At 60.2% G+C, this 56,052-nt stretch carries 54 protein-coding genes, 1 pseudogene and 1 riboswitch (2 of these 56 only partly in view); of the genes and pseudogenes, 33 read left to right on the top strand and 22 right to left on the bottom strand.

The window, feature by feature from the left end:
* Positions 1–765, bottom strand: the 5' portion of a protein-coding gene (locus V6F78_RS08605) for an adenosylmethionine--8-amino-7-oxononanoate transaminase (RefSeq protein ID WP_047296067.1). The gene continues 642 nt to the left of window position 1, outside the view; the window shows 765 of its 1,407 coding nt (coding positions 1–765); its start codon is at positions 763–765; its stop codon lies off the left edge, out of view.
* A 288-nt stretch (positions 766–1,053) separates the two neighbouring features.
* Between V6F78_RS08605 and V6F78_RS08600 the strand changes: the two genes are divergently transcribed.
* Together V6F78_RS08600 and V6F78_RS08595 are read left to right on the top strand one after the other, a co-directional pair.
* Positions 1,054–1,605 (top strand): cytochrome b, encoded by a 552-nt coding sequence (locus V6F78_RS08600; RefSeq protein WP_047278307.1) that lies wholly within the window; start codon positions 1,054–1,056, stop codon positions 1,603–1,605.
* A 32-nt stretch (positions 1,606–1,637) separates the two neighbouring features.
* Positions 1,638–2,216 (top strand): YceI family protein, encoded by a 579-nt coding sequence (locus tag V6F78_RS08595; protein WP_047278309.1) that lies wholly within the window; start codon positions 1,638–1,640, stop codon positions 2,214–2,216.
* Between the two features lie 183 nt (positions 2,217–2,399).
* Here V6F78_RS08595 and V6F78_RS08590 read toward each other — a convergent pair whose 3' ends face one another.
* The 3 genes from V6F78_RS08590 to ahcY all read right to left on the bottom strand — a co-directional run bounded on the left by V6F78_RS08590 (position 2,400) and on the right by ahcY (position 6,942).
* Positions 2,400–4,250: a DEAD/DEAH box helicase gene (locus tag V6F78_RS08590; protein WP_047278311.1), complete on the bottom strand. Its 1,851-nt coding sequence runs from the start codon at positions 4,248–4,250 to the stop codon at positions 2,400–2,402.
* 333 nt (positions 4,251–4,583) lie between these two features.
* Positions 4,584–5,429, bottom strand: coding sequence for a methylenetetrahydrofolate reductase [NAD(P)H] (gene metF, locus V6F78_RS08585; protein WP_047296073.1), 846 nt, complete (start codon positions 5,427–5,429; stop codon positions 4,584–4,586).
* 103 nt (positions 5,430–5,532) lie between these two features.
* Positions 5,533–6,942, bottom strand: coding sequence for an adenosylhomocysteinase (ahcY, locus tag V6F78_RS08580; RefSeq protein WP_047296075.1), 1,410 nt, complete (start codon positions 6,940–6,942; stop codon positions 5,533–5,535).
* 22 nt (positions 6,943–6,964) lie between these two features.
* A riboswitch (S-adenosyl-L-homocysteine riboswitch) is annotated at positions 6,965–7,071 on the bottom strand.
* A 195-nt stretch (positions 7,072–7,266) separates the two neighbouring features.
* Between ahcY and V6F78_RS08575 the strand changes: the two genes are divergently transcribed.
* Positions 7,267–7,668, top strand: coding sequence for an acyl-CoA thioesterase (locus V6F78_RS08575; RefSeq protein WP_047279442.1), 402 nt, complete (start codon positions 7,267–7,269; stop codon positions 7,666–7,668).
* 135 nt (positions 7,669–7,803) lie between these two features.
* Positions 7,804–8,649, top strand: coding sequence for a formate/nitrite transporter family protein (locus V6F78_RS08570; protein ID WP_047296077.1), 846 nt, complete (start codon positions 7,804–7,806; stop codon positions 8,647–8,649).
* Between the two features lie 48 nt (positions 8,650–8,697).
* Here the strand turns inward: V6F78_RS08570 and trhA are convergent, their stop codons facing one another.
* Positions 8,698–9,315, bottom strand: coding sequence for a PAQR family membrane homeostasis protein TrhA (gene trhA, locus V6F78_RS08565; RefSeq protein ID WP_047278321.1), 618 nt, complete (start codon positions 9,313–9,315; stop codon positions 8,698–8,700).
* A 500-nt stretch (positions 9,316–9,815) separates the two neighbouring features.
* Here trhA and V6F78_RS08560 point away from each other — a divergent pair, with 500 nt between their 5' ends.
* A complete protein-coding gene (locus tag V6F78_RS08560) occupies positions 9,816–10,136 on the top strand; it encodes a DUF6124 family protein (RefSeq protein WP_052959440.1) in 321 nt (106 codons plus the stop codon).
* Between the two features lie 47 nt (positions 10,137–10,183).
* On the opposite strand, the gene V6F78_RS08555 is transcribed toward V6F78_RS08560, so the two are convergent.
* The 7 genes and pseudogenes from V6F78_RS08555 to V6F78_RS08525 all read right to left on the bottom strand — a co-directional run.
* Positions 10,184–11,095, bottom strand: a complete 912-nt coding sequence (locus V6F78_RS08555; RefSeq protein ID WP_169858384.1) for a hypothetical protein — start codon at positions 11,093–11,095, stop codon at positions 10,184–10,186.
* Between the two features lie 59 nt (positions 11,096–11,154).
* Positions 11,155–11,604 (bottom strand): chemotaxis protein CheW, encoded by a 450-nt coding sequence (locus tag V6F78_RS08550; RefSeq protein WP_047278324.1) that lies wholly within the window; start codon positions 11,602–11,604, stop codon positions 11,155–11,157.
* The gene (locus tag V6F78_RS08545; protein WP_332726957.1) at positions 11,597–17,518 is read right to left on the bottom strand and encodes an Hpt domain-containing protein; all 5,922 of its coding nucleotides are present in this window, start codon (positions 17,516–17,518) and stop codon (positions 11,597–11,599) included. The genes V6F78_RS08550 and V6F78_RS08545 overlap by 8 nt, the downstream gene beginning before the upstream one ends.
* A gap of 27 nt (positions 17,519–17,545) precedes the next feature.
* Positions 17,546–19,603 carry a methyl-accepting chemotaxis protein gene (locus V6F78_RS08540; protein WP_047283232.1) on the bottom strand — a complete coding sequence of 686 codons (2,058 nt, stop codon included), beginning with the start codon at positions 19,601–19,603 and terminating at the stop codon, positions 17,546–17,548.
* Positions 19,604–19,656: 53 nt separating this feature from the next.
* Entirely contained in the window at positions 19,657–20,196 is a 540-nt protein-coding gene (locus V6F78_RS08535; protein WP_047296087.1) for a chemotaxis protein CheW, read from the bottom strand.
* 10 nt (positions 20,197–20,206) lie between these two features.
* A complete protein-coding gene (gene pilH, locus V6F78_RS08530) occupies positions 20,207–20,584 on the bottom strand; it encodes a twitching motility response regulator PilH (protein WP_047296088.1) in 378 nt (125 codons plus the stop codon).
* 46 nt (positions 20,585–20,630) lie between these two features.
* Positions 20,631–21,035, bottom strand: a pseudogene (locus V6F78_RS08525) (response regulator); the annotation flags it as partial.
* A gap of 269 nt (positions 21,036–21,304) precedes the next feature.
* Here V6F78_RS08525 and gshB point away from each other — a divergent pair.
* The 7 genes from gshB (at position 21,305) to V6F78_RS08490 (ending at position 27,235) form a co-directional block, all read left to right on the top strand.
* Positions 21,305–22,258: a glutathione synthase gene (gene gshB, locus V6F78_RS08520; RefSeq protein WP_047296090.1), complete on the top strand. Its 954-nt coding sequence runs from the start codon at positions 21,305–21,307 to the stop codon at positions 22,256–22,258.
* 76 nt (positions 22,259–22,334) lie between these two features.
* Positions 22,335–23,234: an energy transducer TonB gene (locus V6F78_RS08515; RefSeq protein ID WP_047296092.1), complete on the top strand. Its 900-nt coding sequence runs from the start codon at positions 22,335–22,337 to the stop codon at positions 23,232–23,234.
* A gap of 102 nt (positions 23,235–23,336) precedes the next feature.
* Positions 23,337–23,909: a YqgE/AlgH family protein gene (locus tag V6F78_RS08510; protein ID WP_047296094.1), complete on the top strand. Its 573-nt coding sequence runs from the start codon at positions 23,337–23,339 to the stop codon at positions 23,907–23,909.
* Positions 23,909–24,349 carry a Holliday junction resolvase RuvX gene (gene ruvX, locus V6F78_RS08505; protein WP_047278341.1) on the top strand — a complete coding sequence of 147 codons (441 nt, stop codon included), beginning with the start codon at positions 23,909–23,911 and terminating at the stop codon, positions 24,347–24,349. Before V6F78_RS08510 ends, ruvX begins: the two co-directional genes overlap by 1 nt.
* Before the next feature lie 82 nt (positions 24,350–24,431).
* Positions 24,432–24,950: a bifunctional pyr operon transcriptional regulator/uracil phosphoribosyltransferase PyrR gene (gene pyrR, locus V6F78_RS08500; protein WP_047278343.1), complete on the top strand. Its 519-nt coding sequence runs from the start codon at positions 24,432–24,434 to the stop codon at positions 24,948–24,950.
* 12 nt (positions 24,951–24,962) lie between these two features.
* Positions 24,963–25,967: an aspartate carbamoyltransferase catalytic subunit gene (locus V6F78_RS08495; protein WP_048375335.1), complete on the top strand. Its 1,005-nt coding sequence runs from the start codon at positions 24,963–24,965 to the stop codon at positions 25,965–25,967.
* Positions 25,964–27,235: a dihydroorotase gene (locus V6F78_RS08490; RefSeq protein ID WP_047296098.1), complete on the top strand. Its 1,272-nt coding sequence runs from the start codon at positions 25,964–25,966 to the stop codon at positions 27,233–27,235. Before V6F78_RS08495 ends, V6F78_RS08490 begins: the two co-directional genes overlap by 4 nt.
* Positions 27,236–27,305: 70 nt before the next feature.
* On the opposite strand, the gene V6F78_RS08485 is transcribed toward V6F78_RS08490, so the two are convergent.
* Complete coding sequence (locus V6F78_RS08485; protein WP_047278349.1) at positions 27,306–27,722, bottom strand: NINE protein; 417 nt, start codon at positions 27,720–27,722, stop codon at positions 27,306–27,308.
* A 252-nt stretch (positions 27,723–27,974) separates the two neighbouring features.
* On the opposite strand from V6F78_RS08485, the gene V6F78_RS08480 reads away from it, so the two are divergent.
* Positions 27,975–28,622 (top strand): C40 family peptidase, encoded by a 648-nt coding sequence (locus tag V6F78_RS08480; RefSeq protein ID WP_047278357.1) that lies wholly within the window; start codon positions 27,975–27,977, stop codon positions 28,620–28,622.
* 41 nt (positions 28,623–28,663) lie between these two features.
* Here the strand turns inward: V6F78_RS08480 and V6F78_RS08475 are convergent, their stop codons facing one another.
* Positions 28,664–29,659 (bottom strand): type IV pilus twitching motility protein PilT, encoded by a 996-nt coding sequence (locus V6F78_RS08475; RefSeq protein ID WP_332726956.1) that lies wholly within the window; start codon positions 29,657–29,659, stop codon positions 28,664–28,666.
* Positions 29,660–29,716: 57 nt separating this feature from the next.
* Between V6F78_RS08475 and V6F78_RS08470 the strand changes: the two genes are divergently transcribed.
* From V6F78_RS08470 to V6F78_RS08420, 11 genes are all read left to right on the top strand, one after another.
* Positions 29,717–30,403: a YggS family pyridoxal phosphate-dependent enzyme gene (locus tag V6F78_RS08470; RefSeq protein WP_047283237.1), complete on the top strand. Its 687-nt coding sequence runs from the start codon at positions 29,717–29,719 to the stop codon at positions 30,401–30,403.
* A gap of 32 nt (positions 30,404–30,435) precedes the next feature.
* The gene (gene proC / locus V6F78_RS08465) at positions 30,436–31,254 is read left to right on the top strand and encodes a pyrroline-5-carboxylate reductase (RefSeq protein WP_047296101.1); all 819 of its coding nucleotides are present in this window, start codon (positions 30,436–30,438) and stop codon (positions 31,252–31,254) included.
* 11 nt (positions 31,255–31,265) lie between these two features.
* Complete coding sequence (locus tag V6F78_RS08460) at positions 31,266–31,853, top strand: YggT family protein (RefSeq protein ID WP_094990195.1); 588 nt, start codon at positions 31,266–31,268, stop codon at positions 31,851–31,853.
* Entirely contained in the window at positions 31,853–32,149 is a 297-nt protein-coding gene (locus V6F78_RS08455; RefSeq protein WP_047278368.1) for a DUF167 domain-containing protein, read from the top strand. The genes V6F78_RS08460 and V6F78_RS08455 overlap by 1 nt, the downstream gene beginning before the upstream one ends.
* 148 nt (positions 32,150–32,297) lie before the next feature.
* Entirely contained in the window at positions 32,298–33,437 is a 1,140-nt protein-coding gene (gene metX / locus V6F78_RS08450; protein WP_047278370.1) for a homoserine O-succinyltransferase MetX, read from the top strand.
* A 7-nt stretch (positions 33,438–33,444) separates the two neighbouring features.
* The gene (gene metW / locus V6F78_RS08445) at positions 33,445–34,065 is read left to right on the top strand and encodes a methionine biosynthesis protein MetW (RefSeq protein ID WP_047279459.1); all 621 of its coding nucleotides are present in this window, start codon (positions 33,445–33,447) and stop codon (positions 34,063–34,065) included.
* A 25-nt stretch (positions 34,066–34,090) separates the two neighbouring features.
* A complete protein-coding gene (locus tag V6F78_RS08440; protein ID WP_332726955.1) occupies positions 34,091–34,528 on the top strand; it encodes a DUF4426 domain-containing protein in 438 nt (145 codons plus the stop codon).
* Positions 34,525–35,121: an RdgB/HAM1 family non-canonical purine NTP pyrophosphatase gene (gene rdgB / locus V6F78_RS08435; protein WP_047296109.1), complete on the top strand. Its 597-nt coding sequence runs from the start codon at positions 34,525–34,527 to the stop codon at positions 35,119–35,121. The genes V6F78_RS08440 and rdgB overlap by 4 nt, the downstream gene beginning before the upstream one ends.
* Positions 35,118–36,332 (top strand): radical SAM family heme chaperone HemW, encoded by a 1,215-nt coding sequence (hemW, locus tag V6F78_RS08430; RefSeq protein ID WP_047296111.1) that lies wholly within the window; start codon positions 35,118–35,120, stop codon positions 36,330–36,332. The genes rdgB and hemW overlap by 4 nt, the downstream gene beginning before the upstream one ends.
* Positions 36,333–36,341: 9 nt before the next feature.
* Entirely contained in the window at positions 36,342–36,665 is a 324-nt protein-coding gene (locus tag V6F78_RS08425; protein WP_047278383.1) for a DUF3392 domain-containing protein, read from the top strand.
* Between the two features lie 98 nt (positions 36,666–36,763).
* Positions 36,764–37,735, top strand: a complete 972-nt coding sequence (locus V6F78_RS08420; protein WP_047296113.1) for an acyltransferase family protein — start codon at positions 36,764–36,766, stop codon at positions 37,733–37,735.
* Positions 37,736–37,801: 66 nt separating this feature from the next.
* Here V6F78_RS08420 and trmB read toward each other — a convergent pair whose 3' ends face one another.
* The 4 genes from trmB to V6F78_RS08400 all read right to left on the bottom strand — a co-directional run bounded on the left by trmB (position 37,802) and on the right by V6F78_RS08400 (position 40,044).
* Positions 37,802–38,524 carry a tRNA (guanosine(46)-N7)-methyltransferase TrmB gene (trmB, locus tag V6F78_RS08415; RefSeq protein ID WP_047279463.1) on the bottom strand — a complete coding sequence of 241 codons (723 nt, stop codon included), beginning with the start codon at positions 38,522–38,524 and terminating at the stop codon, positions 37,802–37,804.
* A 9-nt stretch (positions 38,525–38,533) separates the two neighbouring features.
* Complete coding sequence (locus V6F78_RS08410; RefSeq protein ID WP_047296120.1) at positions 38,534–39,328, bottom strand: thiazole synthase; 795 nt, start codon at positions 39,326–39,328, stop codon at positions 38,534–38,536.
* A gap of 62 nt (positions 39,329–39,390) precedes the next feature.
* Entirely contained in the window at positions 39,391–39,591 is a 201-nt protein-coding gene (thiS, locus tag V6F78_RS08405; protein ID WP_047296121.1) for a sulfur carrier protein ThiS, read from the bottom strand.
* Between the two features lie 81 nt (positions 39,592–39,672).
* On the bottom strand, positions 39,673–40,044 hold the full coding sequence (locus tag V6F78_RS08400) for a DUF423 domain-containing protein (protein WP_047296123.1): 372 nt from the start codon (positions 40,042–40,044) through the stop codon (positions 39,673–39,675).
* A gap of 44 nt (positions 40,045–40,088) precedes the next feature.
* On the opposite strand from V6F78_RS08400, the gene mtgA reads away from it, so the two are divergent.
* Complete coding sequence (gene mtgA, locus V6F78_RS08395; RefSeq protein ID WP_047278397.1) at positions 40,089–40,844, top strand: monofunctional biosynthetic peptidoglycan transglycosylase; 756 nt, start codon at positions 40,089–40,091, stop codon at positions 40,842–40,844.
* A 78-nt stretch (positions 40,845–40,922) separates the two neighbouring features.
* Here the strand turns inward: mtgA and rpoH are convergent, their stop codons facing one another.
* The 4 genes from rpoH to ftsY all read right to left on the bottom strand — a co-directional run bounded on the left by rpoH (position 40,923) and on the right by ftsY (position 45,046).
* The gene (rpoH, locus tag V6F78_RS08390; protein WP_047279197.1) at positions 40,923–41,777 is read right to left on the bottom strand and encodes an RNA polymerase sigma factor RpoH; all 855 of its coding nucleotides are present in this window, start codon (positions 41,775–41,777) and stop codon (positions 40,923–40,925) included.
* Positions 41,778–41,889: 112 nt separating this feature from the next.
* A complete protein-coding gene (gene ftsX / locus V6F78_RS08385) occupies positions 41,890–42,912 on the bottom strand; it encodes a permease-like cell division protein FtsX (protein WP_047278399.1) in 1,023 nt (340 codons plus the stop codon).
* Positions 42,909–43,580 carry a cell division ATP-binding protein FtsE gene (gene ftsE, locus V6F78_RS08380; protein WP_047278401.1) on the bottom strand — a complete coding sequence of 224 codons (672 nt, stop codon included), beginning with the start codon at positions 43,578–43,580 and terminating at the stop codon, positions 42,909–42,911. Before ftsE ends, ftsX begins: the two co-directional genes overlap by 4 nt.
* Positions 43,577–45,046, bottom strand: coding sequence for a signal recognition particle-docking protein FtsY (ftsY, locus tag V6F78_RS08375; protein ID WP_047296125.1), 1,470 nt, complete (start codon positions 45,044–45,046; stop codon positions 43,577–43,579). The genes ftsE and ftsY overlap by 4 nt, the downstream gene beginning before the upstream one ends.
* Before the next feature lie 355 nt (positions 45,047–45,401).
* Here ftsY and V6F78_RS08370 point away from each other — a divergent pair, with 355 nt between their 5' ends.
* The 8 genes from V6F78_RS08370 to V6F78_RS08335 all read left to right on the top strand — a co-directional run.
* Entirely contained in the window at positions 45,402–46,757 is a 1,356-nt protein-coding gene (locus V6F78_RS08370) for a M16 family metallopeptidase (RefSeq protein WP_047278405.1), read from the top strand.
* Positions 46,750–48,240, top strand: a complete 1,491-nt coding sequence (locus tag V6F78_RS08365) for a M16 family metallopeptidase (RefSeq protein ID WP_047279468.1) — start codon at positions 46,750–46,752, stop codon at positions 48,238–48,240. Before V6F78_RS08370 ends, V6F78_RS08365 begins: the two co-directional genes overlap by 8 nt.
* On the top strand, positions 48,240–48,848 hold the full coding sequence (rsmD, locus tag V6F78_RS08360) for a 16S rRNA (guanine(966)-N(2))-methyltransferase RsmD (protein WP_047278409.1): 609 nt from the start codon (positions 48,240–48,242) through the stop codon (positions 48,846–48,848). Before V6F78_RS08365 ends, rsmD begins: the two co-directional genes overlap by 1 nt.
* 186 nt (positions 48,849–49,034) lie before the next feature.
* The gene (locus tag V6F78_RS08355; protein WP_169858386.1) at positions 49,035–50,288 is read left to right on the top strand and encodes a M16 family metallopeptidase; all 1,254 of its coding nucleotides are present in this window, start codon (positions 49,035–49,037) and stop codon (positions 50,286–50,288) included.
* Positions 50,289–50,389: 101 nt separating this feature from the next.
* Positions 50,390–51,736, top strand: a complete 1,347-nt coding sequence (locus tag V6F78_RS08350) for a M16 family metallopeptidase (RefSeq protein ID WP_203304932.1) — start codon at positions 50,390–50,392, stop codon at positions 51,734–51,736.
* Complete coding sequence (locus V6F78_RS08345) at positions 51,729–53,162, top strand: M16 family metallopeptidase (protein WP_332726954.1); 1,434 nt, start codon at positions 51,729–51,731, stop codon at positions 53,160–53,162. Before V6F78_RS08350 ends, V6F78_RS08345 begins: the two co-directional genes overlap by 8 nt.
* 93 nt (positions 53,163–53,255) lie before the next feature.
* Positions 53,256–54,602, top strand: coding sequence for a M16 family metallopeptidase (locus V6F78_RS08340; RefSeq protein ID WP_169858388.1), 1,347 nt, complete (start codon positions 53,256–53,258; stop codon positions 54,600–54,602).
* Positions 54,595–56,052, top strand: partial view of a M16 family metallopeptidase gene (locus V6F78_RS08335; RefSeq protein WP_332726953.1) — the 5' portion only. 87 nt of this gene lie beyond the right edge of the window; 1,458 of the gene's 1,545 nt are visible here — the first part of the coding sequence; the start codon lies at positions 54,595–54,597; the stop codon falls past the right edge of the window. Before V6F78_RS08340 ends, V6F78_RS08335 begins: the two co-directional genes overlap by 8 nt.

Genomic DNA, 56,052 nt, shown 5'->3' with positions numbered 1-56,052 from the left:
GTCGTGAATCAAGTGCACGCCATAACGGTCACAGGCTTCGCGCAACAATTTAAGGTACACCGGGTGGTACATGCGCATGCCCCCCGCCCCCTGAATCAGCGGCTCGACAATCACGGCGGCCACAGTGGCGTGGTGCTCGGCCAGGGTCTGCTCCATGGCCATGAACATCACGCGCGAGTGTTCTTCCCAGCTCATGCCGTCCGGGCGCAGGTAGCAATCGGGGCTGGGCACTTTGATCGTGTCGAGCAGCAGCGCCTTGTAGGTTTCAGTGAACAGCGGCACATCGCCCACCGACATCGCTGCCATGGTCTCGCCGTGATAGCTGTTGGTCAGGGTCACGAAGCGCTTTTTGTTCGGCTGACCACGGTTGAGCCAGTAGTGAAAGCTCATTTTCAGCGCCACTTCTATGCAGGACGAACCGTTGTCGGCATAAAAACAGCGGGTCAGGCCGTCTGGCGTCATCTTCACCAGACGCTCCGACAGCTCGATCACCGGCTGATGGCTGAACCCGGCCAGAATCACGTGCTCCAGCTGATCGACCTGATCCTTGATGCGCTGATTGATGCGCGGGTTGGCATGCCCGAACACGTTGACCCACCACGAACTCACGGCATCGAGGTAGCGTTTGCCTTCAAAGTCTTCGAGCCACACGCCCTCACCGCGCTTGATCGGGATAAGCGGCAATTGCTCGTGATCTTTCATTTGGGTGCAGGGGTGCCATAAAACGGCTAAATCGCGCTGCATCCACTGATTATTCAGGCCCATTTCCACTCTCCTGGCGCTGGCTCCCGGCGTGTGCGGGCAAACAATCGCGCAAGCCTATGCAATGCGCGAGTTCGTAACAAGTCATTGCATTTGCAACAATGCGTATCGCTTCTATGGTGTGCTGACGACCGCCGTCGCCGTGGAGTCATGAATCATCGTTAATGTTTTCTTAATACCTTCCTCCCAGGCTACAGATCGTATTTATCGATACCTTCCAGCAAAAAAATGCGCTTTCATTCGATAGGTAAACGATTAGTCTTAGGCCCAAGTTCCTACAGGATGTTGGCAATGCAGCTACGCAACTCTTCTTCTCGCTACGGTGCGGTCAGTATTTTCTTGCATTGGTTTATTGCCCTGGCCGTGTTCGGCCTGTTTGCCCTGGGCTTGTGGATGGTCGGTCTCGACTATTACAGCCCTTGGCGCAAGGAAGCCCCGGACCTGCACAAAAGCATCGGTTTGACGCTACTGGCCCTGATGGTCATTCGCGTGGTGTGGCGCTGGATCAGTCCGGCACCGCCTGCATTGGCCAGCTACAGCCGTGCCACGCGCATTGGCGCCAAGCTCGGCCATGGTTTTTTGTATCTAAGTTTGTTTGCGGTAATGATCGCCGGTTACCTGATTTCCACCGCCGAAGGCGTTGGCATCCCGGTATTCGGGCTGTTTGAAGTACCCGCACTGATTTCAAACCTGCCTGACCAGGCGGATGTGGCCGGTGTCGTGCATTTGTACCTGGCGTGGGCCGTGGTGATCTTTGCCGGTTTGCATGGTCTAGTCGCTCTCAAGCACCACTTTATCGATCGTGATGCGACCCTGACTCGTATGCTGGGACGCAAAGCCTGATGTTCAACCTCAACTCAAAAGGAATAGAACGCATGTTGAAAAAGACTCTCGCCGCTTTGGCACTGGGTACTGCACTGTTGTCCGCCGGCCAGGCAATGGCTGCTGACTACACCATCGACAAAGAAGGTCAGCACGCCTTTATCGACTGGAAAATCAGCCACCTGGGCTACAGCTTCATTCACGGTACGTTCAAAGACTGGAGCGGCACATTCTCCTGGGATGCTGCCAAGCCTGCTGACAGCAAAATCGACGTGACCCTGAAGACCGCCAGCCTGTTCTCGAACCACGCCGAACGTGACAAGCACATCGCCAGCAAAGACTTCCTGGACGTGAGCAAGTACCCGGAAGCCAAGTTCGTCTCGACCAAAGTCGTGCCGACGGGCGAGAAAACAGCTGACGTCACCGGTGACCTGACCCTGCACGGCGTGACCAAGCCCGTGACATTCAAGGCAACGTTCAACGGCGAAGGCAAAGATCCATGGGGCGGCGAACGTGCTGGCTTCAACGCCACCACGACCCTGAACCTGAACGACTTCGGCATCAAAGGCCCGGGCCCTACGTCTCAGACCCTGGACCTGGACATCACGCTGGAAGGTACAAAGAACAAGTAATAGCGCGTACACACGGCTAAAAAGAACGCCCCGGCTTGCGAGAGCCAGGGCGTTTTTTTGTGCGTGGGATTCCTCCCTTGGCCCGCGTCTGATGAGCGAACGGCGAGGGGCGAAGCCATGTTTGGCGACACAAAAAAACGCCCCCGATCTTGCGATGGAGGGCGTTTTTTATTCGTCAGTCACTCAGCGGTTGCGGGTCAGCAAGGCTGGCTTCTCACCGCGAGGACGGTTCGGCAGTTGATCGAGCTGCTCAGGGGTCGGGAAGCGATCGCTTTTCGACTCTTTGTGCATGATCTTCGGCTGATTCTCGCGTGGGCCTTTAACGGCTGGCTCCTGGCGATCATCCCGAGCTGGACGGTTCTCGCGACGGGCCTGGCCGTCACGCGGAGCGCCGTTGCGCGGGCCACTGCGTTTGGCAGGCGGCGTGCCGGTGCTGGCGCCCGTGCCGGTGCGTGGACCGTTCTGACGACCGCCGGTGCGACCGGCCGGAGCCGCGCCGGTGCCTTGCGCCGGAGCGCCCGGACGACGACCACGGCTCTGGTTATTTTTGTTCTGGTACGGGCTGACGTAATCAGCGCGGTTACCAAAGTTGTCCACGTCGTCATCACGGAACTCGTCCGGCGCACGATTGGCGTCCGGGCGCGGGACGGCAGCGGCCGCTTGCTGACGCGGTTCACGCGCCGGTGTGCCTTCGCGTGGTTTGTGCTCACGGGCCGGGCGTTCGCCACGGGCTGCGGCCGGTTTTTCTTTACCCTTGTCTTTGCCTTTGTCCTTACGACCGCCACCGCCGCCATTAGGACCGTCGCCACGTGGGCCACGCGGCGGGTTGCGCGGGTTACGCACATCCGGACGCTCACGCACTTCAGGCTTTTCAGCTTCAATCGTGCTGGCATCGAAGCCCATCAGGTCGCCGTCGGCGATTTTCTGCTTGGTCATGCGTTCGATGCTTTTCAGCAGTTTTTCTTCGTCCGGCGCAACCATCGAGATCGCTTCGCCCGAACGACCGGCACGGCCGGTACGGCCGATACGGTGAACGTAGTCTTCATCCACGTTGGGCAGTTCGAAGTTGACCACGTGCGGCAACTGATCGATGTCCAGGCCACGGGCCGCGATATCGGTCGCAACCAGAATACGCACAGTGCCTGCCTTGAAGTCGGCCAGCGCTTTGGTGCGCGCGTTCTGGCTCTTGTTGCCGTGGATCGCGACAGCGCTCAGGCCATGCTTGTCCAGGTATTCAGCCAGACGGTTGGCGCCGTGCTTGGTGCGAGTGAAGACCAACACCTGCTCCCACGCACCGGCCGTGATCAAGTGCGCCAGCAGGGCGCGCTTGTGGCTGGCTGGCAGGCGGAACACGCGCTGTTCGATACGCTCGACCGTGGTGTTGGGCGGCGTGACTTCAATACGCTCCGGGTTGCGCAGCAGCTTGCCGGCCAGATCGGTGATGTCTTTGGAGAACGTCGCCGAAAACAGCAGGTTTTGACGCTTGGTCGGCAGACGCGCGAGCACTTTTTTCACGTCGTGGACGAAGCCCATGTCGAGCATCCGGTCGGCTTCATCGAGCACCAGGATTTCAACGTGGGAAAGGTCGACACTGCCTTGGCCCGCCAGGTCGAGCAAACGCCCGGGGCAAGCGACCAGCACGTCTACACCGCGGGCCATGGCTTGAACCTGAGGGTTCATGCCAACGCCGCCGAAGATGCAGGCGCTGACGAACTTCAGGTCACGGGCGTAGAGCTTGAAGCTCTCGTGGACCTGTGCGGCGAGTTCGCGGGTAGGCGTCAGGACCAGCACGCGTGGTTGGCGTGGACCGTGACGCTGGGATTTGTCTGGGTGGCCATTGGGAAACAGCTTTTCCAGAATCGGAAGAGCGAAGCCGCCGGTTTTACCAGTACCTGTCTGAGCCGCAACCATCAGGTCGCGACCTTGCAACACGGCGGGAATGGCCCGCTGTTGCACCGGAGTAGGCTCGGTATAGCCCGCTGCTTCAATGGCGCGGACTAAAGCCTCGGAGAGACCGAGGGAAGCAAAGGACATGAGTAATCCTGTTCTAGTTAGGGCTTTGCCCAAAGGGATAGTCTTGCCTGGCGTGAATGGCGTTTATAGGAGACGCAATCCCGTCCGGTCCTGCTTCGGTCCTGAAGGTCCATTCGCACCGCTCGCGCTGGCAAGTGCTGCGCAGTAGCGGGGTTGAATGCCTTGTACAAGGACGAGCGGCCGGGCGTAAGCCTGGCGGAAAGCCCGGAGTATAACAGAGCATTCACAACGCGCCGATTTCATGCTGCTCAACGGTTTTGTACCCACCGAGCGCACCCGGTCTGTAACCGCTCGCGCCCGTGCAACGTGCGGCGGCGGTTACAGGCGCGTGAATCAGCGTGGCAACTTCAGGTTGTTCCAGATCGCCAGGCTCGGTTCAGACTGGTTCAAGGTGTAGAAGTGCAGCCCCGGCGCGCCGCCGTCCAGCAAGCGTTCGCACATCTCGCTGATCACTTGTTCACCAAACGCTTGGATGCTCTGCACGTCGTCGCCATAGGCTTCGAGCTGCTTGCGAATCCAGCGCGGGATTTCAGCGCCACACGCGTCAGAGAAACGCGCCAGCTTGCTGTAGTTGGTGATCGGCATGATGCCCGGCACGATCGGCAGGGTGACGCCCGCGGCCTGTACGCGCTCAACAAACCGGAAGTAGCTGTCGGCGTTGAAGAAGTACTGGGTGATGGCGCTGTCAGCGCCCGCGTGGGCTTTGCGCACGAAGTTGCTGATATCGTCTTCGAAGTTGCGCGCTTGTGGGTGCATCTCCGGGTAAGCGGCGACTTCAATGTGAAAGTGGCTGCCGGTCTCTTCACGGATGAAGCTCACCAGGTCATTGGCGTAACGCAGTTCACCGCTGGCCATGCCCATGCCCGAAGGCAGGTCGCCACGCAGCGCAACAATGCGTTTGATGCCCGCAGCCTTGTACTGCTCCAGCAGGCCGCGCAGATCGCTTTTGCTGTCGCCCACACACGACAGGTGCGGCGCCGCAGGCACGTGTACTTCGCTCTCCAGTTGCAGCACGGTATTGATCGTGCGGTCACGGGTAGAGCCACCGGCACCGTAAGTGCAGGAGAAAAAATCCGGGTTGAAGGTCGCCAGATGGCGAGCCGTGTTCATCAGCTTTTCATGTCCAGCATCGGTCTTGGTCGGGAAGAACTCGAAGCTGAAACGACGGTCTTGAGACATGGGAATACCCTTGCGTACGCGCAGGGGGCCAACAGCAACCCCTGACGCTGAACTCACACACAAAAAAAAGGCGGTCAGTGCATGCCTGGCCGCCTTTCTTTAATCAGTAACGGTAAGCGTCTGGCTTGAACGGGCCTTCGACGGTGACGCCGATGTAATCAGCCTGTTGCTTGGTCAACTGGGTGACCACGCCACCAAAACCGCGAACCATTTCCAGTGCTACTTCTTCGTCGAGCTTCTTGGGCAGCACTTCTACGGTCAGACGCTCGGCTTGCAGTTCGGCCGGCATGTCAGCGTACTTCTGGGCGAACAGGAAGATCTGCGCCAGCACCTGGTTGGCGAACGAACCGTCCATGATGCGGCTCGGGTGGCCTGTGGCGTTGCCCAGGTTCACCAGACGGCCTTCGGCCAGCAGGATCAGGTAGTCGTCGTTCTGCGGATCGAAATCGTTAGGGCCGGTACGGTGGATCTTGTGAACCTGCGGCTTCACTTCTTCCCATGCCCAGTTCTTGCGCATGAAAGCGGTGTCGATTTCGTTGTCGAAGTGACCGATGTTGCATACCACGGCGCGTTTTTTCAGCGCAGCCAGCATGTTTTTGTCGCACACGTTGACGTTACCGGTGGTGGTCACGATCAGGTCGATCTTGCCCAGCAGCGCCGCGTCGATGCTGGCGGCGGTGCCGTCGTTCTGGCCGTTGATGAACGGCGAAACCACTTCGTAGCCGTCCATGCACGCTTGCATGGCGCAGATCGGGTCAACTTCGGAGACTTTAACGATCATGCCTTCCTGACGCAGGGACTGGGCCGAACCCTTGCCCACGTCACCGTAGCCGATCACCAGGGCTTGCTTGCCGGACAGCAAGTGGTCCGTGGCGCGCTTGATGGCATCGTTCAGGCTGTGACGGCAGCCGTACTTGTTGTCGTTTTTGCTTTTGGTCACCGAGTCGTTCACGTTGATCGCCGGGATCATCAGCTCGCCCTTGGCCAGCATGTCCAGCAGACGGTGTACGCCGGTGGTGGTTTCTTCGGTCACGCCGTGGATCTTCTTCAGCATGTCCGGGTATTTCTTGTGCAGCAGCTCGGTCAGGTCGCCGCCATCGTCCAGGATCATGTTGGCATCCCATGGCTGGCCATCTTTGAGGATGGTTTGCTCCAGGCACCACTCATACTCTTGCTCGGTTTCGCCTTTCCAGGCGAAAACCGGAATGCCGGCAGCAGCGATAGCGGCAGCGGCCTGGTCTTGAGTCGAGAAGATGTTGCACGACGACCAACGCACTTCGGCACCCAGGGCAACCAGGGTTTCGATCAGTACGGCGGTCTGGATGGTCATGTGGATGCAGCCCAGAATCTTCGCGCCCTTGAGCGGTTGTTCAGCGGCATACTTGCGACGCAGGCCCATCAGCGCCGGCATTTCGGACTCGGCGATAAAGGTTTCACGACGGCCCCATGGGGCAAGGGACATGTCAGCGACTTTGTAGTCGGTAAAACCTGCAGGCGTGTTTACAACGCTCATAGAGAGCCTCCATTCGTTTAATCGCGAATGGGCGCCGTTGTGCGTTGAGTGCCTGCCCAGGGAGCCCTGAACAAACAACGCCCCATCCGAGCCTGACAGGTAAGACCTGCTGCAGCGCCCCTCGGACAGGTGGCGGGAACGGTACTGGGTGACAATGACCGTTGTGAAGCGGGGGTGATTATAGCCATCCGGGCAGATGATCCCAAGGCTTTATCCAAGGCTTTTTCATTTGCTTAATCGAGACCATAGTCGAAGCTTAATAGAGCTGGGCGCCATGGTCTGACATCATGCGCGGCATCTAACGGCAGACGGTCAGGAGTGAACATGAATTTCCACACCCGAAAATGGGTAAAACCCGAAGACCTCAACCCCAATGGCACCCTGTTCGGCGGCAGCTTGCTGCGCTGGATCGACGAAGAAGCCGCCATCTACGCCATCGTTCAACTGGGCAACCAGCGCGTAGTGACCAAATACATCTCTGAAATCAACTTCGTCAGCGCCTCCCGTCAGGGCGACATCATCGAGTTGGGCATCACCGCCACCGAATTTGGCCGCACCTCCATCACCCTCACCTGCGAAGTGCGCAACAAGATCACGCGCAAGAGCATCCTCACCGTCGACAAGATGGTGTTCGTCAACCTCGGTGAAGACGGCCTGCCCGCGCCTCACGGCCGTACCGAGATCAAATACGTCAAAGACCAGTTCCAGGATGAAAACCAGGCCTGATCCACCGCCTGTCATCGCTGCCTGGGCACGGGACAACCTCAAGCGTCGCTGAGCCCCCTGCAAAACAGCGGCACAGTGAACAGCTTCATGCCGCCAGTGTCGTACGCTTACACACGCTAACGGTCATGAAGCCTCATGGACACACAAAACACCGGCAAAACCCCCAACCTGTCGGCTGAAGAAGAGCACGACGTCACCAAAAACCAGCCCCCGCGTGCGGCGGTACTGCATGAAATCATCCGCTTGCAGGGCGATCAGGAATTGGAGCGCAGCGTCGCGGCCCTGTTCTGGTCGGCCTTGGCTGCCGGCCTGACCATGGGCCTGTCGCTCATGGCCATGGGGCTGCTCAACTCGCGGCTGCCCAGCGGCGAAGCCTTCAAAGTGATTGCCAGCTTCGGCTACTGCGCAGGCTTTTTGGCCGTGATTCTGGCTCGCCAGCAACTGTTTACCGAAAACACCCTCACCGCCGTGCTGCCCATCATGAGCAAACCGACGTTGAGCAATTTCGGGCGCCTGTTCAGGCTATGGGGAGTGGTGCTGGTGGGTAACCTGCTCGGCACCCTGCTGGTGGCCTACGTCATGCTGCACTTGCCGATTTTCGACACCCGGACCGACAACGCCTTTCTGGAAATCGGCCGTAAGGTCATGGAAAACGACACGCGCCAGATGTTCGCCAAGGGCATTATTTCCGGCTGGATGATCGCGACCATGGTGTGGATGATCCCGTCGATGGAAAGCGCCAAGATGTGGATCATCATCCTCATCACCTACCTGATGGCGCTGGGCGATTTCACCCACATCGTGGTCGGCACGGCGGAAGTGTCGTATCTGGTGTTTGCAGGCGAGCTGCCATGGAAGGACTTCTGGCTGATCTTTGCCGGCCCCACACTGGCGGGCAACATCATTGGCGGCAGCTTCATCTTTGCCTTGATCAGCCATGCGCAAATTCGCAGCGACAACCCGAAACCCACGAAAAGCTGATCGCTGCATCCGCAGGGGCCAAGGCGCCCCTTCGGGTCGAGTGGCGCTTTAAATCACGTAATGCGCGATTGCCACAAAATGCAGCAGGCTGCCGGCGATCACAAACAAATGCCAAATGCCGTGGGCATGGCGCAGGCGATGATCCAGGGCAAAAAAGATAATCCCCACCGTGTACATCACACCGCCCGTGGCCAGCCAGATAAACCCGGCCGTGCCGAGCGCGGCAATCAGCGGCTTGACCGCCACCAGCACGATCCAGCCCATCACGGCATAAATCACAATCGACAAAATACGCGCCTCGGAGCGCGGTTTGATCTCTTGCAGCATGCCAATCACCGCCATGCCCCACACGATCCCGAACAGCGACCAGCCCCACGGCCCATGCAACGTCACAAGGCAAAACGGCGTGTAACTCCCGGCGATCAACAGGTAAATCGACAGGTGATCAAACTTCTGCATGATCACCTTGGATCGCCCGCGCACGCTGTGATAAACGGTCGACACGCTGTACAGCAACACCAGCGTGACCCCATAAATTGCCGCGCTGACAATCTTCTGCGGGCTGCCGTCAAGGCACGCCATGACCAACAACCAAACACTGCCCACTGCGGCGGCCACGGCCCCCAGCAAGTGAGTCCAGGCATTGAGCTTTTCTCCGTGATACATCTGCAACATCCTCAATAGCCGATAGTGCGACTGTGTCACTTTGTTACGAGATAAGGGTCAAGGTTGCGAACTTAAAGGGCAATGCGGCGTTCGTCGAGGGGTAGGCCGAACATTGCACAGATGATTAGCCGCAACTAAATCGAAAAGATCGCGCCGATCACACACTGCCCTGCCCATGCAGTTTCATGGGATGCATCCCTTTCCCTTGCGCGAACTTTCCGAGACAATCCCCAACGCATTGCGCCTGACGGTTTACGCGCCTAGTCTCGCTCCGTCGCTGCTCATCAGCGATCGGGTTTAGTCGCCCGGATGACGTAATGGCGTACAACGCTTTCTCTGTAAAACAGGCAGTTTTTGCCTGAGTTTTATGGTGGCTGTGCGCAGGGCACCTTCGGGTGCGCCGGTATCCTTACGTCCCGGTCGACTAACCTGCGTACAGCCGCCACCCTTCGTTTAGTCGCGAGAGTGTCGGATTCCATAGACGTAAGGAGTTCGTACCCATGCTCAAAATCACCCCGGATCCACCCGCCCACGAGACGTTTGTGTTGGCGTCCAATGATGAGTTGCTCAAGGACCGTGCCGCTGCGCAACGCGCCCTGAGCCACTACCTGCCCGGCAACACCGCCCGTCACCCAAGCATCGACGTAGAAAACGCATTGGTTCACGCGTCGGACTTGTTACGTTGCGCCAGCGTCTCGGCTGTTGAGGCAAGCAGCAACCTGGACGGGACGCAACGCGACTGGGTGTTGTCGGTGCTGTACTTGGTGGACATGGCCAGAACGCAGGTCGATCTATCGTTGAGCAGCCTCACGGCCCGCTGATCCAGACACGCGCCTGATTGACAGCAGGCGCGCTTCACCGTTGTTTGTTAAATGCGTTCGGCGTTTCGTAAATACACCGCGACTGAAACTTTCCACACGGCATACATTAAAGGGACGCCTGCTATAAACAGCATCGGCCATGCGTGCTCGCGAACCACAATATAGAGACCGGCATGCAATGCACTTATATAAAAGCCCATCACGCTCACGGTTATAAAGAAAATAATATACATGCACCATTTCCCTATTGGCCTTGCATCATAGAACCAATAAGCACACAGATAACCGAACCCTGACAGGCCCAAGGCAATCCAAAGCGATTTGAAGCTAGCGTCTGTTAACACTCGGCTGAACGCACTGCCCATGTATGCCCCCAGATAAGCCGCCGAGATCGCGGCAGCCACCATGACAAGCAGAAACGTGCAAAAGCCTATGACACCCTCGCGACTCTTGGCCCGCATATCGGCCTCTTCCGCTTCGTCCTCACCCGGTTTAGGCCGACGCAGCCCGACTGCGGTAATGAAACCCGCTGACATCCCACCCAACGTAAAGATGCACAAGTTGCTGACCAGTGCGAACGCCGTGGACTGCTGCTCCTCTTCGGTCTGAATGCGCTGCCTGCTGGCCAGCGCTTGTTCCACGTTCAACTTCAACTGATCGAGGTCAGAGCACCGTGTTGTATCTTTGCCGCACTGGATGCTTTCAGCCGACAATTTTTCAATCGCCGCTTGAACAATGATCTCGGGATAATCGAAGCTTTTTTTCAACTCCCCTTCTACGAAATACATATGCGTCAGGATTGTAACGGCGCCAGTCACCGACACTAAGAATGCAAAAAGACACCCTATGCCCTGCGGAAACTTAGTGACCACCAGCACGGCCAAGAACATGAAGACAGCCCAAAAAACCAAATCAATGCCGTAGGGCATATTTATGGCGTGCGACACAAACTCACTCACCCACACAACTCCTGTTCATTAACGTCCCGTTTCGATTGAGTTGATTCAATAAGGCCGGGCTACTGCGCCCCCAACACCAACCGCTCCAACGCCCACAAATCCGGGATCTTGGCCACATGCTCGCCCACTTGCACGGCAGCCCGTTCCAGCGGGCAGAGGGGCACGTCGACAAAGCTCAGTTGGCTGTCGAGTTTGTAGGAACGCGGGATGCCTTGGACCACCATGGCGATGTACTTGAGCGCCGGGTTGCCGCCCAGGGTGTTGAGGATGACGATGCGCGCGCGGTCGCCAATCAGCAGCGGGCTGCCGCAGGCCGCTTCGAAGCTGATGAGCGGCAAGGGATGGTCGCGCCAGATGATCTGGCGCAAGTGCCATGGCGGCGAGTCACTGCTGGGTTCGCCACGCTGGTAGTCGATCAGTTCTGCGATCGCGACGTTGGGCAGTAACAGGTCGCGATCGGCCAGCGGCAAGAGCAGGCACGTCAGGCTGCCTACACGGTGATCAAGCATGGAAGGTGCTCCAGTAGGCGATGCGTTCCAGCAATACCGACTCTTGGTAGGGTTTGCCCAGGTAGTCGTTGACGCCAATGGCCATGGCGCGGTTCTGGTGTTTCTGCCCGGTACGCGAGGTAATCATGATGATCGGCATGTCTTTGAGGCGCGGGTCGTTACGCACATGCGTGGCCACTTCGAAGCCGTCCATGCGCGGCATTTCGATGTCCAGCAGCATCAGGTCCGGGGTGTGTTCTTCGAGCACGCTCATGGCGTCGACCCCGTCTTTGGCGGTGATGACGTTCATGCCGTTGCGCTCCAGCAGGCGGCTGGTGACTTTGCGCACGGTCACCGAATCGTCGACCACCAGCACCAGCGGCGGGCGCACGGCGGGGATGAATTCGAGTCCGCCGCCTGCTTCGTGCTGGGCGCGTAGCAACGGCTGACGCACCTGATGCGCGCGGATGTAGGCCAGCAAATCCAGGATCAGTACCACACGGCCATCCCCCAGAATCGTCGCACCCGACAACCCCTGCACGGCAGCGAATTGCGGGCCGAGGCTCTTGACCACGATCTCGCGCGAGCCCGCCAGGGCATCGACTTGCAGGGCCACGCGCATGTCCTGGCAATGCACCAGCAGCACCGGCAATGAATGGGTTTCGCCCGCCAGCTTGGGTTTGACCACGGTCTGTAACAACTCGCCCAGATACCGCAGTTCGTAGGTCTGGCCGCCGTAGTGATACAGCGGCGGGTTGAGTTGGTAATAGCTTTCCAGCTCGCTGGGCATGACCCGCACGATGCCTTCAACGGTGTTAAGCGCGATGGCGTATTGCTCATCGGCGCACTGCACCATCAAGGCCCGGTTGAGGGACACACTGAACGGCAGGCGAATCTGAAAGTGCACGCCCTGCCCTGCCACCGAGTCGAGGGTCATGCTGCCCCCCAACTGACGCACTTCTTCGTGGACCACGTCCATGCCCACGCCGCGCCCGGAAATCTGGGTGATTTTCTCGGCCGTGGAGAAGCCCGGTTGCAAGATGAACTGCAACACGTCGCGGTCGCTGACGCTGTTCAGCGGGTCCAGCAGGCCGCGATGGATCGCTTTGCGGCGCACGGCTTCAAGCGGGACACCGGCACCGTCGTCGCGGATATCAAACACCACGTCGCCGCCTTCGTTGGACAGCTCAAGCGTAATCATCCCTTGCTCGGGCTTGCCGCTGGCATGGCGCACCTCGGCGGGCTCCAGACCGTGGTCGACGGCGTTGCGCAGCATGTGCTCCAACGGCGCCACCATGCGCTCCAGCACGTTGCGGTCAATCTCGGCTTCGGCGTTGATGACGCTGAATTCGACCTGTTTGCCCAACTCGCTGGCCACCTGGCGCACCACCCGCTTGAGGCGCGGCAAGACGCGCTCGAACGGCACCATGCGGGTGCCCATCAGGCCCTCTTGTAACTGGGTGTTCACCCGCGCCTGTTTTTGCAACAGGTTGTGTGCGTCCTGATTGCGCGCGGCGAGCGTGGCCTTGAGGTCGAACAGGTCGGACGCGGACTCGAACAGCGCACGCGACAGTTGTTGCAACTGCGAATGCCGGTCCATTTCCAGCGGGTCGAACTCGTCGTAGGCCAGCCCCTCCGCTTCACTGTGCGGACGATTGTGCAAACGGCCCTGGGTTTCGATGTCGAGACGGCGCAGCTGGTCGCGCATGCGCTCCAGCGTGGTTTGCATCTCATTGAGCGCGACGTGGCCATCGTTGATCTGTTGCTCGATACGGCCGCGAATCATCGAGGTTTCGCCCGACAGGTTGACCATGTCTTCCAGCAACTCGGCCGGCACCTTGACGGTGTCCAGCCCGGTGCGCTCGCCTTCGGTCACCGCCGTGGCACTGGCTTCGGCCTTGCTCGGCGCGGGGGGCTGGGGCGCTTGCGGGTCTGAGCGTTCGGTGCTGCGAATTCGCGCAATCAAGTCCTGCGGCGACTGCAACGGCTGCCCGCTGCGCAGGGCATCGAGCATTTGCGCGGTGCGGTCATGACAACCCTGCAACAAGGCAAACAGCTCGGCATCCGCCGTGACCACACCCGCCGACACGTCCTCCAGCAGGGTTTCCAGTTCGTGGGCGAAGTCGCCAATGGCGGTAATTTCCACCATGCGCGCGCCGCCTTTGAGGGTGTGCAGATCGCGCAGCAGGTTTTCGACTTCAAGGGTGTTTTGCGGTTCGGCTTGCCAGCGCGCCAACGCGGCGCCCGAGCTTTCGAGGATGTCGAAGGCTTCTTCGAGGAAGATTTCCAGCAACTCGGGATCGGCGCCGCTGGTTGGGTCCGCCTCAGCGGCGGGCTGCCCCGCAACCGGCGGGCCGGGATGACGATAGCCGCGAATGGCCTCAATCAGTTCAAAGGGCTCGCGCAGCGGTTGCTGCTGTTGCAGGTGTTCAAGCATGAGGGCCAGGTGCTGGTGGCTGCGAACCAGCAACTGCGCCAGCGCCGGGCTCTCGTTGGCACGACGGTCCAGCAGGCCCTCGTACAAGTGTTCCAGCTCATGGGCCAAATCGCCCACCGGGACGACGCCCGCCATGCGTGCCCCGCCCTTGAGGGTGTGCAAATCACGCTGCAACGATGACAGGGGCGCGAGGCTGTCGGGCTCGCTCAACCAGCGCTGCAAGGCCTGGCCCGCGCTCTCCAGAATGTCGACCGCTTCTTCGAGGAAAATGGCGACTATTTCGTCGTCCAGCCCGTCATCGTCGTCCTCACCTGCGATCTCATCGAGTTGTGCAGTGGCAGCCCCCAGCTCGGTGATGTCCAGGGTCTGGCCGCCTTCGCGGCGGATCAATCCCGTGGCGTCGGGCGCCAACCCTTGGTGCAGTAATTGGTTCAAGGTGTGGATGAGGGTCGGCTGCGGGGTGATTTCCTGACCTGCGGCCAATTGGTCGAGCATGTTAATCAGCGCTTCGTGGGCGTCATCAGCCACGTCGAAAAAACGATCGCTGACGGCCAGACTGCTTTCTTCAACCGCCCCATACAGGTCCAGCAGGGCTTCGCACAGCGCGTCGACCGGTGACAGGTCGAGCGCGTGCGCGGCCTCGCCAAAGGCAGTCAACAGGTCCAGCAGCGTATCGAGCCCCTCGCGCTCATGGGGGTGCTGACGCCAGTGACGCAGCAGGTCTTCGGCGTCAAACAGGGTGTCCATGCCCTGTTCCAGAAACGCCGTGATGCGCTGCGGGTCGCGCTTGGGCACCAACGCGCTGCCGGTTGCGTTGAGCAACGCATCCAGCCGGTCGGCAATCAGGCATTCCGTGCGCTCAATCAGGGAGCGCGCGCCCTGGATGTCGGCCAGCGGATCAACGTCCAGTTGCTTCAAGCCGCGGTGCAACAGGCCGTCGGCTTCGAGCAGCAGCTCGATTTCGTCCAGATCCAGCGCCACGTGATGGGCTTTGTACTCACGCACCAAATGGTCCAGTGGCGCCGCCAGTTCGGCCATGGGCAACACGCCCGCCATGTGTGCGCTGCCTTTGAGCGTGTGCACGGCACGTTGCAGGTCATCACTGGCATGCAGCGGCATGTGCGCGCTGGCCTGATCGAGGAAGCGGTTCAACGTGTCGAGGTGGGTCTGCGCTTCCTGCCGGAAGATCTCCAGTAATTGCGGGTCAAAGGCCGGGCTGTCCTGCTCGATCAACAGCGGCAAAGGGTCGCCCTGGGACAACTGATGCGCCCGCGCGGCCAGTGCGTCAACGTCGTCACGCTGACGCTGGTCTCGCTCGGCAAACGCCTGAATCAACTCGGGCAGGATCACCAGCGTGTCTTCGAGCAACTGATGGATCGCCGGCCCCGGCGCCACGCTGCGTTCGATCACCCGGTTGAGCAGGTTTTCGACCGCCCACGCCAGTTCACCCAGCACCAGGGCGCGCACCATGCGCCCGCTGCCTTTCAAGGTGTGAAAGCCGCGTCGCAGCTCACTCAGCGCGTTGCTGTCCGCCGGGTTGGCCACCCATTGCGGCAGGGCTTCGTGCAGCGCCATCAGCACTTCATCGGTTTCTTCGAGGAAGACTTCGAGCAGTTCTTCGTCCACCGGCACCTCGTCCACCGGGGGCGGCAACAGGCTGCCGGGGATGTGCTGCGCGGGCGGGTTGAGTGCCGACACCGGGCTGGCCAACACGTCGGCCAGGCTTTGCACCACCTGCGGGTCTTGCAACTCTTGCAGGTCTTCCATCACCAGCACTTCGGTCGGGCTGAGGATGTCATCGAGCAGCGGGACATTGCGTTCGGCCGGGGCATACCCGAGCGCGATCAGGCTGTTTTCGGCACGGTCCAGTACGGCCTCGCCTGCCGCACCGGGGTCCAGGGCCAGACGCTCCAAATAGTATTCGATGCTCACCAGTGCGTCGGCAAAGTGGTCGATGTGCCGCGCATCGGGCCGCTCGCGGCCCAGCAACAGGTGCTCGCACAAGTAGTCGTCACAGGCTTGCAGCAAGCTGGCAGCGCGGTTGAGCGGGATCATCGCCAGTGCCCCGCGAATTTGCGTGAGCAAACCCGGCACCGCCTGCAACGCCCCGCGGTCGTAATCGGCGGTCAGGTAGTCGTTGATCAAGTCTTTGGCTTCGTCGAACACCAGCCGCGCTTCCTTGATCACCAACTGGTGGATTTGCATCAGGTCGGTGGTGGGCAGGCGGCTTTCTTCGCGTTGCGAAGGTTCGACGCTGCCGACCATCCCGGCCAGCGTGGCCTCGACGTACAGCAGCGCGGCGGCAACGTCCATTAACACCGGGTCCGTTGGCTCGCGCTGGCCCTGAGCCAGGCTCTGCACCACGGCCAGTTGGTCAATGATGACCTTGCGCGGCTGGCCAAAGCCTAAAACAGCCAGCGTGTCGGCTATCTGCCGCAGCGGCGCCAACAGGCTGCTGAGCTCCGACACGTGGGTGCGGTCGCTGCGCACAAACAGGTCGAGGCGCTCCTTGACCCGCACCAGTTCCTCACACAGCGCGGCCACGACGGAGCGCATGGCATCGCGGTCCGGCCCGGCCAGGCGCGCGCGCTCGGCGTCGACCATGGCCGCATCGGGCATGGCTTCGTCCAGTTCGTACAGGGCCTTGAGGCTGAGCATTTTCGGCGTGGGGCGCTCAGCCTTGGCGATGTAAAACAACAGGCTGGTGACGAGCCTGTCGGAAGCGGGCTGATTGACCGCTTCGATGCCCTGGGCCTGAAGCCGTTGCAGCGGTTTGTCGGTTTCTCTGAGCAGGCTGCGCAGCGCCGGGCTGTTGGCGACTTTGCCCTTGAGCATGCCTTCGACCAACGCCGAGGCGATTGTCCACAGCGCATTGAGGGGCGCGCCCCGGCACAGGGTTTCCAGTTGCGCAAAGACCTCGGCCAGTTGCGCCAACTGACCCGGCACGTCGTCTTCACGCAGCAGCCCCAGCAACGCACTTTGCAGGTGTTGACGCAGGGCAGGCACCCGCTCGGAAACGTCCTGCACCGGCAGTTGCGCCAGCGCCTCGGGCGCCAGCGGCGCCAGCTCCTGCAAGGGCGGGCTGAACAGGCTGGTTTGCGCAAGCAGGGGTTGGCCCCGGGCGGTGCGCAGGTCGTTGATCAAAGGCAGCACCACCAACGGCCAGTCGCGCCGGGCGCTGTGCACACGGTCCAGATAAAGCGGCAATTGGTTGAAGGCCTGTTGCAAGACCCGCACGGCCTCGTCGAGCTGGCTGACGCGCCCGTGTTGCAGGGCCATCACCAACTGTTCCATCTCTTCGGCCAGCAACGCAGCGCCGTAGAACTCGACCATCAACAAGCTGCCATGCACTTGATGCACGCACGCCAGGCACTGCGCCAGCGCCTGGGGCGAAGGCTGCAACGCATAGCCGTCCAGCGCTGCGCGGGCCAGTTTGAGGGTCTCGCCGATTTCGTCTTTGACCCACTCAAGGGCTACGTAGTCGTGCCGGTCAACCATAACGACTCCCGTCAATATTGCGCCGCACTACTGAGGCTCACGCGGTTCAGGGGTGTCGGGCAAGGTAAAACCGGACACCGAACGCCGCAGTTGGCTGGCCATCTTGGCCAGGTTGCCAATGCTGTCGGCGGTGGCGGTCGAGCCGGACGAGGTCTGGCTGGTGATTTGCTGGATCACGTTCATGGTCAAGGAAATCTGGCCCGCCGAGGTGGTTTGCTGCTGGGCGGCATTGGAAATGCTTTGGATCAGGGCGGCGAGGTTTTGCGACACGCCTTCGATCTCTTCGAGCGCCACCCCGGCGTCCTGCGCCAGACGCGCCCCGCGCACCACTTCGGTGGTGGTTTGCTCCATGGAGATCACCGCTTCGTTGGTGTCGGCCTGAATCGCCCGCACCAGGGTTTCGATTTGCCGCGTGGCGGCCGATGAACGCTCGGCCAAGCGCTGGACTTCGTCAGCGACCACGGCAAAGCCGCGCCCGGCATCCCCGGCCATGGACGCCTGAATCGCCGCGTTGAGGGCCAAAATATTGGTCTGGTCGGCAATGTCGTCAATCAAGCTGACAATGTCGCCAATCTCTTGAGACGACTCGCCCAGACGCTTGATGCGCTTGGCCGTGTCCTGAATCTGGTCACGGATGTTGTCCATGCCGTGAATGGTGTTGTGCACCACTTCGTTGCCTTTGTTGGCAATCGCCACCGAGCGCTCGGCCACCGCCGAGGACTCTGACGCGTTGGCCGACACTTCATCGATGGAGTGGGCCATTTGCTGAATGGCGCCCGAGGCTTCGGCAATCTGCCGGGCCTGATGCTCGGAGGCTTCGGCCAGTTGCATCGCGGTGGCCTGGGTGTCTTGCACCGCCGCCGCCACTTGCCCGGCGGTGAGGTTGATGGTGGCCACCAGATCGCGAAGCTGGTCGACCGAGTAGTTGATCGAGTCGGCAATGGTGCCTGTGAAATCTTCGGTCACGGAGGCGGTGACGGTCAGGTCGCCGTCGGCCAGGTCGGCAATTTCATCCAGCAAACGCATGATTGCGTTTTGGTTGCGGTCGTTCTTCTCGGCGGTTTCGCGCAGTTGGCGATTGGTTTCGCGCACCATCACCATACCGATCAGGATGATCGACGCCAGCGCCAGCAAGCCCAATACGTAGCCGCCGATGATGTCCAGCGAGCGGCCGCTGGCAAGATTCTCGAACCCGTTGGCCAGCATTGAGGCTTCGTCGAGCAAGGTCTGCGACAGGCTGAAGATATTGCTCGCGGCTTCGCGCACTTGAAACAACTGCGGCGAGGTTTCGAGGATTTCATCCACCGAACCCGACACAAACTGAAACAGCTCCGAGATTTCTTGCAAGCGGGCGCGGGCATCTTTGTCTTCGACCTGCGAAATACGCATGCCCGCGTTGCCTTCGAGCATGCCGTTCAGCACTTGGCCGAAACGGTTGGCGTCACGCCCGAAAGCATCGGCTGCCTGAGCGGCGGTTTCGTCCCCGGCCAGTACCGTGTTGACGGCGCCCAGAATCCGCTCGGCCAGCAATGATTGGCGTTGTGCCACCGCCACCTGGCTGGCCGGCGCTCCGCGCTGCAACAGGATCTCGACCACTTTTTCGTATTCGACCTGCAACTGCGGCACGGTTTCAGCCAGCGTTGCCGCCACTTGGTGCAGCGAGAGCACGGTTTGTTCACTGGCCAAAATGGCGTTGGTGTTGCTCAGCAACTGTTCCCAGTCGCGCTGAACGGCCTGCATTTCTTTGTGCACGGCGGGTGGCGCGGCGGGCAGGCCGGTGGCCGGGTCGCCTTTTTTCAGGTAACCCCAGCGCTGGCTGAAGTCGTTGCGCGCATCGCTCAGCAGGCGGAACGCCGCGGCTTTACCGGCAGCGGCTTCAGTGGCGTTTTTGGCAATGCGCTGGGACAGCACGCGCAACTCGCCCGCGTGGCTGATGTATTGCTTGTCGTAGTTGGACTGGGTGTTGAGGTAAGCAAAATTGGCGAACAACAGCATGATGAACACGATCAGGGCGATAAACAGCACGATGATCTGCGAACGGCTGCGCGACCCTTCCATTGGTTTAGCGTTGTTGGCTGCGGTCATCGATCAGGCCCTGACATGCTGTATGGATGCTTGAGGTTCCACGTGCTCACTGCTCACACCGCGACTGCCCGGAACTCGGGCGATTGTGCCAAGGCAAACGGGCTGAATACCCACCAGTCATGGGCGGCAGCGAAGCGCCCTTGTACATAAGGCGCGAAAGGTAAGCCGGGGGAAACGGGTGGGTGGGTGTCCAGATCCGTTTGGGCAAAATGCTGCATGCCCAGCACTTCATCGACCTGCAGGCCGACGAAGATGTCGTCGTACTCCAGCACCAACACCCGGCGCTGTTTGCGCAACGGGGATAACTCGACGCCGAAAAAGCCGCACAAGTCCATGATCGGCAGCAGTTGCCCACGCAGGTTGGCGACGCCTCTGACCCAGGGTTTGACGCCCGGTAGCAAGGTGAAACGCGGCTCATGCAGGATCTCGGCGATTTCCCCCATTGGCGCCACAAAACACTGCTCGCCGATGCGAAATCCAATACCGCTCCAGGTGTGCGCCGCGGCGGGCTCGGCCACAGGCCCCGCCGCCAGCGAGCGACAGCGCTGGTCAATGTCGAGCAGCAGCTCAAACGCGGTCAGAGAATCGGGCATGGTGCGGCCATCACTTGTGCGTGGAGGCTGGCAGAAATTTATTGATTCCCTCGGTCAGCGCATCCTCTTCGACCGGTTTGGTCAAATACGCTTTTGCGCCCTGTCGAGCGGCCCAGACCATGTCGGTCTCTTGATCCTTGGTGGTCACCACAATGACCGGGATCCCTTGGGTTTCCGGGTCTTTGGTCAATTGACGCGTGGCTTGGAACCCGTTGAGGCCCGGCATCACGATGTCCATCAGGACCAGATCGGGTTTTTCCTTGCGCGCCAGTGCGACGCCATCTGCGCCGTTGGCCGCCTGCAACACTTGATGGCCGTGCTTTTCGAGCATGCCGGTCAGTTTGAACATTTCAGTCGGCGAGTCATCGACGATCAGAATGCGAGCCATGGTGTTCCTCATTTATAAGGTGATCGGCCTGTTGACCGAGCATCAGTGATGCGTTTTGCACAACCGTGAAACCGGGCACGTGCGCCTTGATTGCATTGAGCAACTCGTCCCGACTGAAGGGTTTGGTCAAAAATTGATCAGACCCGACGATACGCCCTTTTGCCTTGTCGAACAGGCCGTCTTTGGAGGACAGCATGATCACCGGCGTGGACTTGAAGGAACGGTGGTTTTTGATCAGTGCGCAGGTCTGGTAGCCATCAAGGCGCGGCATCATGATGTCGACAAAAATGATGTGCGGATGATGGTCGACTATTCTGGCCAATGCATCGAAGCCGTCAACGGCGGTGATCACCTCGCAGCCAACGTTTTTGAGCAACGTTTCAGCGGTGCGGCGAATGGTTTTCGAATCGTCAATCACCATCACCTTCAAGGCGCTGGAATGCTTGTCCATATGTGCTCTACCATCGCCACGGCGACCCGTTTTGTTACAACGTTGCGATCCCGAAGCCCAAGTCCTTGGTAGACAAGGGCTGCAGGTGCTGTGCGAGCCTTTTTAGCACAGTCTCTACATGCAATCTATCGAACGTCCCGCCACCTGCTGGCGCAGACGGTTTTTCCTTGACCGAGACACCACACGGCGCCACTCTGGCGCCACTTTTAATTGCCTGCTGATCGCTTTTACAGCGATTGGCTTAGCTCACTACTGTTGAGGAATTTGCCATGAGCGTTCGAGTCGGGATTGTCATGGACCCCATTGCGAGCATCTCCTACAAGAAGGACAGCTCGCTGGCCATGTTGCTGGCTGCGCAGGCGCGCGGCTGGACGCTGTTCTATATGGAACAGCAAGACCTGTACCTCAATGAAGGCAAGGCGCGCGCGCGCATGAAGCCGCTCAAGGTGTTCGCCAACCCGGAAAAATGGTTTGAGCTTGAAGCCGAAACCGACACGGCCCTGAGCGATCTCGACGTGATCCTGATGCGCAAGGACCCGCCGTTCGACATGGAATTCGTGTATTCCACCTACTTGCTCGAACAGGCCGAGCGTGACGGCGTATTGATCGTCAACAAGCCGCAGAGCCTGCGCGACTGCAACGAAAAACTGTTCGCCACGCAATTCACCCAATGCACGCCGCCGACGGTCGTCAGCCGTCGCGCCGATGTCCTGCGCGAATTTGCAGCGCTGCACGGTGATGTGATCCTCAAGCCGCTGGACGGCATGGGCGGTACGTCGATTTTCCGTCATCGCGTGGGGGACCCGAACCTGTCGGTGATCCTCGAAACCCTCACCGCCAACGGCACTCAGCAAATCATGGCGCAAGGCTACTTGCCGGGGATCAAAGACGGCGACAAGCGCATCCTGATGATCGACGGCGAGCCTGTTCCCTATTGCCTGGCGCGCATTCCGGCGCAGGGCGAAACACGCGGCAACCTGGCCGCCGGTGGTCGCGGCGAAGCCCGCCCGTTGAGTGACAAGGATCGCTGGATCGCTGAACAGGTCGGCCCGACCCTGCGTGAAAAAGGCTTGTTGTTCGTAGGACTGGACGTAATCGGTGAGCACCTGACCGAAATCAACGTCACCAGCCCGACCTGCATCCGCGAGATCGATAACGCGTTCGGCACCCACATCGGCGCACTGCTAATGGACGCCATTGAGCGCAAACTGGCCGCTCGCTGATTTCTATCCGCCAGACACAGACCAACATTGCGTTATCATGCGCAGCCTGTGAAACCCGCGATGTTGGTCTTTTGCCATGACACTTCCCAGCGACCTGCCCTCTGAACTCACGCACGGCGGCGTGCGCGCGGCTGATCGTCTGGGGTTTACGCTGTTTGTCGCGGCACTGATTCACCTGGCGGTGATCCTGGGCGTCGGGTTCAGCATGAGCGAGCCCAAACAGATCAGCAAAACCCTCGAAATCACCCTGTCCACGTTCAAGAGCGAGAAGGCACCGAAGCAGGCGGACTTTCTGGCGCAGGACAATCAGCAAGGCAGCGGCACGCTGGACAAGAAAGCCGTGCCCAAAACCACAGAAGTGGCGCCGTTTCAGGCCAACGAAGTCAAAAAGGTCACGCCGCCCCCTGCCGCCCGGCCCGAACAAAAGCAGGCTGCTCCCAAAGCCGCCGTTACCACCGTGGCGCCAAAGCCCAAAAAAGCCACGCGCGAGCCGCAGAAGGTCATCACCGAGGCCGCGCCCAAGGCCAGCATTGCGTCGTTTGACAGCTCCCAACTGTCGAGCGAGATCTCCAGCCTCGAAGCCGAACTGGCCAACGAGCAACAGTTGTATGCCAAAAGGCCCAAGATCTACCGCATGAGTGCGGCCTCGACCATGCGCGACAAAGGCGCCTGGTACAAAGAGGACTGGCGCAAAAAGATCGAGCGCATCGGCAACCTCAACTACCCCGAACAGGCACGCCGCGAAAAAATCTACGGCAAGCTGCGGCTGCTGGTCTCGATCAATCGCGACGGTTCGCTGCATGAAGTACTGGTGCTCGAGTCTTCCGGCCAGCCGTTGCTGGATCAGGCAGCGCAGCGCATCGTACGTCTGGCCGCGCCGTTCGCGCCGTTCACCGGTGACCTGGCCGACATCGACCGCCTCGAAATCATCCGCACCTGGAAATTCGCCCAGGGCGACCGGCTGTCCAGTAATTAATGCCGGGGTAAATGAGCGCTCGCGCCGCGTCGCCCATGCAGGTTTCAAGGCGCGCCATCAGCCAACTTGTCAGTTTCACTTGTCAGCGCCACACTAAGGCTCATGAAAAACCGCGCACCGACCTACCTCAAGCATCAGTTCCTGATCGCCATGCCGCACATGGCTGACCCGAATTTTGCTCATTCCTTGACGTACATCGTCGAGCACACGGCCAATGGGGCGATGGGCCTGACCATCAATCGGCCGCTGGACCTCAACCTCAAAGATATTCTTGAGCAGTTGCGCCCCGAGCGCTCCGTGCCCGAACTGTGCGAGCACGTGCCGATTTATGCAGGCGGCCCGGTGATGACCGACCGCGGTTTTGTCCTGCACCCCGCCAGCATGAGTTTCGACGCCACGGTTGAGCTGCAAGACGGCTTGGCGCTGAGCACGTCACTGGATGCGCTGGGCAGCATCGCCGACGGCAATGGCCCGCGACGCAGCCTGATTTGCCTGGGCTATGCCGGGTGGGAAGCCGGTCAACTCGAAGCCGAACTGGCTGACAACGCTTGGCTCACGTGCCCGTACTCTGCCCACATTTTGTTCAACACCTCGAGCGAGCTGCGCCTTGACGCGGCCGCCAAACACCTCGGAGTTAACCTCAATTTGTTAAGCACTCAAGCAGGTCACGCCTGATGGCCCACCTACGTTTACTGCTGGGTTTTGATTACGGCACCCGCTCCATCGGCGTCGCCGTCGGCCAGATGATTACCGGGCAAGCTCGCGAGCTGTGCAATTTGAAAGCCGAGAACGGCATTCCGAAGTGGGAAGAAATCGAGAAACTGATCAAAGAATGGCAGCCCGATGCCATGGTGGTCGGCATGCCGTTGAATATGGACGGCACCCCCAGCGAGTTCTGTGCTCGCGCGCAAAAATTTGCCAATCGGTTGAATGGCCGCTTCAATCTCCCCGTTTTTACCCACGACGAACGCCTGACCACCTTTGAGGCCAAGGGCGAACGCAAGGCCCAAGGGGGCCAACGGGGCAGTTACCGAGACAACCCCGTCGATGCCATCGCCGCCAAACTGGTGCTGCAAGGCTGGCTCGACGAGCACCCGGCTGAACCTCAAGCCTGACATTGCGTTTAATTGTTTGACGCACCTCATTGTTTGCGCCCGTCGCAGCACGCATCCTGCGCGGGCCTTTTAAGGAGCCACCATGATCCTGCCTGTTCCCGCTGAACTGATCTCTCAGATGGCGCTTGATCTCAAGGCCCATCTGGCCCGCCGTCACATCACCGAGCCCCGTTTCATCGGCATCCGCACGGGCGGCATCTGGGTGGCCCAGGCGCTGTTGCGGGCCATGGACAGCGACGCGCCGCTGGGCACGCTGGACGTCTCGTTCTACCGCGACGACTTCAGCCAGAACGGGCTGCACCCGCAAGTGCGGCCGTCCGACCTGCCGTTCGAGATCGAAGGCCAGCACCTGGTACTGATCGACGACGTACTGATGAGCGGCCGCACCATCCGCGCGGCACTCAACGAATTGTTCGACTATGGTCGTCCGGCCAGCGTGACCCTGGTCAGCCTGCTCGACCTGGACGCCGCCGAGCTGCCGATCCGGCCGAATGTGGTGGGCGCGACCTTGTCGCTCAAACCGACCGAGCGGGTAAAATTGTCCGGCCCCGCGCCACTGACACTCGAACTCCAAGACCTATCTCAAGAACCCGCCCTTTAAGAGACCACTGCGATGACGCCTACAGACGCCAAGCGCCCGCTGCAGCTCAATGATCAGGGCCAGCTGCGCCACTTTCTGTCGCTCGACGGCTTGTCCCGTGAGCTGCTGACAGAGATCCTCGACACCGCCGACTCGTTCCTTGAAGTCGGCGCCCGTGCGGTGAAAAAAGTCCCGTTGCTGCGCGGCAAGACTGTGTGCAACGTGTTCTTCGAAAACTCCACCCGCACCCGCACCACCTTTGAAATGGCCGCCCAGCGCCTGTCTGCCGACGTGATCACACTCAATGTGTCCACGTCCTCGGCGAGCAAGGGTGAAACCCTGCTCGATACCCTGCGCAACCTCGAAGCCATGGCCGCTGACATGTTCGTGGTGCGCCACGGCGATTCGGGCGCTGCACATTTCATCGCCGAGCACGTGTGCCCGCAGGTCGCGATCATCAACGGCGGCGACGGCCGTCACGCTCACCCGACCCAGGGCATGCTCGACATGCTGACCATTCGCCGCCACAAAGGCGGATTTGAAAACCTGTCGGTGGCCATCGTCGGCGACATCCTGCACTCGCGGGTCGCACGCTCGAACATGATCGCGCTCAAAACACTGGGCTGTAAGGACATTCGCGTCATTGCCCCAAAAACCCTGCTACCTGTGGGCATCGAGCAATACGGGGTCAAGGTGTACACCGACATGGCCGAGGGCCTGAAGGACGTCGACGTGGTCATCATGTTGCGCCTGCAGCGTGAGCGCATGTCCGGCGGCCTGCTGCCAAGCGAAGGCGAGTTCTACCGCCTGTTCGGCCTGACCACTGCCCGCCTGGCGGGCGCCAAACCCGACTGCATCGTCATGCACCCCGGCCCGATCAACCGTGGCGTGGAAATTGAATCCGCCGTGGCCGATGGCCCGCACTCGGTGATTCTCAATCAGGTGACGTACGGCATCGCCGTGCGCATGGCGGTGTTGTCCATGACCATGAGCGGGCAAACGGCCCAGCGCCAATTCGAACAGGAGAACGCCCAGTGAAGCTCAGCATTCTCGGCGCCCGTGTAATAGACCCTGCCAGCCAGTTTGACCAGGTCACCGACCTGCACCTGGAAGCCGGAAAAATCGTCGCCATGGGCGCGGCCCCGGCGGGTTTCTCGCCCGCCCGCACGCTTGACGCCAAGGGCCTTGTGGCCGCACCGGGGCTGGTGGACTTGAACGTTGCCCTGCGCGAGCCCGGTTACAGCCGCAAAGGCACAATTGCCAGCGAAACCCGCGCGGCCGCAGCCGGTGGCGTGACCAGCCTGTGCTGCCCGCCGCATACCAAACCGGTGCTCGACACCTCGGCCGTGGCCGAACTGATCCTCGACCGCGCCCGCGAAGCCGGCAACTGCAAAGTGTTCCCCATCGGGGCACTGAGCAAAGGGCTCGAAGGCGAACAACTGGCCGAACTGATCGCCCTGCGCGATGCCGGTTGCGTGGCCTTCGGCAACGGCCTGAGCAGTTTCAGCAACACGCGCACTTTGTGCCGCGCGCTGGAATACGCGGCCACGTTTGACCTGACGGTGATTTTCCACTCTCAGGACCGTGACCTGGCTGAAGGCGGCCTGGCCCACGATGGCCCGATGGCGGCCTTCCGTGGCTTGCCCGGCATCCCTGAAACCGCCGAAACCGTGGCGCTGGCCCGCGACCTGTTGCTGGTCGAGCAAAGCGGCGTGCGTGCGCACTTCAGCCAACTGACCAGCGCCCGGGGCGTCGCGCTGATAGCGCAAGCTCAGGCTCGCGGCCTTAAGGTCACCGCCGATGTGGCGCTCTATCAGTTGATCCTGACCGACGAAGCGCTGGTGGACTTCTCCAGCGTCTACCACGTGCAACCGCCGCTGCGCACCCGCGCCGACCGTGACGGGCTGCGTGAAGCCGTCAAATCCGGCGTGGTGCAGGCCATCTCCAGCCATCACCAACCCCATGAGCGGGACGCCAAACTGGCCCCGTTCGGCGCCACCGAGCCGGGCATGAGCAGCGTAGAGCTGTTGTTGCCGTTGGCGATGACGCTGGTCGAAGACGGTTTGCTGGACTTGCCGACGTTGCTGGCGCGCTTGAGCACCGGCCCGGCAGATGCCTTGAGCTTGCCAGCGGGGCGTTTGAGTGTGGGTTCGGCGGCCGATCTGGTGCTGTTCGATCCGGGCGCTTCCACCGTGGCCGGTGAGAAATGGCACTCCAAAGGCGACAACTGCCCATTCCTGGGCCATTGCCTGCCAGGCGCCGTGCGCTACACGCTGGTGGACGGTCGAATCAGCTACGAAGGCTAAGGCGTCGCCCTACACCCTCACCCCACCCCCTGCCTGCGGTAGAGGCTCGGGGTGAGGGTTTTTTTAGCGCTTAACGGCGCTCGGCATTCTTGATCGAGATCTGGGTATTCAAGGTCCAGAAGTCGTACAAGACACCGATCAGGAACAAACCGCCCGTGAACAGGTAGATGATCCCGGTGATCCATTTGCCCATGTACATGCGGTGCAGACCGAACACGCCCAAAAATGTCAGCAGAATCCACGCCACGCTGTAATCGGTATTACCCGATGTAAAGCGCAAGTCCGCTTCGCGGTCCATGCTCGGGATCAGGAACAAGTCGATCAGCCAGCCAATGCCCAACAAGCCCAGGGTGAAGAACCAGATGGTTCCGGTGACCGGTTTGCCGTAATAGAAACGATGAGCCCCCAGAAAGCCAAAAATCCACAGCAGATAACCCAGTACCTTGCTGTGGGTATCGTGTTGTACATCGTCTCGATAGCCGCTCATTAATGCCCCCTTGGGAGTCGATAGAAAAAAATTTACATTTTTTTTGTGACTTTTTTACTGTCTCGCAACACGTAATAGTCTGTTGCAGGTTTTCGCGCAAACCCTTATGCCATCAGGCCTGCATCGCCACACTGTGACAATTTGCCACCACCTTGAGGGTTTTTGACCCCCCGGTCCAATCGACAAACGGCCTTAGAAAGGACAAAAAAGCTGTTATAAAGTTGCGCGCTTAACCACTTAGAGCCCTGCCGAATGCGTCCTTTATTCAAGACATGGCTAACCATTTGCCTATTACTGCCTCTGGCCGCCCACGCCACCAACCGTGAGCAACGTCTTCCTTCGGGTTTCACCGGATACACCGCAAAGTCATCTGCGAGTGCACCGTTTGTAGCCTCTAACAGCAAAACCGTCTCACGTGCGACCTCCAGTAAAGTTCATCGCAAAGCTCCCGGCAAAATGGCGACCGCTTCTCTGGTCGCCGCCAACAAGCAAAGCAGCACCGTGCTGAGCCGTGCGGTCAACGTGCTGGGCACCCCTTATCGTTGGGGCGGCAGCAGCCCAAGTAAAGGCTTTGATTGCAGCGGGCTGGTCAAATACGCGTTCAACGATGTGGCGGCGGTCAATCTGCCCCGCAGCTCCAGCGCCATGGCCAGCGGCCACGGCCAGAAAGTCGATCGCAAAGACTTGAAGCCCGGCGACCTGCTGTTTTTCAACATCAAGAGCCGCAAGGTCAACCACGTGGCCATTTACCTGGGCAACGACCGGTTTATTCACGCGCCACGCCGCGGCAAGTCGGTGACCATCGACACCCTGAAAAAGCCGTACTGGCAAAGCCACTATGTAGTCGCCAAGCGCGTATTGCCCAAAGAGCAAACCAACCTGCGGGTTGCGCAGCGCTAACTGACATCGTTGAAGGGCAGCGCAAGGCTGCTCTTCGGCGGTTACAGGTCGATGATTCCCCTCTCCTGCAAGCGTTTCACACTCATGTCCAATGTCTGCATGCCGACCGCTGCGCCGGTCTGGATGACAGACGCCATCTGCGCCACTTTGTTTTCCCGTATCAGGTTCCGGATCGCAGGCGTACCGAGCATGATTTCGTGTGCCGCAACCCGTCCGCTGCCCTTTTTCTTGAGCAACGTCTGAGACACCACTGCCTGCAGTGATTCGGACAGCATCGCCCGCACCATGGCTTTCTCTTCGGCCGCAAACACATCGACGATGCGGTCAATGGTCTTGGCCGCACTGGGCGTGTGCAGCGTGGCAAACACCAGGTGCCCGGTTTCTGCGGCGGTCAGGGCCAACCGGATACTGTCGAGGTCGCGCATTTCACCGAGCACAATCACGTCCGGGTCTTCACGCAACGCTGAGCGCAATGCGTTGGCGAAACCGTGGGTGTCGCGGTGGACTTCGCGCTGATTGATCAGGCAGCGTCGCGAGGTGTGAACGAATTCAATCGGGTCTTCAATGGTCAGAATGTGTTGCTGACGCGTGCTGTTGAGGTGATCGATGAGGGCGGCCAGCGTGGTGGTTTTGCCTGAACCCGTGGCGCCGGTGATCAGGATCAGACCATGAGGCACGTTAAAGAGCGGGCTCAGCACTTGCTCCAAACCCAGTGATGCCAGGCTCGGCACCGTTGCGCCAATACGGCGCAACACCGCTGCGGGGCCATGCTGTTGCCTGAAGGCATTCACCCGAAACCGCCCCAGCTCCGGCACGGTGTACGAAAAATCAGCTTCGAGGGTTGTTTCAAACGCCTCGCGCTGCGACGCGGTCATCATGCTGTGGATAAGTTCGAGTACACACTGCGCACTTACGCTCGGCAGCTCGCACCGCTGCAGGTCGCCATCAATGCGCAGCAGCGGCTCCACGCCCGCAGACAGGTGCATGTCCGATGCGCCGCGCGCCACGCATACAGCCAACAGGTCGGCGATATCCATCCCCCCTCCCAATTCCAGTAGAATGCCGCAGACTTTCACCACGGCGGGCTTAATTGAATGTCCACGATAGCTGACAACATTGCTCAGGTTGAGGCGCGCATCCGTGCAGCCGCACTGGCTGTGCAACGCGATGTAACGAGCGTTCACTTACTGGCGGTCAGCAAGACCAAACCCGCCGCTGCGCTGCGTGACGCCTATGCCGCCGGGCTGCGCGACTTTGGCGAAAATTATCTGCAGGAAGCTCGCGCCAAACAGGTCGAATTAGCTGACCTGCCCTTGTGTTGGCACTTCATCGGCCCCATTCAATCGAACAAGACGCGTGACATCGCTGAGCATTTTGCGTGGGTGCATTCCGTAGACCGCCTCAAAATTGCCCAACGTCTGTCAGAGCAGCGGCCAGATGGGCTGCCCCCGTTGAACATTTGCATTCAGGTGAACGTCAGCGGCGAAGCCAGCAAGTCCGGGTGTGCCCCGGCTGACCTGCCCGCGCTGGCACACGCCATCAGCGCTTTGCCACGCTTGACACTGCGCGGGTTGATGGCGATTCCCGAGCCCACCGACGAGCGCGCCGAACAGGACGCCGCGTTTGCGAAGGTCCGTGAATTGCAAGAGGGCCTGAACATGGGCCTCGACACACTTTCCATGGGCATGAGCCATGACCTTGAGTCGGCCATTGCCCAAGGCGCCACGTGGGTGCGGATCGGTACTGCACTGTTTGGCGCTCGCGACTACAGTCAGGCCTGAAAAGGCTTGCCTCACACTTATAAGGATCGGTCATGAGCAAGACGCGTATTGCCTTTATCGGAGCCGGCAACATGGCTTCCAGCTTGATCGGCGGCCTGCTGGCCAAAGGGTTCAACGCTGCACAGATCCGCGCCAGCGATCCTGGCGCCGACACCCGCGCCAAGGTAGCGGCCGAACACGGTATCGACGTGTTCGCTGAAAACGAAAAAGCGGTGCAGGACGCTGACGTCATTGTCATTGCAGTCAAGCCACAGGCGATGAAGGCTGTGTGCCAGGACCTGCGTCCGCACCTTCAACCCAAACAACTGGTGGTGTCGATTGCTGCCGGTATCAACGCCTCCAGTTTGCTGGAATGGTTGGGCACTCAGCCGCTGGTGCGCTGCATGCCCAACACGCCGGCCCTGCTGGGCAAAGGGGTCAGCGGTCTGTTCGCCACTCAGCAAGTCACCCAAGCACAACGCGCGCTGGCCGATGAGCTGCTGAGCGCTGTGGGCGTTGTGGTCTGGGTCGAGCAAGAAGCTCAGATTGATGCCGTGACGGCGGTATCGGGCAGTGGCCCGGCGTATTTCTTCCTGCTGATCGAAGCCATGACCAACGCGGGCGTGAAGTTGGGCCTGAGCCATGACGTCGCGGAAAAACTGGCCGAGCACACAGCACTGGGCGCCGCCTGCATGGCCGTGGACAGCGATGCCGACGCGGCCGAATTGCGTCGTCGCGTGACCTCGCCCGCCGGCACCACCGAAGCTGCAATCAAGTCATTCCAGGCCAGTGGTTTTGAAGCCACGGTCGAAAAAGCATTGAGTGCCGCCGCGCACCGCTCGGCCGAATTGGCCGAACAACTGGGTCAATAAAGGAGCAAATGATGTCAGGACTTAATGGCGCTGCCATTTTTGTGGTTCAAACCCTGGGCAGCCTGTATTTGCTGGTCGTGCTGTTGCGTTTCATCCTGCAACTGGTACGCGCCAACTTCTACAACCCGATCTGCCAGTTCATCGTCAAGGCCACGCAAACCCTGCTCAAGCCCATGCGCCGCGTGATTCCCAGCATTTTCGGCCTGGACATGTCGTCGCTGGTACTGGCGATTCTGGTGCAAATGGTGGTGTTCGCCATCGTGCTGACCTTGAGCTATATCCCGTTCAACATCCTCGGGCTGCTGCTGTGGTCGATCATCGGCGTGACGGCACTGTTCCTGAAAGTGTTCTTCTTCGCCATGATCATCAGCGTGATTCTGTCGTGGGTGGCACCGGGCAGCACCAGCCCTGGCGCTGAGCTGGTCAACCAGATCACCGAGCCGGCACTGGCTCCGTTCCGTCGCTTTCTGCCGAACCTGGGCGGCCTGGACATCTCGCCGATCCTCGCGTTCATGATCATCCAACTGATCCAGAGCTACGTGATTCCGCCACTGGCCATTTATGTCCGTATGCCACCTGAGCTGTTCGGCCTGATCTGATGAGTTATTTCCGCTGGGACGGTGACGACCTGATTCTCGACTGTCATTTGCAACCCAAGGCCAGCAGCGATGAGTTCGCTGGCCTGCACGGTGACCGCCTGAAAATCCGGCTCACCGCCCCACCGGTCGAAGGCAAGGCCAACGCCCATTTGATGGCTTTTCTGGCCAAGGCGTTTGGCATCGCCAAAAGTCAGGTCAGCCTGATCAGTGGCGAACTCAACCGGCAAAAACGGGTACGCCTGCACAGCCCAAAAAAACTGCCGGTGCTGCCCGGGTTGACCCGTCCCGACCTCTAGGGTCTGTTCCCGTTTGCGCGGGCTGCGACAGGCTGTACGACGGCCTTCAAGGCAGCCTTCAAACGCGACCAAAGGGTTTTGCACCATTGCTTGCCGCTCGCTGCCCCGCTCATTAGACTTACGCCTCATTTAAATGAGAGCAGGGTCGATGCCAGCTGCCTTTCCCCCCGATTCCGTTGGTCTGGTTGTGCCTCACGTTGCACATTTCAGCGAACCGCTGGCACTTGCGTGCGGCCGCTCACTGCCAGCCTATGACCTGATTTACGAAACCTACGGCCAGCTCAATGCGTCGGCCAGTAATGCCGTGCTGATTTGCCACGCGCTGTCAGGTCATCATCACGCCGCCGGGTATCACAGCGTCGACGACCGCAAGCCCGGCTGGTGGGACAGCTGTATCGGCCCCGGCAAGCCCATCGACACCCGCAAATTCTTCGTAGTCAGCCTCAACAACCTCGGCGGTTGCAACGGTTCGACCGGCCCGAGCAGCATCGACCCCGACACCGGCCGCCCGTTTGGCGCGTCGTTCCCGGTGCTGACCGTTGAAGACTGGGTGCACAGCCAGGCGCGTTTGTCTGACCGCCTGGGCATCTCACAGTGGGCCGCCGTGATCGGTGGCAGCCTTGGCGGGATGCAGGCGCTGCAATGGAGCATCAGCTACCCCGACCGTCTGCGCCATTGTCTTGCCATCGCCTCGGCGCCGAAGCTCTCGGCGCAAAACATCGCGTTCAACGAAGTCGCGCGCCAGGCCATCCTCACCGACCCCGAGTTCCATGGCGGGTCGTTTCAGGAAAAGGGCGTCATCCCCAAACGCGGTCTGATGCTGGCACGAATGGTCGGCCACATCACGTACCTGTCGGATGACTCGATGGGCGAAAAATTCGGCCGCGGGCTGAAGAACGAAAACCTTAACTACGACTTCCACAGCGTCGAGTTTCAGGTTGAGAGCTATTTGCGCTATCAGGGCGAAGAGTTCTCCGGGCGTTTCGATGCCAACACCTATTTGCTGATGACCAAGGCGCTGGACTACTTCGACCCGGCGGCGAACTTCGATGACGACCTGGCCAAGACTTTTGCCGGCGCCAAGGCACGCTTTTGCGTGATGTCGTTCACCACCGACTGGCGCTTCTCGCCCGCCCGCTCGCGGGAGCTGGTGGACGCGTTGATGGCCGCCAAAAAAGACGTGTGCTACCTGGAGATCGACGCGCCGCAGGGCCATGACGCCTTCCTGATTCCGATCCCGCGCTACCTGCAAGCCTTCAGCAACTACATGAACCGAATTGAACTGTGAGAACGCCATGAGAGCCGACCTGGAAATCATCCAAGACTGGATCCCCGCTGGCAGCCGCGTGCTCGACCTCGGTTGCGGTAATGGCGAACTGCTGAGCTGGCTGCGCGACAACAAGCAAGTCACCGGCTACGGGCTGGAAAACGACCCGGACAACATTGCCGAATGTGTTGCCAAAGGCATTAACGTCATTGAGCAGGATCTCGACAAAGGGCTGGGCAACTTTGCCAGCAACAGCTTCGACATCGTGGTCATGACCCAGGCATTGCAAGCCGTGCACTACCCCGACCGAATCCTCGACGAAATGCTGCGGGTCGGCCGTCAATGCATCATCACCTTCCCCAACTTCGGCCACTGGCGCTGCCGCTGGTACCTGGCCAGCAAAGGCCGCATGCCGGTGTCCGAGTTTTTGCCGTACACCTGGTACAACACGCCGAACATTCACTTCTGCACCTTTGAAGACTTCGAAGCGCTGTGCCGTGAGCGTGAAGCGCGTGTCATCAACCGCCTTGCCGTGGATCAACAACATCGACACGGGTGGGCCAGCAAGATATGGCCTAACCTGTTGGGCGAGATTGGCATTTACCGTGTCAGCAGTCCTGGCCTTCAGGACCATAACGTCGCGGTTTAACAGGTTCGCTCAAAGGAGAAAGACCATGGGTCGTATTGGGTTACTACTGCTTTCAATGTGTTTGGGCGCGCAAGCCATGGCGGCCGACGTGAATTCTGCCCAACGGCAGCAGACGTTTGGCGACATGACGGTGTATTACAACGCGTTCCCGTCTACTTTTCTGACGCCTAAGATTGCCAAACAGGTTGAGGTCTCGCGCAGCAAGAACAACGCCGTGCTGAACATCACCGTCAACAAGGCGGGCAAAAATATACCGGCCAATGTGCAGGGCACGGTTAAAACCGGGGATGAAAAGCCAAAGCGCCTGAGCTTCCGGCAAACCGGCAAAGGTGGCGAGATCAATTATCTGGCCCAGTTCCCGGTCAAAGGCCCGCAAACTTTCACCTTCAAGGTGGATGTAAAAGCGGGCGGCGCTGGCGCTGAAACAATCGAATTTACTCAAATGGTCGCTCCAATCGAATGATGAACTTCACGCAACTGGTACTCGCCAGCCACAACGCGGGCAAACTCAAAGAACTTCAGGCCATGCTCGGCGAGTCGGTGCAGTTGCGCTCGATTGGAGAGTTCAGCAGCGTCGAGCCGGAAGAAAACGGCTTGTCGTTTGTCGAGAACGCCATTCTTAAGGCCCGCAATGCATCGCGCATTTGCGGGCTGCCCGCATTGGCGGACGACTCGGGGCTGGCGGTGGATGCCCTGGGCGGCGCGCCAGGCATTTACTCTGCCCGCTATGCCGATGGCCAAGGCGATGCGGCGAACAACGCCAAATTACTCGATGCCCTCAAAGACGTGCCGCAAGCCGAACGCGGCGCGCAGTTTGTCTGCGTCCTGGCCTTGGTCCGCCACGCTGACGACCCGCTGCCGATTATCTGCGAAGGCTTGTGGCACGGGCGCATTCTGCCTGCCGCCAGCGGTGAGCACGGTTTTGGCTACGACCCGCTGTTTTGGGTGCCTGAACGCAATTGCTCCAGCGCCGAGCTCAGCCCGGCGGAAAAAAACCAGCTCAGCCACCGCGCTCGCGCCATGGCTTTGCTGCGTCAGCGTCTGGGCCTGAAATGACCCACGACACACCTCCCCAGCCGCTCTATCTCGGTGCGGCTGGCTTTTCTCAGCAGGCGCCCCGCGCCCCCCTGACACAACTGCCACCGCTGTCGCTGTACATCCACATTCCGTGGTGCGTGCGCAAATGCCCGTATTGCGATTTCAATTCCCATACCGCCAGCCCGGAACTGCCCGAAGAAGCCTACGTGGACGCGCTGCTGGCCGATCTCGATCAGGACCTGCACGCGGCATATGGGCGCGAGCTGAGTTCTATTTTCTTTGGCGGCGGTACGCCGAGTCTGTTCAGCGCCGCGGCGCTGGGCCGTTTGCTCAAAGGCGTTGAAGCACGCATTGCGTTTGCCGCCGATATCGAAATCACGCTGGAAGCCAACCCCGGTACGTTCGAGCAGGAAAAGTTCGTCGCGTACCGTGCGCTGGGGATCAATCGGCTGTCCATTGGTATCCAGAGTTTTCAGCCAGAAAAGCTCAAGGCACTGGGACGTATCCACAACGGCGACGAAGCCGTGCGTGCCGCTGGCATGGCGCGTCAGGCGGGGTTTGACAACTTCAACCTGGACTTGATGCACGGTTTGCCCGATCAGTCGCTGGAGGACGCCCTGAGCGACCTGCGCCAGGCCATCGCCCTCAAGCCGACGCATCTGTCGTGGTATCAACTGACGCTGGAACCCAACACGGTGTTCTGGAACCAGCCTCCGACGCTGCCGGAAGACGACACCCTGTGGGACATTCAGGAAGCGGGGCAAGCCCTGCTCGCCGAACATGGCTACGCACAGTACGAAGTGTCGGCTTACGCCCTGCCCGGCCGACCGGCGCGGCATAACCTCAACTACTGGAGCTTTGGCGACTTCATCGGCATTGGCGCCGGTGCCCATGGCAAGTTGAGCCATCCCGATGGCCGCATCGTGCGCACCTGGAAAACCCGCCTACCGAAGGATTACCTAAATCCGGCGAAGAGCTTTCAGGCTGGCGAGAAAGTTCTGACTGCCGAAGAACTGCCGTTTGAGTTTCTAATGAACGCCTTGCGCCTGACTGACGGCGTGGATTCAGCCCTTTATCCACTGCGCACCGGCTTACCCCTCGACAGTTTGAACGCCGGGCGTGAAGCCGCCGAACAAAGTGGCTTATTGCAGGTCGAACCGACACGCCTGGCGGCGACTGCCCGAGGCCAGCTGTTTCTCAATGACCTGTTGCAGCACTTTTTGACGTAAGGAAATCGAATGGACTTGGTACTCGACCTGCTTGCCACGGTATCGCGCTGGAGCCGCAGCCACCTCTCGGAGATCTCCCTGGCATTGATTGGCTGTTTGCTGGTGCTGTTTGGCGCTGACTTCAAGGGCTGGGTCGAACAACGTCTGGGCAGTATCGCCGGCGCCTTGCGCGTCCCGCTGATGGCGCTGTTGTGCCTGATCGGCAGCGGCGCAGCGCTGATCTACGCCACGCCGTGGGTCGAGCGCGGGCTGAGCCAGTTCAACAACTACAGCCTGGCGCCGGTGTTGCTGGTGGTGTTGGTGCTGATCGGCGTGGTGGCTGATCGCCGCTAACCCGTAGCTGCAAGTGCTGGCTGGGGGGATAAAGGCCACGCAGAAAGCAGCCGATTGTGGGCTACGCTTGGGTATCGCCTGATACGTGAGCACTGCCCATGCCGAAGCTTTTAAATGGCAATCTCGATGCACTGAAAGTGGCGCTGGCGATAGCCGTCGTCGCGCTGCACTGCAAGATTCTGGGCGGTAATGACACGGCCATCGGTTACATGCTGGGCAACGGGCTGTTTCGGGTCGCGGTCCCTGTCTTCTTTATCATCAACGGGTATTACCTGTTCCACACCCTCAGCGAAGGCCACTCGTTCGGCACGTGGTTCAAACGCGGTTTGTGGATGTACCTCTTCTGGATGCTGGTCTACAGCCCGTTTTACGTCGACCCTGCGACGCTGGGCTCTCTAAAAGGCGTGCTCGGGATCATCAAGTCTTTGTTGATCGGCTATTTCCACCTCTGGTATCTGGTGGGCATGCTCGGCGGTGGACTGATCCTGTATGCGCTGCGCAATTCGGCCACTCCAACGCTGATGACGCTGGCCCTGATCGCCTATGCGATCGGGCTGACATTGCAATATGCGCGTGTTTATTACGTTCTGCCCGACCCCTTGCTGCAGCACTTCAATCAAAACGACTACGCCGCCCGTAACTTCCTGTTCATGGGTTTCCCGTTCATGTGCATGGGGTTTGTGTTGGCCAGGCATCAGGTCCCGCACAAGGTAACGCGCCCATGGGTGTGGGGCTGGCTGGTGGCGGGCACAGCCCTGATGCTGACCGAGTCGTACATCAATTACTCGCTGCGGGCCAAGCCGCAGGTGTATTTCGACTTTATGTTTTCGTTGCCCATTCTCACGCCCGCGTTGTTTCTGCTGGCGTGCGTGTATGTTCGGGCGTCCACCCGCAACACGGCGGCCAAGGTGTCTTCGGCGGTGTATTACATCCATCCGATGTTTATTTTGGGGGCACTGGCGGCGGGGATGGCGTACGGCAACCTGCTGGCGCTGGTGGTCATCGCCCTGGCGCTGGCGGCCGCGCCGGTGCTGATCCTGCTGAGCAAACGCGTCAGGTTCGTGCTGTGATGCACCGCGACGGACGTCGCCTAAAGAAACCGGCCCCCGAGCGGAGGCCAGTCATTGAAAAACGGCTCAGGCCAGTTTTTCGAACTTCAAGTCCCACACGCCATGCCCAAGACGTTCGCCGCGGCGTTCGAACTTGGTGACCGGGCGCTCAGCAGGGCGCGGCACGCAACGGCCGTCTTCGGCCAGGTTGCGGTAACCCGGTGCCACGTTCATGACTTCAAGCATGTACTCGGCATAGGGTTCCCAGTCGGTGGCCATGTGCAAGACACCGCCGACCTTGAGCTTGGAGCGCACCAGTTCCGCGAAAGACGCCTGCACGATGCGGCGCTTGTGGTGGCGGCTCTTGTGCCACGGGTCCGGGAAGAACAGCAGCAGACGGTCCAGGCTGTTGTCCGCGACGCAGCGGGTCAGGACTTCGATGGCGTCGCAATCGTAGACACGCAGATTGGTCAGGCCCTGGGTCAGCACGCCATTGAGCAATGCGCCCACGCCCGGACGGTGAACTTCGACCCCGATGAAATCCTGCTCCGGCGACGCTGCTGCCATCTCCAGCAGGGAATGCCCCATGCCAAAGCCGATTTCCAGCGTGCGCGGTGCAGAGCGGCCAAAGACCTGATCGAAATCGACCGGCGCATCGGCCAGCGGCAAAACGTACAGCGGCGCACCTTGATCGAGGCCGCGTTGCTGGCCTTCGGTCATACGCCCGGCGCGCATGACAAAGCTCTTGATGCGACGGTGCTGGCGATCTTCGCCTTCTTCCGGGGTTGGGGTATCGAGTGGTTCAGTCATCAGGGGCTCTTACTTGATCAGACCATCCAGCGGCGAGGAGGCGCTGGCATAGAGTTTTTTCGGCATACGCCCGGCCAGATAGGCCAGACGACCTGCCTCAATGGCGTATTTCATGGCTTGGGCCATGAGGATCGGGTGCTGGGCATTGGCGATGGCCGAGTTCATCAGCACCGCTTCGCAGCCCATTTCCATGGCGATTGTCGCGTCGGAGGCCGTGCCCACGCCCGCGTCCACCAGCACCGGAATGTTGGCTTCTTCAAGGATGACCCGCAGGTTGTAGGGGTTGCAGATGCCCAGACCGCTGCCGATCAGGCCGGCCAACGGCATCACGGCCACGCAGCCCATGGCTTCGAGCTCACGGGCGATGATCGGGTCATCACTGGTGTAAACCATCACGTCGAAACCTTCCTTGACCAGCACTTCAGCGGCCTTGAGGGTTTCGATCACGTTGGGGAACAGGGTTTTCTGGTCGGCCAGCACTTCAAGCTTGACCAGGTTATGGCCATCGAGCAGCTCACGGGCCAGACGGCAAGTGCGCACCGCTTCAATGGCGTCAAAGCAACCGGCCGTGTTCGGCAGGATGGTGTAACGGTCTGGCGGCAATACATCGAGCAGGTTCGGCTCGCCGGGGTTCTGACCGATGTTGGTGCGACGCACGGCGACTGTGACGATTTCAGCACCCGAGGCCTCAATGGCCAGACGGGTTTCTTCAAGGTCGCGGTATTTGCCCGTGCCCACCAGCAAACGGGATTGGTAGGTACGGCCGGCCAGGGTAAACGGCTTGTCGCTGCGAACATTGCTCATCGGTAAACCTCTTGAATATGAATTCTCAGTGGCGCTGCGGGGGTAAACGTTCGGTCCGAAACCTAGCCGCCACCGATGGCGTGAACCACTTCGACCTGATCGCCCTCTTTGAGCACCGTGTCTGCGTGTTGGCTGCGCGGGACGATGTCCAGATTCAGCTCAACCGCCACCCGACGGCCCGCCAATTTCCGAAACGCCAAAAGGCCTGCGACGGTCTCGCCGTCCGGCAGTTCACAAGGTTCACCGTTCAACTGAATGCGCATGCTCGACGCTGCCTTCATTTTTAGGGGGCCAGCATTCTAGCCCGATCCGTCAGGTCGACCCAAGCCATTCATCTTGCGCCCTCAGCTCAGGCGCCAGGCGGCCAATCCCAGGCACAACCAGCCCGCCAAAAAAGCCACGCCGCCAATCGGGGTGATCATCCCCAGCTTGGCGATACCGCTCATCGTCAGCAGGTACAAGCTGCCGGAGAACAGCACGATCCCCACGGCGAAACACAAGCCTGCCCACGTCACCAGGCGGCTTTGCAGCTGGGTGGCAAGCAACGCCACGCCCAGCAGAGCCAGGGTGTGAACCAGTTGATAGGTGACGCCTGTATGAAAAACAGCCAGATACTGTTCGCTCAAACGGCTTTTCAAGCCGTGGGCTGCAAAGGCGCCAAGCGCCACACCGGTAAAGCCAAAAAACGCAGCCAGCATCAGAAAAACGCGCAGCATGGGGGCACTCCCGTAAGGTCATCGAATGGCGCAGGGTCTGTATAATGGCCCGCTCAACGGGTTCGGCCAAGCCATCTATGCTGCGTTTACTGGTTCATCGATTGTTCAAAGCCCTGCTGTGGTTCGCTGCCGGCAGTGCAGTGCTGGTGCTGATTTTCCGCTGGGTGCCACCGCCAGGCACCGCGCTGATGGTGGAGCGCAAGGTTGAATCGTGGTTCGACGGCCAGCCCATCGACCTGCAACGCAGCTGGCGGCCATGGGACGAGATCTCCAATGATTTGAAAGTCGCCGTCATTGCCGGCGAGGATCAGAAATTTGCCGAGCATTGGGGCTTTGACCTGAGTGCCATTCGCGCCGCGTTCGTGCACAACGAGCGGGGCGGCACATTGCGCGGGGCCAGCACCCTCAGTCAGCAAGTCGCTAAAAACCTGTTTTTGTGGTCGGGCCGCAGCTGGCTGCGCAAAGGGCTGGAAGCCTGGTTCACGGGGCTGATTGAAGTGTTGTGGCCCAAGCAACGCATTCTGGAGGTCTACCTCAACAGCGCCGAGTGGGATGACGGCGTGTTTGGCGCCGAAGCGGCCGCGCAACATCATTTTGGCGTGAGTGCTGCCCGGTTGAGCCGTCAGCAGGCCAGCCAATTGGCCGCGGTATTGCCGAACCCGCGCAACTGGAGCGCCGGTCGCCCGTCTGCGTATGTGAGCACGCGTGCGGCCTGGATACGCCAGCAAATGCGTCAATTGGGCGGGGACAGTTATCTGGACACCCTGAACAACTCACGCCAGGCGCCGTGGGCCTTGTAGCCCCTGACTCTCGGCACTTCAGCGTGATGCACATACAAAAACGCCCCGACTCAGCGGGGCGTTTTTTTGTCGGCCGATTTAGGCGGCAATCGACAGTTTGAGCTTGTTCATCGCGCTTTTTTCCAGCTGACGAATACGCTCGGCAGACACGTTGTACTTCTGTGCCAGGTCATGCAGCGTGGCTTTCTCTTCAGCCAACCAGCGCTGATAGAGAATGTCGCGGCTGCGTTCATCCAGCACTTCCAGCGCTTCGTGCAGGTTGCTGGTGGAGTTATCGGTCCAGTCAGCATCTTCCAGTTGACGCGCAGGGTCGTAGCGGTGGTCTTCCAGATAGTTGGCTGGCGACTGGAAGGCACTGTCATCGTCCGCTTCAGCAGCCGGGTCGAACGCCATGTCATGGCCGGTCAACCGGCTTTCCATCTCACGTACTTCGCGCGGTTCAACGCCAAGGCTCTCAGCCACGCGATGTACTTCGTCGTTGTTCAGCCAGGCCAGCCGTTTTTTCTGGCTGCGCAGGTTGAAGAACAGTTTGCGCTGCGCCTTGGTGGTCGCCACTTTCACGATCCGCCAGTTGCGCAGGATGAACTCGTGAATTTCAGCCTTGATCCAGTGCACAGCGAACGACACCAGACGCACACCCATTTCAGGGTTGAAGCGTTTGACCGCTTTCATCAGGCCAACATTGCCTTCCTGGATCAGGTCGGCCTGTGCCAGGCCATAGCCCGAATAACTACGAGCGATGTGTACGACAAAACGCAGGTGGGCGAGCACCATCTGCCGAGCCGCCTCAAGATCCTGCTCATAATAGAGACTCTCGGCCAGTTCACGCTCCTGCTCCGGCGTCAGCAGTGGAATGCTGTTCACGGTGTTTACGTAGGCCTCAAGGTTCGCACCAGGGACCAACGCATACGCAGGTTGCAAAGAAGTGGTCATACGAAAAACCTCCGACTCACATAACTCGTGCAGTTCAGCACTGCGAAAATTGACCGGGAACCACAAAAAAAGTTCCCACATAAGCTGAAAAGGTCAACAGGTAAAAATGAAACTACTTGGGTGAAAGCTCACGTAAATGCCGTGCTACCGCAATCCATGCACCGATATACCCTAACAGTACCGCGCCAAGCAAGAGCGACAGACCGTCGGCAACAGGCACGCCCGCGAGGGCAAAATCGCTGCCATAAAGACCGGCCAGCCCGACAACCGCGTCATTGAGCCAGTTCAGACCGAACGCCAGAACGCCCCACGAAAGTACACCGGCACCAAAGCCATAAAGCGCGCCCATGTATAGAAACGGCCTACGCACATAGCTGTCAGTACCGCCGACCAGCTTGGTGACCTCAATCTCGACTCTGCGGTTCTCGATATGCAGCCGAATCGTATTACCGATCACCAGCAACAGGGCCGAGACCAGCAGCACCGTCAAACCGAACACAAAACGATCACCCAATTTGAGGATGGCCGCCAGACGCTCAACCCAGACTAGATCAAGTTGCGCCTGTTGCACTTTCGGCAACTCGGAAAGTCGCTCGCGAAGGGCCTCAAGGGTGGCTTTATCTACCTCATTCGGCGTCACCAGGACCACGCCCGGCAACGGGTTATCCGGCAGCTCCTTGAGCGCTTCGCCCAGCCCTGACTGCTGTTGGAACTCTTCAAGGGCTTGTTCGCGGCTGATGAACTCAGCCTGCGCGACACCGGCCATACCTTTTATCTGATTGCTCAGTTGCTCGCCCTGATCGCCCGTGGCGTCCATCTGCAAGTACACCGAAATCTGTGCTGCGCGCTGCCACGAGCCTCCCAGGCGTTCCACGTTGTTAAGCAACAACGACAGGCCCATGGGCAAGCTCAGCGCCACGGCCATCACCAGGCAGGTAAAAAAGCTGCCAATCGGCTGCTTGCCCAAACGCCGCAGGCTGTCGAGCAAACTGGCACGGTGCGCGTCGATCCAGGCGTGAAACAACATGCCAAACGTCGGGCCGTCGTCTTCATCGTGCTTTTTCTTCGGTGGCTGCGGTTCAGCGGCCTTGGGCGCTACGCGCTCCGATACCTTGGGGCTGCGTGTTGCACTCATTGCCCGGCCTCCCCGTCGCCGATCAATCGCCCACGCTGCAAGGTCAACATGCGATGACGCATGCGGGCGATCAGTGCCAGGTCGTGGCTGGCAATCAGTACGCTGGTGCCCAACCGGTTGATGTCTTCAAATACGCCCATGATTTCCGCCGCCAGACGCGGGTCGAGGTTGCCGGTGGGTTCATCGGCCAGAAGCAATGCTGGGCGATGCACGATGGCGCGGGCAATACCCACGCGTTGTTGCTGGCCCGTGGACAAGTCGCCGGGGTACAGGTCGGTTTTATCCGAGAGCGATACCCGCTCCAGCGCCGAATCAACGCGCTTGACGATTTCGGCCTTGGACAGCCCTTGAATCTGCAACGGCAAGGCGACGTTATTGAACACGGTGCGATCAAACAGCAACTGGTGGTTCTGGAACACCACGCCGATCTGACGCCGCAAAAACGGGATTTGCGCGTTGCTGATCTGGCTCAGGTCTTGCCCGGCCAGCAGCAACTTGCCGCTGGTGGGGCGTTCCATGGCCAACAACAGGCGCAACAACGTACTTTTGCCCGCGCCAGAATGGCCCGTGACAAAAAGGAATTCGCCACGGCGGACCCGAAAGCTCAGCTCGTGCAGGCCCACATGTCCATTTGGATAGCGTTTACCGACCTGCTCGAAACGAATCATGGACGCTCCCGCTCCGCAAACAGAGCCTGAACAAAGGGTTCGGATTCAAACGTGCGCAAATCATCGATGCCTTCACCGACACCAATAAAGCGGATCGGGATGCCGAATTGCTTGGCCAGGGCGAAGATCACGCCACCTTTGGCCGTACCGTCCAGCTTAGTCAGCGCCAAGCCGGTCAGCGCGACCGTCTGATTGAATTGTTTGGCCTGACTGATGGCGTTTTGGCCAGTACCGGCGTCGAGCACCAGCAGCACTTCGTGCGGCGCGTCTTCGTCGAGCTTGCCGATCACGCGGCGAACCTTTTTCAGTTCTTCCATCAAGTTGTCTTTGGTGTGCAGGCGCCCGGCCGTGTCCGCGATCAGCACGTCAATCCCGCGGGCCTTGGCCGCTTGTACGGCGTCGAAGATCACCGAGGCGGAGTCGGCACCAGTGTGCTGTGCAATCACGGGGATGTGGTTGCGCTCGCCCCACACTTGCAATTGCTCCACCGCCGCAGCGCGGAAAGTATCGCCCGCAGCGAGCATGACTTTCTTGCCTTCGAGTTGCAGTTTTTTCGCCAGTTTGCCGATGGTGGTGGTTTTGCCCGCCCCATTCACGCCGACCACCAGAATCACGAACGGCTTGTTTTGCGATTCGATTTTCAGCGGCTGTTCAACCGGCTTGAGCATCGCTGCCAGCTCGTCCTGCAAGGATTTGTACAACGCGTCGGCATCCGTCAATTGCTTGCGCGCCACTTTTTGCGTCAGGTTCTTGATGATCACCGACGTGGCTTCGACACCCACATCTGCCGTCAGCAAGCGGGTTTCGATTTCTTCGAGCAGGTCGTCATCGATGGCCTTTTTGCCCAGGAACAGACTGGCCATGCCCTCGCCAATGCTGGCGCTGGTTTTCGACAGACCTTGCTTGAGACGGGCAAAGAAACCGGTTTTGGCTTCGGGAGCAGGTTCGGCTTTGGGAGCCGGAGCCTCAATCACCGCAGGCGGCGTTTCAACGACCGGGGCAGGCACCGGTTGAGGCGCAACCACCACGGGCTCGGCCACCGGTTCAATGACCGGGGCAGGGGCTGGTTCAATCACGGGCTCGATGCGCTCAAGCACTTCGACCGCAGGTGGCGTGGCGATCACAGGTTCTGCGACCACCTCGATTTCCGGCGCCGGAATCGGCGGCACGATATGCGGCGCTTGCACGTCCTCGACCAACGCCACCGGCTCTTCCGGGACGGGCAAAGGCGGCCATGGCTCAGCGGCGGTGTGCGGCTCGACAGCAGGCTCGATCACCACCACTTCTTCAGGGGTGGGCGCCACGATCACGGGCGCGGCGTCGATCAAGGTCTCGGGCGCTGTCTCGGGGGCCGCAGCCGGCTGTTCAACGACGGCTTCCTGCGGCTTTCTGCGCAGCCATCCGAACAGGCCTTTTTTCTCGCCAGCCTTGGCTGGGTTCTTCTTGTCGTCGTTGGAACCAAACATGGAGGACGGCTATCTCATCGTAGCGAAGCGCCACTGTGGCGCCCCGGCAAATAATATTCGGTGTGAAAAAGACTGTATTTTTGTCAGCTCGTTCGCACACAACTTAGTCGCAGGGTAAAAAACACCTGCGAAACTTCGTCTTTACTCGGAACCGGATCGGGAAAATCGGCAAAAAAGCGAAATTTACCGGGATACATCCACACTTCCAAGCGGGCTCCTATACTGCCCGATCAAACGTCGTCTGATCGTCAAAGGCCTGATAGGCGTGGCCGCCAGTAAAACGGATCAGTATCCTAGCACCTCCTCACCCGCAGACGCTAAGGCCAAGCGGGCAGCCCTACAGGTTTAAAAACGAATGAATGCTCTAGCCCGCCGCGCTGCTGGCCTGTTGCTCAGCACAGTTTGCCTTCCACTTTCGGCCTTGGCAGCCGAGCCGCAACCCACCCATGAGTTCCGTCTGGACAATGGCCTTAAAGTCATCGTCCGCGAAGACCACCGCGCACCAGTCGTGGTGTCGCAGGTCTGGTACAAGGTGGGCTCCAGTTACGAGACACCCGGCAAGACCGGCCTGTCCCATGCCCTTGAACACATGATGTTCAAAGGCAGCAACAAGGTGGGGCCCGGCGAAGCCTCGTTGATCCTGCGCGACCTGGGCGCACAGGAAAACGCCTTCACCAGCGACGACTACACCGCGTATTACCAGGTACTGGCCCGCGACCGTCTGGGCGTGGCCTTTGAGCTGGAAGCCGACCGCATGGCCAGCCTGCGTCTGCCGCCCGAAGAGTTCAAACGCGAGATCGAAGTCATCAAGGAAGAGCGCCGTTTGCGCACCGATGACCAACCGATGAGCAAAGCCTACGAACTGTTCAGCGCCATGGCCTACCCGTCCAGCGGCTACCACACCCCGACCATCGGCTGGATGGTCGACCTGGAGCGCATGAGCGTTGCCGAGCTGCGCGCGTGGTACGAAGAGTGGTATGCACCGAACAACGCCACGCTGGTGGTGGTCGGGGACGTCACCCCGGACGAAGTCAAAGCATTGGCCCAGCGTTATTTCGGCCCGGTGGTCAAGCGTGAAGTACCGATCGCCAAGGCTCCGCTTGAACTGCCGACCCCCGGCGAGCGCCTGCTCAAGGTTCATGTGCAGACCCAACTCCCAAGTCTGATGATGGGCTTTAACGTGCCGAGCGTGTCCACCGCCAAAGACCCGGTCACGGCCAACGCCCTGCGCCTGATCTCGGCCCTGCTGGACGGCGGCTACAGCGCGCGCATGCCCACTCAACTGGAGCGCGGTGAAGAACTGGTCTCCGGCGCATCGTCAAGCTATGACGCGTTCACCCGGGGCGACAGCCTGTTCCTGCTCAGCGCCATGCCCAACAGCCAGAAGAAGGTCACGATGGCTCAAGCCGAAGCTGGCCTGTGGCGCTTGCTCGACGACCTGAAAAAGACGCCGCCCACGCCTGAAGAATTGGAACGCGTTCGCGCTCAAGTGATCGCCGGTTTGGTCTACGAACGTGACTCGATCACCTCGCAAGCCACGTCCATCGGTCAGCTTGAAACAGTCGGTTTGTCCTGGAAGCTGATGGACACCGAGCTGCAAGACCTGCAAAAAGTGACCCCGGCCGACATCCAGCAAGCCGCCCGCACCTATTTCACTCGCGACCGTCTGAGCGTTGCGCACGTACTGCCCGAGGAGAAAACCCATGAGTGAGCGTAAAGGTCCCCGCTACGCCCTGCTCGGCCTGACCGCCGCTGTTCTGGTCGGCGCACTCGGCTACTATTTCGCCAGCCCGGCTGAGTCCGTAGCCAGCCCGGCACTGGAAAACGCCAAGACCGAGCACACACTGGAGTCGCTGGCAGAACTGGACGGCAAGGCCCCCAGCCACCGCGCCATGAATGTTCAAACCTGGAAAACCGCCGAAGGCTCCAAAGTCCTGTTTGTTGAAGCCCGCCAGTTGCCGATGTTCGACCTGCGCGTGACCTTCGCCGCCGGCAGCAGTCAGGACGACAACACCCCGGGACTGGCCTTGCTGACCAATGCCATGCTCAATGAAGGCGTTGCCGGTAAAGATGTCGGCGCCATCGCCCAGGGTTTTGAGGGCCTGGGAGCCGAGTTCGGCAATGGTGCCTATCGCGACATGGCCGTGGCCTCCCTGCGCAGCCTGAGCGACCCGGCCAAACGCGCGCCTGCGTTAAACCTGTTTGCTGAAGTGATTGGCCAACCGACCTTCCCGGCCGACTCGTTGGCCCGCATCAAAAACCAACTGCTGGCCAGCTTTGAATTCCAGAAGCAAAACCCCGGCAAACTGGCCAGCGATGAGCTGTTCAAGCGCCTGTACGGCAATCACCCGTATGCTCACGCCAGCGACGGCAATGCTCAAACCGTGACGTCAATTACCGTCGACCAGCTCAAAGCCTTCCACAACAAGGCTTATACGGCGGGCAACGCCGTGATCGCGATCGTCGGCGACCTGTCGCGCGAAGAGGCCCAAGCCATGGCCGCCCAAGTATCGGCCGCACTGCCCAAAGGCCCTGCGCTGCCAAAAACCGTGCAGCCGACCGAGCCCAAGCCGGGTGCAACCCACATCGAGTTCCCGTCCAAGCAAACTCATTTGCTGCTGTCGCAATTGGGCATTGACCGCGACGACCCGGACTACGCCGCGTTGTCGCTGGGCAATCAGGTACTCGGCGGTGGCGGTTTCGGTACGCGCCTGATGACGCAAGTGCGCGAGAAACGCGGCCTGACCTACGGCGTGTACTCCAACTTCAGCCCGATGCAGGCTCGCGGTCCGTTCATGATCAACCTGCAAACCCGCGCAGAGCTGAGCGAAGGCACGCTCAAGCTGGTGCAGGACATCCTCGCCGACTACCTCAAAGAAGGTCCGACGCAAAAAGAACTCGACGATGCCAAACGTGAACTGGCCGGCAGCTTCCCGCTGTCCACTGCCAGCAACGCTGCCATCGTCGGCCAACTGGGCGCGATGGGCTTCTACGATTTGCCTTTGGACTATCTCGAAACCTTCATGCAGCAGTCCCAGAACCTGACCACCGAGCAGGTCAAGGCCGCCATGAACAAGCACCTGAGCGCCGACAAAATGGTCGTGGTGACCGCCGGCCCAACCGTGCCGCAAAAACCACTGCCGCCTCCAACCGATAAACCTTCAGAGCAACCTCTTGGGGTTCCGGAGCATTAATGGCAAAGCCCAAAAACACATCGCACTCGGGTGCGGGTCAGTTACGCATCATTGGCGGGGAATGGCGCAGCCGCAAGCTCGACTTCCCCCACGTAGAAGGCCTGCGGCCTACACCCGACCGTGTACGTGAAACCCTGTTCAACTGGCTCGCGCCCTACATCGGCGGCGCCAAGGTCCTGGACGTGTTTGCCGGCAGCGGCGCACTGTTCCTCGAAGCCATGTCCCGTGGCGCCGCCAAGGGCGTGGCACTGGACAGCAATCGCGATGCGATTTCCAACATCCGCGAGAACATGGGCATCCTGCGGTGCACCGTAGGCCAGGTGCAGCAGACGGACGCCCTGCGTTATCTGGATGCCGCCCCCGGCGACACGTTTGACGTGGTCTTCCTCGACCCGCCGTTCCACAAGGACCTGCTCAAGCCTGCCTGCGACCTGCTGGAACAGCGCGGCTGGCTGGCAGACGAGGCCTGGGTCTACACCGAGAGCGAAGTCCGCCCTTCGGAACTGGGCTTACCTGCCAACTGGCGCCTGCACCGCGAACAAAAAGCCGGGGGCGTGAACTACGCCCTGTGGCAGCGTGAAGCGCCTCAGGTGCCTGCTGAACAATAAGCGCCGCTGACCTCTGTGCAGTCGCTGCCGTCCATGGCGGCAACGACTGCATGTCACCTGCAACTGCCCTATCTATGTACCGCCTCGCCTGCCCGGCAACCACGCATTCTGTTTGCTCGACCCGATCGCTCTCCTTACGTGCGCATCTGCACCGATCGGCGTTATCCAAACAACGGAATGTGAACCATGAGCCCTACCACTGAAAAACCGACTTACGCCTACACACTGGACAACGGCCTGCACGTCGTTGTGCGCCAGGATCACCGCACCGAGGCTATCTGCGCCTCGTTGTTCCACAAAGTCGGCACCGACCATGAACGCCCGGACCAGCGCGGTCTGGCCTATCTGGCGGGTGGCGCCACCTTCAAAGACAAAGCGTTGGAGAAGACAATCGGCGCCGTTGCCAACGGCTGGCTCGATTACCACCTCAGCACTTACAGCCTCGAAGCGCCGCGAACCGGACTGCAAACGGTTCTGCAATTGCTGGCGGGCAGGATGGCAACCCCCGTACTGACCCAGGAGCGCCTCAACAAAGGCCTCCTGCGCACGCGAGAACTGGAACTGAGCGAGCCGTACTTCACCTCGGATCACTGGATCAGCCCTGAATTCGAACAGCTGATTTTCCCCTCGGCCGGCAAGGTCTACAAATTTGCAAACATCGACCACCTTGAGTGCATGACGGTCGCGGATGTACTGCGCTGGCATGAAGAAGGCTACGCGCCCAACAATTCGATTTTGGTCGTGGCAGGCGATACCACCCTTGAAGAGATTCAACCTTTGGTCCAGCGCATGTTTGGCGGTGTTCCGCGTTTCAATGGCTTTACTCCGATAGAACATCCTGCCAGCCAGCCCCTTGGCGATGAACGCAGACTCACTCAATACCTCGATACCCCGAGGCCGCGCCTGCAACTGGCCTTCAACACCCCTGGGCTGGCCACCGTTGAAGACACACGCGACCTGCGCGCGTTGCAAGTCATCAGCGCCTTGCTGACCAGAGGCCCGCAGGCCTGGCTACCGGGCAAGTTGTCCGGTGGCGCGCAAAACCTGAGCAGCGCGATCAGCCGCTTTCCGGGCTATCGCCTGAAAGATGATCTGTTCCTGATCAGCGCCACCCTCGGCGAACACACCTCGGCGTCTATCGATCACGTTGAGCTGGAAATAAAGCAACTGCTGGAAACACTCAAAAATCACGCGCTGGATACAGACACGCTGTGCTACGGCCGACATCAGGCCCTGGCCTACCTTAACGATCTGGACACCCTGGAAATGCAGGCCTCGGTGATCGGCAACCTGCTTGCCATCGGTCAATCCTGGACGCTGATCGATGACGAAGCCCAACAGATACGCCGCATCACGGCCGAGGACATCCTGCGTGTGGCCAACACGTACTTCACACCGGAACGCTTGAGTGTGGCGCATATCCTGCCGCGCACCCCTTGACCCCCACTGAGTAAGGCGCGCTACCTATATACCGCCTTGCTGCATTCGGGTTGATCCACCCTGTTCTGACCTACAAACAGAACACTCAAGGATCCTCCCGGATGAAACTCCCGCTCTTGGGTCGCTGGCTAATCGCCTTGTGGTTGCCAGCGACCGTTCATGCCCACTCACACCCCGTTACTCACGTTTTCACACTCGACAACGGCCTGAAGGTCGTCGTCCGCGAAGATCACCGCGCCCCCGTGGTGGCGTCCCAGCTTTGGTACAAAGTCGGCGCCAGCTATGAGCAGGAAGGGCAAACAGGTGTGTCCCACGCGCTGGAACATATGGTGTTCAAAGGCAGCAGCAAGTTGCCTGAAGGCCAGGCGGTGAAGGTGTTTGATTCGCTGGGCGTCAGTCACCAGGCCACCACCCGCCCCGATGCCACGTTCTACACGCAGCTACAGGCGAAAAACCGGCTGGCGGTGTCGCTGGAAGTACTTGCCGATCAGATGCGCAGCGCACGCTGGAGTGAAGCCCAGTTACAGACCGAATTACAGGTCATCCAAAAGGAACGCCTGACCACCGTCGACCACAACCTGTGGAGCCTGATCAACGAGCGGCTTAAAACCACGGCCCATGTGGCCAGCACCTATAAAAACCCGATTCTGGGCTGGATGCATGACATCCAGCGCATGCCCGAGCCGCCACTCACCCAGTGGTATCGACAGTGGTACGCGCCAAACAATGCCGTTCTGGTCATCGCCGGCGACGTTACCCTGGCGCAGGTCAAAGCCATGGTCACCGAGCATTTCGCCGCGCTGTTCGCACGCCCGCTGCCCACGGCACGGCCACCGGTCGAACTGCATCGTCTCGGGCGCCGCGAGTTGCACCTTGGCCTCCCCAGCCCCAATGGCAAGCTGGCCCTGGCGTTTAACGTGCCCAGTTTAAAAACCGCAAAAGACCCTCAAACCGCCTTTGGCCTGCTGGTGCTCAACGAGTTGCTGGCCAGCAGCAACAGCTCATCCCTCAAGGTCAGTCTGCTCCATGAACAAGGGTTGCTGGCAGGCGCTTATTCCCATTACGACCTGTTGAACCGCGGCGATGGCCTGCTCAGGTTGTGGGCTGAAATCAGCCCTTCGAGCACGCAGACGCCCCACGACATCGAGCGCCTGATCTGGGCGCACTTTGATGGGCTAAAAACCACGCCCGTCAGCGCTGAAATCCTGGACCGCGCCAAACGCAGAATCATCACCAAGCGCATCTATGCCCACGATCAAGTCGAGAAACAAGCCAGCGAACTGGGCGAACTGGAAAGCATCGGGCTGCCCTGGTCCACCCTCGACACTCAGGCCCGGAGCGTGCTGGCACTGACCGCATCTGACATTCAGCAACTGGCCCGCACCTACCTCACTGAAAACCGCTACAGCGCCGCTTACCTGCCGGGGCCGGAGAAAAAACATGACTGACCTGTGCCCGACGCCAAAGCGTTCCTCCTTCCTGCGCGCAGCACGTTCAGTGCTGGTCATCAGCCTGAGCCTGAACGCCGCGGCGCACGCCGTAGAACCCGTATCGACGGGGCTGAAGACCCTGGAGACCCTTGATGACAGCCACATTGCCAACCGCCCCCTGAAGGTTCATGCCTGGTCAACCCATGAAGGCACCGGCGTGCTCTTTATCGAAACCCGCGAGATTCCTGTGGTGGACCTAAGCGTGCGCTTCTCGGCAGGCAGCAGCCGGGACGATGACATGCCGGGGCGAGCCGCGCTGACCTTGAAACTGTTGCATCAAGGCATTGAGGGCAAGGACGCGCAGACCATTGCCGACACCTTCGATCAACTGGGCGCGCAAGTGACGTCTTCCGTGGACAAGGACGAAGTGCGCGTGAACCTGCGCACCCTGAGCGAACCAAAGACGCGCAGCGCGGCCGTTGAGCTGTTCACGCAACTGGTCAGCGCCCCCGCGTTTTCCCCGGCGGCCACCGAGCGCATCAAGGCAACCGCACTCAACGAACTCACGCTGGCCCGGCAAAACCCCGCTTTGCTCACCCAACAGGCCCTGCATGCACAGCTATACGCCGGTCATCCTTACGCCAGTGCGCAGGCAGGCAACGAGCAGAGCATCGCAAAGCTCGGGGCTGAACACCTGCGGGCCTTCCATCAACAGGCCTACAGCGCCTCCAATGCCTTGCTGGTGATGGTCGGTGACCTCTCGCTGGACGACGCCACAACGCTCAGCATCGCCTTGAGCCAGGCATTACCTCAAGGGCAGAAACTGGCGCCCATTGCGCTGAGCATGGGCATGGCAACCCGGCCCGACCATGCGCACGTTGAAGCGCTCTCCGGCCAGACCCACATCATGCTGGCGCAGCCCGGCATACCGGCCAATCACCCCGATTACGTCGCGCTACAAGTGGCCAGCCTGCTGTTCGGTGGCTCCGGTCATAACCGCCTGATTAATGAGCTACGCCATAAGCGCGGGTTGACCTACAGTGCAGCGTCCTTCATGCCGCTGTGGGAGGCGGGAGGCCCCTGGACCATCAGCGTGCAAACCGATCCCGACCACCAAGAGGCCACGATCAGGCTTGTCAAAACACTGTTTGAGCAATGGTTGGACGAAGGGCCGACCGAGCAAGAACTGGTCGACGTCAAGCGACGGCTCGCGGGGAACCTGCCGCTGACCAGCGCCAGCAATGCGCAAATGCTGCAACAGTTGCTACTCATCGGCGCACACGGGTTACCCCGCAACTTCGACGCGCTGGTCATGCAAGCGCAACAGCTGACGCCTGCGCACATCAAAGCGGTCATAAACCGGTATCTCAAGGCCGATCAATGGGTGATAACCAGCCATGGCCCCACGACGACCCAGCGTCCTTTACCTGTCCCGGCGCCCTGAATGCCCGGCGCCGATCATTGCGTACTTATGTAACGCACGTGCAACAGGCGTGTGACGCAACCTGTCCTGACGAACAATCGTCAGGACACCCCCATGAGACCACTTCTCGCCGCACTGGTATTCGGCGTCATGTTGCAACCGCTGTTGGCGTTCGCCAGCCGCCCACCATCGATTCATGAGTTCATGCTCGACAACGGCCTGAAGCTCATTGTTTATGAAGACCACCACGCCCCTCTGGTTCACTCCCACCTGTGGTATCGCATTGGTTCGAACCAGGAAGGCCCCGGCCAGACAGGCCTGTCACACGCCTTGGAACACATGCTGTTCAATGGCAGCAGCAAACTGTGCTCGGGCGAGTCTGACCAGATTCTGCAACACCTGGGCGGCAGCGAAAATGCCACGACCCTGAATGACGCAACCCTCTACTTTCACACCCTGCCTGCGCACGCCCTGGGCGTGAGTTTTGAAATTCTGGCCGACCAGATGAGCACCTCGCACCTGTCCGCCACCCAGTGGGGCGGCGAGCGAGAAGTGATCAAAAACGAACGCAGTGAGTCCTTTGAAAACCATCCCCTGAGACGCGCACTGGAGTTGCCACGACGCCTGGCGCTGCCTGCAAGCGCTGCGGGCAACCCGGTCATCGGGTGGCGGCATGACCTGGATCGTCTGCAAATAGAAGACTTGAAGCATTGGTACGGCCACTGGTACGCGCCCAATAACGCGGTACTGGTGGTCACCGGCGATGTGGATGCACAGCAGGTCAAACAGCTGGCCGAGCGTTACTTCGGGCCCATCGTGCGACGACCATTGCCTTACAGCCCTGCCCCCCTCGAACTACCGGCACCGGGTGAACGTCGCATCACCCAATACATCCCTCAGCAGATTCCTGTGCTCTACATGGCCTTCAACGTACCCAGCCTGAAGACGCAAGCAGACCCCACGATCGCCCCGGCACTGGAACTGCTCAGCGAGTTGCTGGCAGGCGCAAACAGCTCGCTGTTCAAGACCCGGCTAGCCCATCAGGAAGGCTTGGTGAGCGGCATAACCGCTCACTACACGGCCGTCAGTCAGGGTGATGAGTTGTTCAGCATCCGGGCCTTGCCTGACCTCGAGAAAGCCGGGTCCATGGAGGCAGTCAAAACCCGGATCCTGGCCCTTATCGACACGCTGAAAACGGCCCCTCCCCGTCAGCAGGACCTGGACCGCGCACGCGTTCAGATCACTGCCCGACGCGTGTTCGATCAGGACGAACTGTCGAACCGGGCGTTGCAGTTGGGCGAGCAGGAGATGGCCGGGCTGGACTGGCGTTCGGAACAGGCAAGGCTCGACACCCTGAAAGCCATCACCCCACAAGACGTTCAACGCGTGGTGCGCACCTTCCTCGCAACCGATCGCCTGACCACCAGCTACGCACTGCCTGAGGAGATGCCTCATGAATAATCCCGAGACCTTTACTCGCTGCGCACTCACCTGCCTGATTGCACTGCTGGGGATTGCCCTGTGCACGGGTCATTACCTTCACGCTGCCGAAAACCCGGCACCCTTGCTGCCTTTGCAATCGCTGCGCGAACTGACAGAACTCGAAGCCGTCACCACCGCACCGCTCATCCAGTCCTGGAGGCTTAAACAAGGCACCCGCGTGCTGTTTGTCGAAAGTCACCGCTTGCCCATGATTGACCTGAAACTCAGCTTTGCCGCCGGCAGTTATCACGATGGCGATAGCCCAGGGCTGGCCGCCATGACCCAATCGCTGTTCAGCGGGGACTCGGCGCTCAAGCCAGCGAATGACATTGCCCGCGGGTTTGACCGTTACGGCGTGAAAATCACCCACGGTATCGACACCGAACACAGCTATTACACGCTCAGAAGCCTAAGCGACAAAGCTATCCTTGACCCGGTGATGGCCCTGTTTACCGAGACCCTCACCCGCCCCACCTTCAGCGAGGCAAACCTGCAGCGGATCCGGCGGTCGCTGCAGACGGATCTCAAACTCGAACAATCGCTCCCCGAGTCACGGGCGCTGGCCTTGATACGAGCCACCCTGTACAAGGACCACCCGCTGTCGCGCCCGGTCAATGGCACGACGCAAAGCCTTGAACACATCGATGCCCGGCAGGTGCGTGATTTCTATCGTCGCGCTTATACCGCCGCCAACGCACACATCGTGATAGTGGGCGACCTGACGCCGGAACAGGCGCGGGCGTTCAGCCAGCACCTGGCCGATGCGCTGCCACAAGGTCCGGCGCTGGCGGCTGCGCCCACCTTCACCGCGGCGCCAAGCACTGGCCAGCACGTGCATCTGGAGGAAGATGCCAACCGGACGCTGCTGTTGATGATGCAAAACGCCTTGCCCAATCAGCACCCGGACGCCATCGCGATTCGTATCGCCAATGTCGTGTTTTCTCACGTACTCAATGCCCAGTTACGCGAAAAATACAGCGTGACCTACGGGGTGTTTTCCGACATCGAACATGCCCGTGGCGCCACGGGCTGGATGATCCAGTTCAGCACCCCGCCCCACTACAGCCGCGAAGCCCTGAACCTGGCCAAAACGCTGTTTGCGCAATTTCTCAAAGAAGGCCCGAGCGACGAACAACTGGACACCATCAAACACTATCTGCGCCAGGCTCTGCCCCAATTGATGGCGACCAACAAGAACCTGCTCAATGAACTGGGAATCATCAACCGCTTCGACCAGGCGTTGGATTTCACGCTCAAAACCGCTGACATTCAAAAAACGACCCCGCAACAGATCACCGCGGCCATGCAACGGCACCTTCACGCTGACCGCTGGGTGAGCCTGACGCTGGGTCCCAGCGTCGAGCAACTGCCCCTACCCGATGTCGTCACCGACACGCCCGACGCCCGGCTGGCCTGCACGTCGACCAAC

This window comes from Pseudomonas sp. ESBL9 (assembly GCF_036668715.1).
Lineage (GTDB): Bacteria > Pseudomonadota > Gammaproteobacteria > Pseudomonadales > Pseudomonadaceae > Aquipseudomonas > Aquipseudomonas lundensis.
This window is presented reverse-complemented; position numbering and strand designations above follow the sequence as displayed.

What these genes read in the sequence shown, in the direction of transcription:
- V6F78_RS08600 (WP_047278307.1), top strand. Translation starts at nt 1,054, where the DNA reads ATGCAGCTACGCAACTCTTCTTCTCGCTACGGTGCGGTCAGTATTTTC.
- V6F78_RS08595 (WP_047278309.1), top strand. Translation starts at nt 1,638, where the DNA reads ATGTTGAAAAAGACTCTCGCCGCTTTGGCACTGGGTACTGCACTGTTG.
- V6F78_RS08590 (WP_047278311.1), bottom strand. Translation starts at nt 4,250, where the DNA reads ATGTCCTTTGCTTCCCTCGGTCTCTCCGAGGCTTTAGTCCGCGCCATT.
- metF (WP_047296073.1), bottom strand. Translation starts at nt 5,429, where the DNA reads ATGTCTCAAGACCGTCGTTTCAGCTTCGAGTTCTTCCCGACCAAGACC.
- ahcY (WP_047296075.1), bottom strand. Translation starts at nt 6,942, where the DNA reads ATGAGCGTTGTAAACACGCCTGCAGGTTTTACCGACTACAAAGTCGCT.
- V6F78_RS08575 (WP_047279442.1), top strand. Translation starts at nt 7,267, where the DNA reads ATGAATTTCCACACCCGAAAATGGGTAAAACCCGAAGACCTCAACCCC.
- V6F78_RS08570 (WP_047296077.1), top strand. Translation starts at nt 7,804, where the DNA reads ATGGACACACAAAACACCGGCAAAACCCCCAACCTGTCGGCTGAAGAA.
- trhA (WP_047278321.1), bottom strand. Translation starts at nt 9,315, where the DNA reads ATGTATCACGGAGAAAAGCTCAATGCCTGGACTCACTTGCTGGGGGCC.
- V6F78_RS08560 (WP_052959440.1), top strand. Translation starts at nt 9,816, where the DNA reads ATGCTCAAAATCACCCCGGATCCACCCGCCCACGAGACGTTTGTGTTG.
- V6F78_RS08550 (WP_047278324.1), bottom strand. Translation starts at nt 11,604, where the DNA reads ATGCTTGATCACCGTGTAGGCAGCCTGACGTGCCTGCTCTTGCCGCTG.
- V6F78_RS08545 (WP_332726957.1), bottom strand. Translation starts at nt 17,518, where the DNA reads ATGGTTGACCGGCACGACTACGTAGCCCTTGAGTGGGTCAAAGACGAA.
- V6F78_RS08540 (WP_047283232.1), bottom strand. Translation starts at nt 19,603, where the DNA reads ATGACCGCAGCCAACAACGCTAAACCAATGGAAGGGTCGCGCAGCCGT.
- V6F78_RS08535 (WP_047296087.1), bottom strand. Translation starts at nt 20,196, where the DNA reads ATGCCCGATTCTCTGACCGCGTTTGAGCTGCTGCTCGACATTGACCAG.
- pilH (WP_047296088.1), bottom strand. Translation starts at nt 20,584, where the DNA reads ATGGCTCGCATTCTGATCGTCGATGACTCGCCGACTGAAATGTTCAAA.
- gshB (WP_047296090.1), top strand. Translation starts at nt 21,305, where the DNA reads ATGAGCGTTCGAGTCGGGATTGTCATGGACCCCATTGCGAGCATCTCC.
- V6F78_RS08515 (WP_047296092.1), top strand. Translation starts at nt 22,335, where the DNA reads ATGACACTTCCCAGCGACCTGCCCTCTGAACTCACGCACGGCGGCGTG.
- V6F78_RS08510 (WP_047296094.1), top strand. Translation starts at nt 23,337, where the DNA reads ATGAAAAACCGCGCACCGACCTACCTCAAGCATCAGTTCCTGATCGCC.
- ruvX (WP_047278341.1), top strand. Translation starts at nt 23,909, where the DNA reads ATGGCCCACCTACGTTTACTGCTGGGTTTTGATTACGGCACCCGCTCC.
- pyrR (WP_047278343.1), top strand. Translation starts at nt 24,432, where the DNA reads ATGATCCTGCCTGTTCCCGCTGAACTGATCTCTCAGATGGCGCTTGAT.
- V6F78_RS08495 (WP_048375335.1), top strand. Translation starts at nt 24,963, where the DNA reads ATGACGCCTACAGACGCCAAGCGCCCGCTGCAGCTCAATGATCAGGGC.
- V6F78_RS08485 (WP_047278349.1), bottom strand. Translation starts at nt 27,722, where the DNA reads ATGAGCGGCTATCGAGACGATGTACAACACGATACCCACAGCAAGGTA.
- V6F78_RS08480 (WP_047278357.1), top strand. Translation starts at nt 27,975, where the DNA reads ATGCGTCCTTTATTCAAGACATGGCTAACCATTTGCCTATTACTGCCT.
- V6F78_RS08475 (WP_332726956.1), bottom strand. Translation starts at nt 29,659, where the DNA reads ATGGATATCGCCGACCTGTTGGCTGTATGCGTGGCGCGCGGCGCATCG.
- V6F78_RS08470 (WP_047283237.1), top strand. Translation starts at nt 29,717, where the DNA reads ATGTCCACGATAGCTGACAACATTGCTCAGGTTGAGGCGCGCATCCGT.
- proC (WP_047296101.1), top strand. Translation starts at nt 30,436, where the DNA reads ATGAGCAAGACGCGTATTGCCTTTATCGGAGCCGGCAACATGGCTTCC.
- V6F78_RS08460 (WP_094990195.1), top strand. Translation starts at nt 31,266, where the DNA reads ATGTCAGGACTTAATGGCGCTGCCATTTTTGTGGTTCAAACCCTGGGC.
- V6F78_RS08455 (WP_047278368.1), top strand. Translation starts at nt 31,853, where the DNA reads ATGAGTTATTTCCGCTGGGACGGTGACGACCTGATTCTCGACTGTCAT.
- metX (WP_047278370.1), top strand. Translation starts at nt 32,298, where the DNA reads ATGCCAGCTGCCTTTCCCCCCGATTCCGTTGGTCTGGTTGTGCCTCAC.
- metW (WP_047279459.1), top strand. Translation starts at nt 33,445, where the DNA reads ATGAGAGCCGACCTGGAAATCATCCAAGACTGGATCCCCGCTGGCAGC.
- V6F78_RS08440 (WP_332726955.1), top strand. Translation starts at nt 34,091, where the DNA reads ATGGGTCGTATTGGGTTACTACTGCTTTCAATGTGTTTGGGCGCGCAA.
- rdgB (WP_047296109.1), top strand. Translation starts at nt 34,525, where the DNA reads ATGATGAACTTCACGCAACTGGTACTCGCCAGCCACAACGCGGGCAAA.
- hemW (WP_047296111.1), top strand. Translation starts at nt 35,118, where the DNA reads ATGACCCACGACACACCTCCCCAGCCGCTCTATCTCGGTGCGGCTGGC.
- V6F78_RS08425 (WP_047278383.1), top strand. Translation starts at nt 36,342, where the DNA reads ATGGACTTGGTACTCGACCTGCTTGCCACGGTATCGCGCTGGAGCCGC.
- V6F78_RS08420 (WP_047296113.1), top strand. Translation starts at nt 36,764, where the DNA reads ATGCCGAAGCTTTTAAATGGCAATCTCGATGCACTGAAAGTGGCGCTG.
- trmB (WP_047279463.1), bottom strand. Translation starts at nt 38,524, where the DNA reads ATGACTGAACCACTCGATACCCCAACCCCGGAAGAAGGCGAAGATCGC.
- V6F78_RS08410 (WP_047296120.1), bottom strand. Translation starts at nt 39,328, where the DNA reads ATGAGCAATGTTCGCAGCGACAAGCCGTTTACCCTGGCCGGCCGTACC.
- thiS (WP_047296121.1), bottom strand. Translation starts at nt 39,591, where the DNA reads ATGCGCATTCAGTTGAACGGTGAACCTTGTGAACTGCCGGACGGCGAG.
- V6F78_RS08400 (WP_047296123.1), bottom strand. Translation starts at nt 40,044, where the DNA reads ATGCTGCGCGTTTTTCTGATGCTGGCTGCGTTTTTTGGCTTTACCGGT.
- mtgA (WP_047278397.1), top strand. Translation starts at nt 40,089, where the DNA reads ATGGCCCGCTCAACGGGTTCGGCCAAGCCATCTATGCTGCGTTTACTG.
- rpoH (WP_047279197.1), bottom strand. Translation starts at nt 41,777, where the DNA reads ATGACCACTTCTTTGCAACCTGCGTATGCGTTGGTCCCTGGTGCGAAC.
- ftsX (WP_047278399.1), bottom strand. Translation starts at nt 42,912, where the DNA reads ATGAGTGCAACACGCAGCCCCAAGGTATCGGAGCGCGTAGCGCCCAAG.
- ftsE (WP_047278401.1), bottom strand. Translation starts at nt 43,580, where the DNA reads ATGATTCGTTTCGAGCAGGTCGGTAAACGCTATCCAAATGGACATGTG.
- ftsY (WP_047296125.1), bottom strand. Translation starts at nt 45,046, where the DNA reads ATGTTTGGTTCCAACGACGACAAGAAGAACCCAGCCAAGGCTGGCGAG.
- V6F78_RS08370 (WP_047278405.1), top strand. Translation starts at nt 45,402, where the DNA reads ATGAATGCTCTAGCCCGCCGCGCTGCTGGCCTGTTGCTCAGCACAGTT.
- V6F78_RS08365 (WP_047279468.1), top strand. Translation starts at nt 46,750, where the DNA reads ATGAGTGAGCGTAAAGGTCCCCGCTACGCCCTGCTCGGCCTGACCGCC.
- rsmD (WP_047278409.1), top strand. Translation starts at nt 48,240, where the DNA reads ATGGCAAAGCCCAAAAACACATCGCACTCGGGTGCGGGTCAGTTACGC.
- V6F78_RS08355 (WP_169858386.1), top strand. Translation starts at nt 49,035, where the DNA reads ATGAGCCCTACCACTGAAAAACCGACTTACGCCTACACACTGGACAAC.
- V6F78_RS08350 (WP_203304932.1), top strand. Translation starts at nt 50,390, where the DNA reads ATGAAACTCCCGCTCTTGGGTCGCTGGCTAATCGCCTTGTGGTTGCCA.
- V6F78_RS08345 (WP_332726954.1), top strand. Translation starts at nt 51,729, where the DNA reads ATGACTGACCTGTGCCCGACGCCAAAGCGTTCCTCCTTCCTGCGCGCA.
- V6F78_RS08340 (WP_169858388.1), top strand. Translation starts at nt 53,256, where the DNA reads ATGAGACCACTTCTCGCCGCACTGGTATTCGGCGTCATGTTGCAACCG.